The following is a 56,664-nucleotide window of genomic DNA, read 5'->3' on the forward strand; positions in this document are numbered from 1 at the left end:
AGTAGGTCATCGTCAGGCTCTTACAGCCCAAACCGCCCTTCTGCTCAATCGAGTAGAAGGGCGTTTTGCTTTGGGGAACTTTGGGGCATCTAGGTCCCCGCTCATATACCTTCTGCCCAAATCTCTTTCCTGCTTGGCAGCCTTCTGCCCTCGATGAGCAACAGCAGCTTCCCATCGCCGAAGTTCTTGCGCTCCTAGTCGGTTGGCCGCGACTCGTCTCGCTACTATCGCCGTCACGCTACCGTATGGCTGCGCAGCGAGATTTACGCAAGAAGAGTGTTGTCAGCTGACTTTCATGCCACCCCCATGCAGGGCCTGTTGAGATGAACCCAGTGCGAGCTGAAACCGATGAACTCCACCAGCGTCCAGAACCCGCTGCAGCTGGCCATCCAGCCACAGCCAATGCAAATGGGCCAATGCCTCGCCCATGGCGAAGGTCATCTGGTGGGCATCCAATTTGCGCTTGAACATGATGGGCAGCACGTCGAAGGCTGAGAGCGAACCCTGTTGGGCTGCCGCAAGAATCTCATCGAGTCTCTCGCGATGGTGGTTCTGTAACTGCTGAATGCGTTCGTGCAAACCTTGAAATGGCTTGCCGTGGGACGGAAGGACCAGTGTGCTTGGCGGCAGCGCCAGGTAGCGGAGCAGGGACGTCAGAAAAAGCCGAAGTGGGTTCGACTCTGGCTCGGATGCATGAACGCTCACATTGGTGGAAATACGTGGCAAAACCATATCGCCGCTGAGAAGTGCTGAAAGTTCTTCGCAGTACAGCGCGATGTGCTCGGGTGCATGCCCGTAGCCGCTGATGCACTGCCATTTGTGCCCGCCGACCTCGATGATGTCGCCATCCATGAGTCTGCGGAAGCAGGGTGGCAGTGCAGGGACAAGAGTCGGAAAGTAGGAGGCGCGCCCCCGCACGTGTTGGAGAAACTCCTCGTCCTGCATTCCATGCAGCATGTAGAAGTCTGCACCCGCTTCGCCGCCAAAACCATTGCGGTCGTACACAGCGGTTCTGGCGACCTGGTAGTCGGTCGCACTGATCCAGAGGCGCACGTTCCAGCGCTCGCACAACCAATGGGCCAAGCCAATGTGGTCTGGGTGCATGTGGGTCACGATCACACGCAAGATGGGCAGGCTTTCCAGGCAGTTGGCGAACACCTGCTCCCACTGCGCGCGGGTGCCAGGACTGTCGATGCAGCAGTCCACCACCGTCCAGCCCTCCACCAGGGTGCCGCCCACATCGGGCTGTCTGTCCCTGAGCAGCCACAGATTGATATGGTCGAGCGCGAAAGGCAGGCCCATGCGGATCCACTTGACGCCTGGGGCAACCGCGATGGCGCTGCCTTCCGGGGGCAGGGCATCACCGAGTGGATAGTGAATCTGGTGTTCGAGTGGGTTCATGGTCGTGGTCGTATGCGTTAGCATTGACGTTAACGTAAACGTCATGCATCTGATCCATTGTAGGGAGCGACGGCCTGAGGGCTGTCTCCTGTGCGAAACGACCGGACAGATGCTGCTCACACCATGGCCAACACCTACACCATCAGCGATCTCGCCAAAGAGTTTGATCTCACCACCCGGGCCATCCGTTTTTACGAAGACATGGGTCTGTTGCAGCCCGAGCGCACAGGGCCGGCTGGGCGCAACCGGGTGTACAGCGCCCGCGACCGGACCCGCCTGCGCCTGACCCTGCGTGCGAAGCGCCTCGGGCTGTCCCTGACCGAGGCCAAGGAGATCATCGACCTGTACGACAGCCCCCGTGATACCGGCGTGCAATTGCGTAAGTTCCTCGATGTACTGGTAGTTCACCGTAAGCAGTTGGAGGAGCAGATGGCCGACCTGCGGGCCAATCTGGAGGAGGTCCAGGAGCATGAAGAAGAGGCCCGCGCGCTGCTGCGCAAGGTGGAAATGGAAAAATGATCCATAATTGACGTTTACGTAAACGTAAATTAGGAGAACGTCGTGATAACGACCCCTTTCGAGCCCCGCTGTGCGCACTACGCAGACCGTGTGCGTGACAGCTTTGCGCGCCAAGGGGCGATGGCGACTCTGGGTGGCCGTCTAGGTCTGCTGGAGCCTGGTGCGGTGGACATTGAGCTTCCCTGGGCCCCTGGGCTGACCCAGCAGCATGGCTTCCTGCATGCAGGCATGGTCGCCACGGCGCTGGACTCTGCCTGCGGCTACGCGGGCTTTACCCTGATGCCAGAGGACGCCGCCGTTCTCACCATCGAATTCAAGATCAACCTGCTGGCCCCTGCGAAGGGCGAGCGGTTCCGCATGGAAGGTCGGGTCATCAAGCCTGGCCGCACCATCACCGTGTGCGAAGGCCGGGCCTTCGCCATCGACGGCAGCCAAGAAAAACTGGTGGCCACCATGGGGTGCACCCTCATGGCGGTTACCGGGCGTTACGCGATCCAGGGCTGAGCGCAGCATTTCCCCCAATCCATTCCGAGGAGACATTCCATGAGCATTCCCGCCAACCTACCCGGCCTCAACTTCCAGCTGGGCGAAGACATCGATGCCCTGCGCGACGCCGTGCGCGACTTTGCCCAGGCCGAAATCGCGCCGCGTGCGGCCGAGATCGACCGGAGCGACCAGTTCCCCATGGACCTGTGGCGCAAGATGGGCGACCTGGGCGTGCTCGGCATCACCGTGCCAGAGCAGTACGGTGGCGCCGCCATGGGCTACCTGGCCCACATGGTGGCGATGGAAGAAATCTCGCGCGCCAGCGCATCGGTGGGCCTGTCCTACGGCGCGCATAGCAACCTGTGCGTGAACCAGATCAACCGCAACGGCAACGAAGCCCAGAAGGCCAAATACCTGCCCAAGCTCATCAGCGGCGAACATGTGGGCGCGCTGGCCATGAGCGAGCCTGGCGCGGGCTCTGACGTGATCAGCATGAAGCTCAAGGCCGAGGACAAGGGCGGCTATTACCTGCTCAACGGCAGCAAGATGTGGATCACCAACGGCCCCGACGCCGACACTCTGGTGGTCTACGCCAAGACCGAGCCTGAAATGGGCGCACGCGGTGTCACGGCCTTCCTGATCGAAAAGGGCATGAAGGGCTTCTCCATTGCCCAAAAGCTCGACAAACTCGGCATGCGCGGCAGCCACACGGGCGAGCTGGTGTTCCAGGACGTGGAAGTGCCTGCCGAGAACGTGCTGGGCGGTGTGAACAACGGCGCCAAGGTGCTGATGAGTGGCCTGGACTACGAACGCGCGGTTCTGACCGGTGGCCCCCTGGGCATCATGCAGTCGGTGATGGACAACGTGATCCCTTACATTCACGACCGCAAGCAGTTCGGTCAGAGTATTGGCGAATTCCAGCTCATTCAGGGCAAGGTGGCCGACATGTACACCGTGCTCCAGGCGGGACGCTCGTTTGCCTACACGGTGGCCAAGAACCTCGACATGCTCGGGACTGACCATGTGCGCCAGGTCCGCAAGGACTGCGCCAGCGTCATCCTCTGGTGTGCCGAAAAGGCTACGTGGATGGCGGGCGAAGGCGTGCAGATCTTCGGTGGCAACGGCTACATCAACGAGTACCCACTGGGCCGCCTCTGGCGCGATGCCAAGCTGTACGAGATTGGCGCGGGCACCAGCGAGATCCGCCGCATGCTGATCGGCCGCGAGCTGTTTGCCGAAACCTGCTGACCTGCGGACTTTTGCTGCAGGCCGATCCACTGTTTGAAAGAGCCAGACCCACCATGCCCACCTCCATCGAAGACCTGTTTGTCCACAACCGCGCCTGGGCGGCCCAGATGGAACGCGAGCGCCCTGGCTTTTTCACCGGCCTGCTGGCGCAGCAAAAGCCCAAGTACATGTGGATCGGCTGCTCCGACAGCCGCGTGCCCGCCAACCAGATCACGGGTCTGGAGCCCGGCGAGGTGTTCGTGCACCGCAACGTGGCCAACGTGGTCGTGCCCACCGACCTCAACTGCCTGTCCACCATCCAGTACGCGGTAGACCAATTGCGCGTCGAACACCTCATGGTCGTGGGCCACTACGGCTGCGGCGGCGTGTTGGCCGCGCTGGAGGGCATGCGTGTCGGCCTGGCCGACAACTGGATCCGCCATGTGACCGATGTGCGCGACCGCCACCGCGACCTGATCGCATCGATTGAACCCCAGTGGCGCCACGATGTGCTGTGCGAGCTGAACGCGATCGAACAGGTGGTGAACGTGGCGCAAAGCACCGTGATGCTTGACGCCTGGGGCCGGGGCCAGAAGGTCACGCTGCATGGCTGGTGCTATGGCCTGAAAGACGGGCTCATCAACAACCTGCACATGTCGGTGGACAGCACCGAAGGCCTGGAGTCGCTCTACAAGGCGGCTATTGCCGGCGTGGCTGCCGTGAAGCGGCAGTAAATCCGCAAGCCACCGCAGCCCGCCCACCGCGCCGGCCCAGACCCCGCCATGTTCCCGCAGCGCCTCGATGCCCCCCAGGCCTACGGCATTGCCAAGGCCATGATGGACGGTTTCAACCGCCACTACCGGCTGTTCCGCACCGAGTCTGCGCGGGCCAAACACCGCTTTGAGACCGCCGACTGGCACGGCCAGCAGCGGGCGCAGCGCGAGCGCATCGAGTTCTATGACCTGCGCGTGAAGGAATGCGTGCGCCGGCTCGAAAAGGAGTTTGGCGCGGGCGCGCAGCCCATGGATGTGTGGCACCAGGTCAAGCTGCACTACATCGGGCTGCTGGTGAACCACCACCAGCCCGAGCTGGCCGAGACCTTCTTCAACTCGGTCACCACCAAGATCCTGCACCGCACGCATTTCCACAACGACTTCATCTTTGTGCGGCCTGCGGTCAGCACCGAATACATCGAGAACGACGAGCCCGCCGCGCGGCCGACCTACCGCGCCTACTACCCCACGCGCGACACGCTCGGCGACACCTTCCAGGCCATCATCGAGAACTTCCAGCTCCAGCGTGAGTTCGCGGATCTACCGCGCGACACGGCCTGTGTGGTGGCTGCCATGCGCAGCCGCCTGGACAAGGTCAAGCTGCGCACCAACTTCCAGGTGCAGGTGCTCACCAGCCTGTTTTTCCGCAACAAGGGCGCCTACGTGGTGGGCAAGATCATCAACGGCTTCAACGAGGTGCCGTTTGCGCTGCCCATCCTGCACGACGATGCTGGCCGCTTGTACATCGACGCCGCGCTGTTTGGCGAAGACGACATGCAGATGCTGTTCAGCTTTGCGCGCGCGTACTTCATGGTGGACATGGAGGTGCCCAGTGCCTACGTGCAGTTCTTGCGCAGCCTCATGCCGCGCAAGCCACGCGCCGAGATCTACAACGCCCTGGGCCTGGCCAAGCAGGGCAAGACGCTGTTCTACCGCGACTTCCTGTACCACCTGAAGCACTCCAGCGACCAGTTCCGCATTGCGCCCGGCATCAAGGGCATGGTGATGCTGGTGTTCGACCTGCCGAGCTTTCCGTTCGTCTTCAAGCTCATCAAGGACTACTTTCCGCACCAGAAGGAAACCACGCGCGAGCAGATCAAGGCCAAGTACCTGCTGGTCAAGCAGCACGACCGCGTGGGCCGCATGGCCGACACGCTGGAGTACAGCGAGGTGGCCTTCCCCCGCGACCGCTTTGATGATGCGCTGATTGCCGAGATCGAGAAGTTCGCCCCCAGCCAGCTCGAAATCAGCGACCGCGACGGCGACGGCCAGACCGAGGTGATCATCAAGCACCTGTACATCGAGCGGCGCATGATCCCGCTCAACATCTACCTGCAGGAAGCCTTCGACACCGGCCTGGCCGACCCGCGCGCGCGCCAGCAGATGGAGCACAGCGTCATCGAATACGGCAACGCCATCAAGGACCTCGTGGCCGCCAACATCTTTCCCGGCGACATGCTCTGGAAGAACTTCGGCGTCACACGCAACGGCAAGGTCGTGTTCTACGACTACGACGAGATCGAATACCTCACCGACTGCAACTTCCGCCGCGTGCCCACGCCGCGCAACGAGGAAGAAGAGATGAGCGGCGAGGTCTGGTACAGCGTGGGCCCGCGCGATGTGTTCCCTGAAACCTTCGGCCCCTTCCTGCTGGGCAACGACGCGGTGCGCGAAGTCTTCATGTTGCACCACGCCGATTTGCTCGACGCCGCGTTCTGGCAGTCGCACAAAGAGCGCATCCAGGCGGGCCACATGTTCGATGTGTTTCCGTACGACACCGAGCGCCGCTTTGGGCAGGGCGCTGCGGCCCGCTGACAGATCGATAAGCCTCGTTTTTCACCCTCCACTTTCCCTCTGACCATTCCCCAGGAGACCTTCACCATGTCCATCCAAGACCCCATCGTCATCGTCGGCGCCGCACGCACCCCCATGGGCTCGCTGCAGGGCGACTTCTCCAGCCTGGCGGCGCACGACCTGGGCGGCGCTGCCATCAAGGCCGCCATCGAGCGTGCCGGTGTGTCGCCCGACGCCGTGGGCGAAGTGCTGTTTGGCAACTGCCTGATGGCCGGCCAAGGCCAGGCTCCCGCACGCCAGGCGGCCTTCAAGGGCGGCCTGCCCAAGGGCGCGGGCGCCGTCACGCTCAGCAAGATGTGCGGCTCCGGCATGAAGGCCGCGATGATGGCGCACGACATGCTGCTGGCTGGCACGCACGACGTGATGGTGGCGGGTGGCATGGAGAGCATGACCAACGCCCCCTACCTGCTGCAAAAGGGCCGCGGTGGCTACCGCCTGGGCCATGACCGCATCTTCGATCACATGATGCTCGACGGTCTGGAAGACGCGTACGAAGCGGGCCGCAGCATGGGCACCTTTGGCGAAGACTGCGCCGCCAAGTACAGCTTCACGCGCGAGCAGCAAGACGCGTTTGCCACCGCCAGCGTGCAGCGCGCCAAGGCCGCCACCGAGTCGGGCGCCTTCGCTGCCGAGATCGTGCCCGTGACGGTGAAGGACCGCAGCGGCGAGCGCGTGGTGTCGGTGGACGAAGGCCCCGGCAAGGTCAAGCTCGAAAAGATCGCCACCTTGAAGCCCGCATTCAAGAAGGACGGCACCATCACCGCCGCCTCCAGCTCCAGCATCAACGACGGCGCTGCGGCGCTGGTGATGATGCGCGAGTCCACCGCCAAGAAGCTGGGCGCCAAGCCCCTGGCCCGCATCGTGAGCCACGCCACCCACGCGCAGGAGCCCGAGTGGTTTGCCACCGCGCCCCTGGGCGCCACGCAGAAGGCCTTGGCCAAGGCGGGCTGGCAGGTGGGTGATGTGCAGCTGTGGGAGATCAACGAGGCCTTCGCCGTGGTGCCCATGGCGCTGATGAAGGAACTGGACCTGCCCCACGACAAGGTCAACGTGAACGGCGGCGCCTGTGCGCTGGGCCACCCCATCGGCGCCAGCGGCGCGCGCATCATGGTCACGCTGATCCATGCGCTCAAGGCGCGTGGCCTGACCAAGGGTTTGGCTACGCTGTGCATCGGTGGGGGCGAAGCCACGGCCGTGGCGTTGGAACTGGTGTAACTGAACCGGTGTGATGGCCCCTCCCGGCGCTGCCGGGTGGTGTGGAGAGCGAGCCAGTACGTCACTGGTTTGCTCATGTTTTTATAGCTGCTCTCGCATGATGGACGCGCGAAAGAGCCCCATTTTGTTCAAAAAATGAACTCCATACTCGTCATTGGCGCATCGCGGGGCATTGGCCTGGAGCTGGTGCGCCAGTACACCGAGGCGGGCCGCCGCGTGATCGCCACCGTGCGCGACGACGCGGGCCGCGAGCGCGTGCGGGCCCTGGGCGCCGAGGCGCTGACGGTGGATGTGGCCAACCCCGCCAGCATCAGCGGCCTGGCATGGCAGCTCGATGGCGAGAAGATCGACATCGCCTGGTATGTGGCCGGGGTGATCCGCCGCCCGAACGCCCTCACGCCGCCCACGCAGCAGGACTTCGACGCCGTCATGCACACCAACGTGCTGGGCGCGATGCAGGCCATCCCGCAGGTGGCCCCGCTGGTGGCGGATGCGGGCGGGGTGTTTGCGTTCATCTCGTCCTCCATGTCGCAGATCGGCAGCGTGCCGAACAGCGGCTCCTGGCTGTACCGCACCAGCAAGGCCGCGCTCAACATGGCCGTGGCCGCCGCACAGCACGACTACCCCGGCGCCACGCTGGTCACCATCGACCCCGGCTGGGTGCAGACCGACATGGGCGGCGACAGTGCCCCGCTGACGGTGGCGGACAGCGTGCGCGGCCTGCGCAACACCGTGGCGGGCCTGACCCAGGCCGACAAGGGCCGCCTGCTGCACCACGACGGCCGCCGTGCTGCGCACTGGTAATTCTTTTCAACGAACAACGACTTCCGGAGACATCCCATGCTGCTGACCCAAGACCAGGAAATGATCCGCGACGCGGTGCGCGACTTTGCCCAGACCGAGCTCTGGCCGAACGCCGCGCGCTGGGACAAGGAACACCACTTCCCCAAGGAAGCCCACCAGGGTCTGGCCGCGCTGGGCGCCTACGGCATCTGCGTGCCCGAAGAGTTTGGCGGTGCCAACCTCGACTACCTCACGCTCGCTTTGGTGCTCGAAGAAATCGCGGCCGGTGACGGCGGCACCAGCACCGCCATCAGCGTGACCAACTGCCCCGTCAACGCCATCCTCATGCGCTACGGCAACGCACAGCAGAAGAAAGACTGGCTCACACCGCTGGCACAAGGCCAGATGCTGGGCGCTTTCTGCCTGACCGAGCCGCACGTGGGCTCCGACGCCTCTGCTCTGCGCACCACGGCGGTGAAGCAGGGCGACGAATACGTGATCAACGGCGTCAAGCAGTTCATCACCAGCGGCAAGAACGGCCATGTGGCCATCGTGATCGCCGTGACCGACAAGGGCGCAGGCAAGAAGGGCATGAGCGCCTTCCTCGTGCCCACCAGCAACCCAGGCTATGTGGTCGCGCGGCTCGAAGACAAGCTCGGCCAGCACAGCAGCGACACCGCGCAGATCAACTTTGACAACTGTCGCATCCCGGCCGAGAACCTCATCGGTGCCGAGGGCGAGGGCTACAAGATTGCGCTGGGCGCGCTCGAAGGTGGCCGCATTGGCATCGCCGCGCAAAGCGTGGGCATGGCGCGCAGCGCGTTCGACGCGGCGCTGGCCTATTCGAAGGAGCGCGAGAGCTTTGGCACCGCCATCTTCAACCACCAGGCCGTGGGTTTTCGCCTGGCCGACTGCGCCACTCAGATCGAAGCAGCGCGCCAGCTCATCTGGCACGCCGCAGCGCTGCGCGATGCCGGGAAGCCCTGCCTGAAGGAAGCCGCCATGGCCAAGCTGTTCGCCAGCGAAATGGCCGAGCGCGTGTGCAGCGCCGCCATCCAGACGCTGGGCGGCTACGGTGTGGTGAACGACTTCCCGGTGGAGCGCATCTACCGCGACGTGCGCGTGTGCCAGATTTATGAGGGCACGAGCGACGTGCAGAAAATCATCATCCAGCGCGCGCTGGCGTAGCCGTCCACCCCACACGGGCAGGCCTGCACATGCGAATATCGTCGGCATGAGCATCAACCCCGAGCCCGTTCTCTCCTGGTCGGCGCTGCCTCCGGCCGCGCGGCTCCAGCTGCTGGGCAACAGCTTTCTGCGCGTGCGCGACGGCTGCACCGTCATGCCCTTGCTGGGTCTGGCGGGCTCGGCGTGGCTGCATGTGTTGGGCCTGTGGCCGCTTTCTATCACGCTATGGTGGGTGGCCTCGCTGTCGCTGGTCGGCATCGCCTGGGGTGCCTGGGCACTATGGCAGCGCGACATGCGGCAGATGGCAGCTGGCAGCGGCGAACCGGCGGCGCTGCTGACCACCTGGTTGCGCCGCGTGCAACCCCTGGCGGCCTTGTACGGGGCGCTGCTGATGAGCCTGGCCGCGTGCGCTGGGCCCGAGGCGCCGTTTGAGCTGCGTGTGGTGCTGGTCTGCGGCGGCACGCTGGTGATGGCGGCGCGCGCGGACCACCAGTCTGCGGCGCTGGTCGTGTATTTGCATTTCTTTTTCGCCAGCCTCGCGGTTGGCCTTTTGTCGCTGCCCTACGTGTTCCCGCAACACTGGCTGTACCTGTTGCCGCTATACCTGCTGTTCGGGGTGTTCTTGCGCAACGCGCGGATCAGCCACCAGTTCTTCCTCAGCAACATCGACCTGAGTGAACGCTTCCGCGCCGCCAAGAGCGAGGCCGAGCAGGCGCTCTCCGTCAAGAACCAGTTCCTCGCCACCGCCAGTCACGACCTGCGACAACCCGTGCATGCTGTGGGGCTTTTGGCCGAATCCGTTGCACTGCGCAACCGCGACCCGGCATTGGTCGGAACGCTGCAGGACCTGCGCCAGGGCGTGCAGTCGCTCCAGTGGATGTGCAATGCGCTGCTGGACCTGTCGCGTATCGAAGCCGGGGCCGTGCAGGCGCGCCTGCAGCCGGTGCAGCTGGCGCCGTTGCTACACGAAGTGGCTACGCTGCTGGGCGAGTCTGCGCGCGCACGCGGGCTGGCGCTGCGCCTGCGTGCCCCGCCAGTCGGCACGCGGGTGCAGGCTGACCCGATGCTGCTTCGCCAGTGCGTCGTCAACTTGGTGCACAACGCGCTGCGCTACACGCAGCATGGCGGCGTGCTGCTGGCCGTCCGCCCGCGCAGCGGCCACTGGCAGGTGGAGGTGTGGGACACCGGCCCCGGCGTGGCCGCCGAAGAGCACGAACGCATTTTTTCGCCCTTCACGCAGAGCGGTGCCGCGACGCGTGCGGCGGACGACGCGGGCTACGGCCTGGGCCTGGCTGTGGTGGCGCGCTGCGCCGAACTGATGGAGGCGCCCCTGGGCCTGGCATCGCGCCTCGGCCGAGGGTCGCGCTTTTGGCTGCGGCTGCGCAGTGCTGCGGCGGATGAGGCGCCCCGCGCCGCCGCCCTTGCGTTGGCGCCGCAAGGTAGCCTGCAGGGGCGCTGTCTGGTGGTAGAGGACGACCCCCAGGCGGCCGCAGGCTGGCGACAGCTCCTGCGGGATTGGGGCGTAGAGGCGCGTTGCGCGGCCGACGGTGCCGAGGCCCAGCACCTGCTGGCGCAGGGCTTTGCGCCGCAGGTCATCCTGTGCGACGAGCGGCTGCGCTCGGGCCAGAGCGGATTCGCGCTACTCCAGTCTCTGGAGGAACTGTGCCCAGATGCCGCGCTGGCCATGGTCAGTGGCGAATGGGATTCGCCCGCGCTGCGCCAGGCAGAAGCGGAGGGCTACCTGGTGCTGCGCAAGCCGGTGGCACCGGAGCTGCTGCATACCCTGCTGAGGCAGTGGCTGACCGAGATGCCAGGAAAACTCTCAAAAAGATAGCTGCTAGCGCTTGCTGGTAAATCGCGAGAGGGTGTTTTGCCTTGAGGTTCCTTCTGGCCTCAGCCACCGGGCCAGCACGGTGTGCAGCTCGGCCGGGTCCACTGGCTTGCGCAGCACCAGGTAACCCTCGTCTTCGGCTTCGCGCAACGCGGGGGCGTCGAACTCCCCGCTCACCATGGCGCCGCGCGCACCGGGGTGGCGGGCCAGCAGTGTGCGCAGCACGTCAAAGCCGCTTTCGCCGGTGCGCAGGCGCTGGTCGCACAGCACCACGTCGGGGGGCGGGCCACTGGCGGCTGCTGCCAGCGCCTCTTGCGCGTTGGCGGCCAGGCGCACTTTCAGGCCCCAGCTGTGCAGCAGGTTGCACCAGGCCTGCTGCACCTCGGGGTCGTCATCCAGCACCAGGCAGGTGCCGTGCAGGGCGGGAAAAGGCAGCGAGGGGGCGCTGGGGGCGCTCTGTGCGCCCATGTGCACCGGGGTGTTCGTGTGTTCAGGGGGCAACACGGCGGCGGTGGCGGCCAGTTGCAGCCAGAAACACGAGCCCCGCCCCAGGCGCGAGCGCAGACCGTGTTCGGCCGCCATCAGCTCGGCGCAGCGCGCCACCACGGCCAGCCCCAGGCCGTGGCCTGCGTCCACTTGCGTGGCACCGCGCTGCAGGCGTTCGTAGGGCTGGTAGATGCGGGCGCGGTCCTGTTCGGCCACGCCCACGCCGGTGTCCCACACGGCGATGCGCCAGCGCCCGCCCCGGCGGCGCGCGGCCAGCAGCACACCACCGTGGCGGGTGTAGCGCAGCGCGTTGTGCACCAGATTGATCACACACTGGCGTAGCAGCACGGGGTCGGCCAGCACGGTGGCGTCGTCGGGCGGCAGGTGCTCGCGCAGCACCAGGCCCAGGTCGCGGGCTTCGGCCCGGAACAGCAGGGCCACGTCGTGCAGCAGCGGCCGCAGTGCCACGGGCTGGCGGCGCGCCTGCAGGGTGCCGCTTTCGATGCGCGAGAGGTCCAGCAGCGCGTTGAACATCAGGCTCACCGAGCGCAGGCTGCGGCGCATGTCGTCCAGCGCGGGCAGCAGGGCGGCGTCGTGGTTGCGCCGCGCCAGCGCCTCGATCTGGAAGCCCATGGCGTGGATGGGTTGGCGCAGGTCGTGGCTGGCGGTGCTGAGGAAAAGGTTCTTGGCGCGCAGCGCCTGCTCGGCCTCGGCGTGGGCCTGCTGTGCCTCCTGCGCCAGGCGCAGGCTTTCCTCCTCCAGCCGCACCTGCTGCAGGAAGAAGTTGTGCGCCACCACTGCATGCCGGTACAGCGCCGCCATCAGCAGCAGCGACATGGGAATGATGAAGCGCCAAGGCGACGCAGGCGGCCCGCCCGGCATGGCCGGGTTGCCGAACAGGTTGGGCCATTGCGACAGCGACAGTGGCACCAGCACCGAGATCACGCCCCAGCCAAACCCGTAAAAACGCAGGAATGTGCCCAGCGACGGCAGCTGAAAGGTGGCGGTGCCCACAATCACCACCGCCAGGCTCACATGCAGCAACAGCACAAAGTCGAAGCTGGCGCGCCCGGGGGTCAGCACCACGATGGCGCCCAGCGAGGCCAGGCCCAGGGCCTGCCCCAGGCTGGTGTTGCGCACCCGGGGCCGCCAGCGCCGCAGCCACGCGGCGTCGTCGGCGGCGGCCGTGCCGCTGCGGCTGGCCCGCAGCTGGCGCGACTGCACCCACACGGCCACCGCCGCCAGCGTGTACAGCACCGTCCAGGCCAGCATGCCCAGGGGGTTGCGGCCCAGCCCCTGGAACCACATGGTGAACAGCACGCCCAGCAGCGGCATCGCAAAAATGCCCTGGGCCAGGCGCTGGTGGGTCAGCTCCAGCATGCGCACCTGGCCGCGCTCGGCCAGGTCGCCAGTGTCCAGCGCGCGGGGAAACCACTGCCGCCACAGTGCCAGCACCTTCATGGCGGAGGCACCTCCATGGCGGCAGCCGCATCCACCGGCGCCGCCAGCCAACGGCTGAGCAGCGCCTGCAGGTCGGCCACGTCCACCGGCTTTTTCAGCACCAGGTAGCCCTCGTCTTCGGCGCGGCGCAAGGCCGGGGCGTCGAACTCGCCACTCACCATGGCCCCCCGCGCCTGCGGGCAGCGCGCCAGCAGGGCCAGCAGCACGTCAAACCCGCTTTCGCCCGAACGCAGCCGCTGGTCGCACAGCACCACATCGATGCTCTGGCCGGCGTCCACATGTGCAAACGCCTGCCGGGCGTCGGATGCCAGGCAGACCTGCAGCCCCCAGCTGCCCAGCAGGGCCGACCAGGCGCCCAGTACATGCGGGTCGTCGTCCAGGATCAGGCAACGGCCTTGCAGCGGCCGGGCAGGTTGGCTGCGGGGGCTGTCGGGGCAAGGGCCCGGGGCCGCTGCGGGCAATTGCAGCCAGAAGCAGGAGCCTGCGCCCAGGCGCGACTGCAGGCCATGCTGCGCGCCCATCAGGTCCACGCAGCGTGCCACCACGGCCAGCCCCAGTCCATGACCTTCGCGGTTGATGTGCCAGGCATGCTGGGGGCGGTAGAAGGGCTGGTAGATGCGGGCCTGGTCTTCCAGCGCCACGCCCAGGCCCGTGTCCCATACCTCGATGCGCCAGTGGCCCTGCCGCCGCCGCGCACCGATGAGCACGCCGCCCTGCGGCGTGTAGCGCAGCGCGTTGTGCACCAGGTTGGACAGCGACTGGCGCAGCAGCGCGGCATCGGCCTGCACGGCTGCGCCCGCTGGCGGCATGTGCAGCCGCAGGCGCAGCCCGCGCGAACGGGCCTCGGCCAGGAACTGGATCTCCAGCTCGTTGAAAAACGGGCGCAGCAGCAGCGGCTCGGGCCGCACCGCCACCTGGCCGGATTCGATCTTGGACAGGTCGAGCAGCGAGTTGAACATCAGCTGCACCGACTGCAGGTTCAGCCGCAGGTCGGACAAGGGCGCGGCCAGGGCTGCGTCGCGGTTGCGCAGCGCGATGGCTTCGGTGAGCAGGCCCATGGCGTGCACGGGCTGGCGCAGGTCGTGGGCGGCGGTGCTCAGAAAACGGTTCTTCTCGGCCAGTGCGGCCTCGGCGGCGTCGCGCGCTTCGCGGTACTGGGCCGACAGCTGCTGGCCACGCTCCTCCAGCCAGACCTGGTGTACAAAAAAACGGTGTGCCGTGTGCGAGTGCCGGTACATGGTGAAGGTGTGCAGCAGCGACAGCGGAAGGATGAAATACCAGTGCTGGGGAAACAGCCAGGGCTGCACCAGCAGCGCGGCGTTCCACCCGGTCATGAAAAACCGCATGAACACGCTCAGCACCGGCGTCTGGTGCGTGGCATTGCCCGCCACAATGGCTGCGTTGGTCACCAGCAGCAACAGCGCAAAGTCGTAGCTCGCATGGCCCGCCACGATGACCACCGGGGCCGTGGTGCCTGCGCCATGGACCAGCGCGCAGAGCTCCAGGCGCGGGCGCCAGCGGCGCATGAGGTCGGCCGCATCCAGCCTGCCCTGGTCCTGGCGGAAAACGCGGCGCAAGTGGTGGGAGGCGGCTGCAAACACCACATAGAAGCCGAACCACCCCCACATCCAGCGTGCGTCATGCTGCAGCTGGTAGAACAGCGTGAGCGCCAGCGCCACCAGGGGCAGCACCATGATGCTGGTGTGCAGGCGCTGGTAGGTCATCTCCAGCAGCCGGGCCTGGCCCGCCATGCTCACGGTCTGCAGCGAGGCCTGCGGGGGCTCCTGGGCCGGGGCTGGCGCGGCAGGGGCGTTGACCGGGTCCATGTCAGCGCACCGGCATTGCGAACGGCGTGAACCGCGCGAGCCACGAAGGCCGTGCAAACCCACCCCTGGCCTGCATCACACGTCGCCCATGGACGGCAACACCAGCCGCCGCCCGCGCAGGCGCGTGATCGCCTCCACTCGTGTGCGGGCGCCCAGGCGCAGCAGGATGGCGCTCATGTGCTCCTTGACCGTGCTCTCCGACAGGTCGTACTGCAGCGCAATGCGCTTGTTGGGCAACCCCTGCAGCACCAGCGCCAGGATTTCGCCCTGGCGCATCGACAGGCCCAGCTCCGTCGGCGTCACGGGCAGGTCGCGGCTGCGCGGGGGCTGGCCGCTGTGGCTGGCGGGCTCAAACCAGGCCAGGCCACACAGCAGCGCCTCCACCGCCTGGGCAAAGGTCTCGGGCGGGGCCTGCTTGTGGATGAATCCATGGGCACCCGCCTGGCGCACGCGCTCCATCACGTTCGGGTCGTCGTCACCGCTGATCACCGCCAGGGCGCTGCCGGGGCAGTGCTGGCGCAACTGGGCAATCAGGTCCAGTGCAGCTCCTTCGGCCAGCCAGAAGTCGATGAGGGCAATGGCGGGTGCACCGCGTTCGGCCACCAGGGGCAGCACGTCCTCGGTGCGGCCCGCCACGGCCACCTCCATCCGGGGCAGGCGCGAGCGCAGGAACTCGGCCACGCCGCGTGCTACCAGCGGGTGGTCGTCCAGGACAAGGGCATAAGGGGGCGGTGGCATGACCAGGTCGGCAGGGGTAGGGGCGCAGGGCGGCACCAAGGGCAAATTTTGCCAAGTGTGGCCCAGGCGGGGTGGCGCGCAAACCCTACCCTGGTAGGGTTCCGCACGGCGTGCTGCGCTGCACAGAATCCGCCCTCCATTCACCACCCCGGAGGTTTCCGCACATGGCTTCAACCCGCGCACAGCGCATTTTGCACCCCGCACGGCCCGTTTTCCGCTGGGCCCCCCTTGGCCTGGCCGCAGCGCTGCTGGCAGCATGTGGCGGTGGCGACGACAACAACGGCAGCACGCCCCCTCCGGCCGTGGGGGTGTTCACGGTGGGAGGCGATGTGGCCGGCCTCGGGGCGGGCAAGGCCGTGACCCTGCAGAACCTGGGCACCGACGACCTCACGGTCAGCACCAACGGCAACTTTGTGTTCAACACCCGCATGGACCGGGGCGTGGCCTACGCCGTCACCATCAAGGCACAGCCCGCAGGCCAGCGCTGCACCGTGGCCCAGGGCACAGGCACCGCCACGGCCAATGTGAGCAATGTGCAGGTGCGCTGCGAGAACCTGGCCGCCGCCACCTTCACCGTGGGCGGTGCTGTCACGGGCCTCACCGGCAGCGGCCTGGTGCTGCAGAACAACGGGCGTGACGATCTGGGCGTGGCGGCCAACGGCGGCTTCAGCTTTGCCACGCCGCTGGCAGGGGGGGCTGCCTATGCGGTTACCGTGAAGACCCAACCCAGCGGGCAGGGCTGCACTGTGGCCAACGGCACGGGCACCGTGGGGTCAGCCCATGTGACCACGGTGGAGGTGCGCTGCACAACTGCTGCTGCAGCCCTGCCTGAGGGCGACTGGAAGCAGGGCCAGTGCTCCCTGGCGCGGCCTGGCGTGTGGGGGCGCTTCCTGTGGCGCATTGCCCGGCAAAGCGACGCGCGGGCCACGGTCGCGCAGGGCTTGCTTACCTATACCAATGCCGAGTGCTCAGGCCAGGGTACGCTCGCAGGGCCACTGACGGACCTGGGGGTGTTCAGCTTTGATCGCAATGGAAGTACTGCAACGGCCACGGCTTTCTGGAGCACCTGGGTGACGCCGTCGGGCTTAACATCGCGCTCCGTGTGGACCCGCAAGGGGGCCTATCTGTGTGTGTTCGGTGACAGCACTCCCACCGTGTTTCCCACGGCGGCCAGTGCAGAGGCCTACGCAGACCTGATCATTCCCAATAAGACTTGCTATACGCAGAATTGAGGATGCAGGCTTGCCCGCTGGCGGACATGGGTGTCTGCCGGCAAGCACATTCGACGTTGCGGTAATGCGCATACCAAAAAAACCGCCATTGGATGCAATGGCGGTTTTTTCCATGGCGGACGTGGTGGCTACTTCGACAGTTCCCCCACCGTGGCTGCATCCAGGCGGCCCGACTGCGCGATGCCGCGATCCTTCTGGAATGCGCGCAGCGCAGCCGTCGTTTTGCCGCCCATGGCCCCATCGGGCACGCCCGCGTTGTAGCCCAGCTCGTTGAGCCGGGCCTGGGCGTCCTTCAGTGCCAGGCCGGGGGCGCCAGCTGCGCCACCGGCGGCCGCACGCGGTGCCGAGGTCTGCGACGGAGGTGCCGCGCCATCCACCCCCAGGCGGCCGCCGCCACCCAGGCCCTGGCCGCGCACCGTCTGCGCCTTGTAGTTGCGCAGCGAACGCACCATCTGGTTGAACGCATCCATGAAGGCGGCGGCAATCACCTTGCCCTCGGCGGTGTTGGAGTAGCCGCCCAGGCGTGCGCCGCCCGATCCGCCCAGCAACTGGCCCATGGCGCCAAAGTCTGTCTTGGCTGCGCTGCCCTCCGAGGCCGCCACCTGCACGCCCGATCGGTTGTCGATGAGGGTGAGCAGGGTGCTGGCCTCCTTGGTGTTCAGGCTGCCGCCGATGGCTGCGAGCAGCCCGCCCGCGCGCCCGCCGACAAGCCCGCCCAGCGAGGCCGACGCGCCGCCTGCGTTGTGGTTCTGGAAGATGATTTCAGGCGAGAGCCCATAGTCCGAGGCCACCATCTGCCCCTGGCCAAAGTTGCTGCCCTGGCGCATTTCGCCCGACTGCATGAGCGCCCGCTCGCGGGTCATGGCGTTCATGCCTGCGGCGCCGCGCTCCACCACCACAAAGCAGTTGGATTGCTGCACCAGCAGGCGCAGCAGGTTGGCGGTGGGCGGCAGGCGGTACTGGTCGCGCAGGATGGTGTACCACCCCGCCTGCTGGTTCTCGATGAGCGATACCGTGCCCAGCGACGACTCGCAGCGCTCCAGCTCGCTGCTGGCGGCATCGGTGGCAGCGCCCGCGGCACTGCCGGTGGCCACGGTCTTGGCGTCGGCGCTGCCCATGCGCATGTTGGTGGTTTCGCAGCCCGACAGCAGCACTGCAGCCGTCAGGGCGATCGCCAGGGCGGACAGGCGCGGCAAGCGCGCTGGTGCGTGGGCGTGAACGTGGGGGTGGGCGGACGGGGTTCCGCAGGCAAGGAAGGAGGTCATAGGCCGATGAATAGATGGCGCAAAACGCCAGAACAAAAGGCCTTGATCTTTCGTGCGGCGCCCTGCCGCAGCAACCCGACCGAAGCAGGGTTCCTCAACCGTGAAAAACGTGGTGGTGCGGTGCTGTCTCAGCCACCCCGGCGCCGCAGCACCACCGTGATCTGCCCGTTGGTTTCAATCGTCGCCCGCTCCACCTCATGCAGGTGCAGGCAGCCGCTGGCGCGCAGCGCGGCCTCCAGGTCGTCGGTGGAGAGCAACTCCTTGCGCATCAGGTCTGTATTCACCTGCCCCTGCTGCACCAGCACCTGCGGGCTGCCGTCGATCAGGCGCTCCATCCACGCAAAACGAAAGGTCAGCTGCGCCAGCACCACATGGCAGCCGATGAGTGTGGCGGCAGAGACCAGCCCGCCCACCAGCGAGTTGTCGCCCGCGTTCATCGAGTTCTGCACCGCGTTCGACAGGATCAGCAACAGCACCAGGTCGAATGGCGCGTACTGCCCCGTCTGCCGCTTGCCCGTGAGGCGCAGGAACACCAGCAGGAACACATAGACCACCACGCCGCGCAGCACGAATTCCCACCACGGCACATTCATATCCCACATTGCAGGGCTCCTTGTTGCAGGGTTGTTTCGCGCGCCAGTCTACGGCGCTGAGCGAAAATCCGGCGGTCTCGCCTGCCTTCGCAGGCCGCCCCCTTTTTAAAGACGCACCCTCCATGCAACGCCGCCAATTCCACCGAACCAGCGCCCTGGCTGCCCTGCTGTATGCCACCGGGCAGCAGGCCTGGGCCTTATCGCTGGGAGACCTGTCGTCTGCCGACGCATCCAAGGGGCTCAAGGCGGCGCTGGCGCAGGGCGCCCAGGCGGCAGTGGCCCTGTTGGGGCGGCCCGATGGCTTTCTGGGCAACCCCCAGGTGCGCATCGGCCTGCCGGGGTATCTGGACGACGCCGCCAAGGTCATGAAGTCGCTGGGCCAGGGGCGGCGCATTGACGAACTGGTCACCTCCATCAACCGCGTGGCAGAAGCCGCCGTGCCCATGGGCCGTGACCTGCTGGCGGGTGCCGTACAGAACATGACGGTGACGGATGCCAAGAACATCCTCACCGGCGGCAGCACCTCGGTCACGGCCTTTTTTGCCGAGAAGACACGCGCCCCGCTGGGTCAGCGGTTTCTGCCGGTGGTGAACCAGGCCACCGAGAAGGTGGGCCTCACGCAGAAGTACAACGCCTTCGCAGGCAAGGCCGCCAGCTTCGGCCTGCTCAAGCCCGAGGAGTCCAACCTCGCGCAGTACGTCACCGGCAAGACGCTGGACGGCCTGTACTTCATGATCGGCGAGGAAGAGCGCCGCATCCGCCAGAACCCGGCCGGTGCGGGCAGCGCCATCGTCCGCAAGGTGTTCGGAACGCTGAGATGATCTGCGTCCGTGTGAAAGGCATGCCTCCGTGTCTCTGACGAACTCCGAACTCTGCCCTTGTGGCCGAACCCAGGTCACGCCCGGCAAAAGCGCCAAGGCTGTGGCACTGCCGTACGCAGGCTGCTGCGGCCGCTACCTCGACCATTGGGGTGACGCCGCCGCGCCCGATGCCGAAAGCCTCATGCGTTCGCGCTACACCGCTTTTGTGTTGGAGCGGGCCGACTACCTGCAGGCCACCTGGCATCCCAGCACCCGCCCGGCGGCGCTGGATTTTGAGCCCGGCACCAAGTGGCTGGGGCTGGAGGTGCGCCGCCACCGCCCCACCGGCGAAGACCGCGCCGAGGTGGAGTTTGTCGCCCGTTACCGCGTGGGCGGCCGCGCCGTGCGCCTGCACGAAACCAGCCGCTTCGTGCGCGAAGGTGGGCGCTGGTTCTATGTGGATGGCGACATCCGTGGCTGAGAATTTGAATAAAAATGGCCGTCTGCGCGCGACCATCATGCCTTGATAGCTATGAAATTTGAAGCAATCCTGTTTGACTGCGACGGCGTGCTGGTAGACAGCGAGCCCATCACCAACGGTGTGCTGCGCGACATGCTCCACGAAGCGGGCTGGGCCCTGACACCCGCAGAGTGCATGCGCATCTTCGTTGGCAAGACCGTGCGCAGCGAGGCGGCCCGCATCGAGGCCCACACGGGCCGCCCGCTCACCGACGCCTGGATGGCCGACTTCTACGCGCGCCGCAACGCCGAGCTGGAGCAGCGGCTCACCGCCATCGCGCATGTGCACGACGCCATCGACCGCGTGCACACCCACCACGGTGGGCGCATCGCCTGTGCCTCGGGGGCCGACCGTTTCAAGGTCGAGATGCAGCTGGCCAAGGTGGGCCTGGCGACCTACTTTGCGGGCCGCGTGTTCAGTGGCCACGAAATGCCCGCCACCAAACCCGCCCCTGATGTCTACCTGGCCGCTGCCGCCGCGTTGCAGGTGGCGCCCACGCGCTGCGCGGTGGTCGAGGACACCGTCACCGGCGTCACGGCGGGAGTGGCCGCCGGGGCCACCGTGTATGCCTATGCCCCGCTGGGCCACGGCGGAGATGCCAGCGACAGCGACGAGGCACTGCGCGCGGCCGGTGCCGTGCAGGTGTTCCGCAGCATGGCTGAATTGCCCGGTCTGCTGGGCTGCTGATTCCACAACCACCCACCCAAGAGAAGAGGGCCTGGCGATGCGCGTAACAAACCAAACGCTGTGGGTGTGGCGCGCAGCGCGCACGGTGGCGGCGCTGGGGATCGCCCTGGTGCTGGCCGGCTGCTCCTCCGTCAAGCCCTGGATCAACGAACCCCTGCCGCCCGAGGACCAGAGCATCCCCGTGCGCAAGTCCGAGCGTGACCCCAGCATCCTGGTGGCCGTGACCCTGTCGGGCGGCGGTGCGCGCGCTGCGGCCTTCGGGTTTGGCGTGCTGACCGAGATGCAGGAAACGCGGTTTGTGTGGAACGGCCAGCCCACCACCTTGCTCGACGCCACCGACGTGGTCAGCGGCGTCTCGGGCGGCAGCATCGTGGCGGCCTACTTTGCGGCGCATGGCATTGACGGCCTGCCGCGCTTCGAGCACGAGTTTCTGCGCCAGAACTTCCAGAACAGCCTCATCACCCAGGCGCTGCGGCCCGGCAACCTCATCGACCTCACCTCGCCCTGGCTGGGCCGCACCCACCTGCTCGCGCGGCGGCTCGATGAGCTGTATGGCGGCCTCACCTTTGGCGACGTGGAGCGCCGCCCGCGCCACCCGCAGCTGTTCATCACCGCCACCGACATGTCGCTGGGCACGGGCTTCGAGTTCACCTGGGAGCAGTTCTCGCTCATCTGCTCGGACCTGCGCAAGGTGCCGCTGTCGTTTGCCGTGGCCTCGTCATCGGCCGTGCCGCTGCTGCTCAGCCCCATGACGCTGAAGAACTACGCCGACCAGTGCCCCGAGCGCCGCAGCACCTCGGCCGCCAGCGCCCGCGCTGCCACCGGCGACTACCGCGCCCGGCTGTACCGCGCGCACGAGCTGAGCTACACCGACGCGCGGCGCAAGCCCTACATCCACCTGGTGGATGGCGGCCTGGCCGACAACCTGGGCGTGCAGCGCCTGCTCGACCGCGCCCTGGCCGGTGGTGGCCTGCGCCAGACCTTCAGCGAGGTGGGCATACCGCCCGGCACCATCCGCAAGCTGGTGCTGATCACCGTGAACGCCGAGCGCGACCCCTCGGTGGACATCAGCCAGAGCGACAAGGTGCCCAACATGGCGCAGGTGGTGGACGCCTTGCTGTTTGGCACCGGCGCCCGCGCCACGCGCGAAACGCAGGAGTTTCTGCGCGACATCACGCGGCAGTGGCAGCAGTCGCTTGCCAGCGGATCGCCCGGCAGCACCGATGTGTTTGCGCCCGATGCCGAAGTCCACGTGATCCCAGTCAACCTGCGCGACGCACCCGACGACATCGCCCGCCGCCGCCTGCTGCAGGTGCCCACCGCGTTTTCCATCACATCGGAGGAAGTCACCGACCTCATCGAGGCCGGCGGCAGCGTGCTGCGCCACTCGCCGGAGTTCCGGGCGCTGGTGCAATCCCTGCTGCGCCCGGCGCCGCCTGCGGGGCTGCAGGCCAAGGACTGAGGGCGCACGCTCAGGGGCGCTCAGGGCTGCGTATCCGGCGCCGGGGTCGTGGGCACGCCCTGTTCCTCTGCCGCCCGCACCTGCACTTCCATCGCGCGCTGGTAGCCCGGCCGCTGCTGCAGCCGCTGCCAATACGCTTGCGTAGCGGGCCCAAACTGTGGCGCCAGCCCCAGGTGCTGCGCCAGCAGCAGCGCATACCCCACCGCCACATCCGCCGCCGTGAACCGGCCCGCGCACAGGTGCTCGCTGCCGCTGTGGATCAATGCCGTTTCTACCGCGCGCAGCCGCGCCAGAAACCAGCGGCTGTAGTCCTCCACCACCTGCGGCTGCTTGCGCTCTGCAGGCTCAAAGCGCCCATAGCGCAGCACCAGCGTCTGCGGAAAGGTCAGCGTGGCATCGCTCATGTGCAGCCAGTTCAGGTACGCGCCATACGCCGGGTGCGTGGGCGCCACATCCAGCCCCGCGTCGGGGTGTGTGGCCGCGAGGTACTGGCACATGGCGGCGGATTCGGTCATGCGCACATCGCCTTGCACCAGCAGAGGCACCGTGCCCAGCGGGTTCTCGTCCAGAAACCACCGCGCCTTGGCGCGGGGCGGGAAGGGGAGCATGTGGAGCTGGTAGGGGAGCTGCAGCTCTTCGAGCATCCACAGGGGGCGGAAGGAGCGGGCGCTGACGCAGTGGTGGAGGTGGAGCATGGGATAGGTAGCAAAAGTGCGGCGGTAGCGCAGGCCAGTGTATTGGCGGGTGGCTACGGGGGGCGCCCTGTGGCCGCCATGCAGGGTGCAGATTGCGCCACCAGGCCCGTTGCATCACGCTTGGCTTGCGTGGCGCCGAAACTCCGCCGGGGACTGCCCCGTCCACCCGCGAAACGCCCGGATAAAACTCTTCTCGTTCTCAAACCCCGCCGCCTCGGCCACCTGTTTGATGGGCCGTTGCGTGCGGTGCAGCAGCTCCACCGCGCGGGTGCGGCGCACGTCATCTTTTAATCCCTGCAGCGTGGCGCCTTCTTCCCTCAGCTGCCGGTGCAGCGTGCGGGGCGACACATGCAGCAGCGCGGCCAGGGATTCGGCGCTGTGCTGGGGCAGGGCGTGGGCCGGTTGACCCGGCAGGGGCGCGGCCAGCAGCTGGCGCACGCGCTGCACCAGCAGGCGGTCGCGCCGGTAGTGCAGCACCGTGAGAGGCAGGGCGTGTTGCAGCATCTGGCGTAGGGCCTGTTCGTCGCGGCGCAGGGGCAGGTGCAGGTAGCGGGCGTCGAAGTGGATGGCGGTGCGCGGCGCGTGGAAGGTGACGGGGCCCCGGAACAGCACGGCATAGGCATCGGCATGCGGCGGCGGGTCAAACGCAAACTCGGCTGAGATGAGCGGGATGCGCGAGTCCACCATCCAGCAGGCCAGGCCGTGGGCATTGCGCAATACGGAGACCAGACAGAACTCGCGCAGCACGCCCAGGTCGCGCGCCTCGGTGATGCGCAGCGTGGCGGTGTCCCCCTCGGTGGTCAGCTGCAGTGCAATGTCGTCCGTCAGCAGCCCGTGGTGGCGGCACCAGCGGGCCAGGGCCACCTGCAGTGTGGGTGAGCTGATGCTGGCGCGCGCCAGCATGCCGTAGCTGCCCCAGGGCAGGCGGCGGCTGAACCAGCCCAGGGCTTCGTCGTCCAGCTCCTGCATGGCTGCGTCGGAGATCTGCTCCATCTGCCAGGCGGTGATGCGGGCGCTGTCGTCCTGCAGCAACTGCGGCGCAATCTGTGCCTGGGCCAGCGCGCGTTCGGGGCTCAGGCCGCGCCGTTCGTAGGCCAGGACAATGGCGCGTACAAAGGCTATGGGCGTGGCGGCGGTGGCTGTGGCGGGCGCGGGCAAGCGGTGGGCGGGTGGGGTGGACGGTTTCACGCCGCAGAGTGTGCCAGCCGTGGCACGATTTGCAACCATTGTGTCCACCTGCAAGGGGTTCAGGCTTCTATGCTTACGGATCGCCCGCCCGCATCTTCTTGTGGCGCAGGGCCGGATGACAGAGCCGAGGAGACAACACCCGTGACGAGCAGCGCAGCCGCAACGAACTCCGCACCGCTGGTGGACAGCCACGCCCGTGGCGCCACCGACGTTCCCCTGATCGAGCAGACCATCGGCGCCTTTTTTGCCGACATGGTGGCCCGCCAGCCCGAGCGCGAGGCGTTGGTCAGCGTGCACCAGGGCCGCCGCTACACCTACGCCCAATTGCAGACCGAGGCCCACCGCCTGGCCAGCGCGCTGCTGGGCATGGGGCTCACGCCCGGCGACCGCGTGGGCATCTGGTCGCACAACAACGCCGAATGGGTGCTGATGCAGCTGGCCACCGCGCAGGTGGGCCTGGTGCTGGTCAACATCAATCCCGCCTACCGCACGGCCGAGGTGGAATATGCGCTGAACAAGGTGGGCTGCAAGCTGCTGGTGAGCATGGCGCGCTTCAAGACCAGCGACTACCTGGGCATGCTGCGTGAGCTGGCGCCCGAGTGGCAGGGCCAGCAGCCGGGCCACCTGCACGCGGCCAAGCTGCCGCAGCTGAAGACGGTGGTGTGGATCGATGACGAAGCGGGGCAGGGCGCCGACGAGCTTGGCCTGATGCGCTTTACCGAGCTGATTGCACGCGGCAACGCGGCCGACCCGCGTCTGGCGCAAGTCGCAGCCACGCTGAAGGCCACCGACCCCATCAACATCCAGTTCACCAGCGGCACCACGGGCTTTCCCAAGGGCGCCACGCTCACGCACCGCAACATCCTGAACAACGGCTTCTTCATTGGCGAATGCATGAAGCTCACGCCCAAAGACCGGCTGTGCATCCCCGTGCCGCTGTACCACTGCTTTGGCATGGTGCTGGGCAACCTGGCCTGCTTCACGCATGGCGCGACCATCGTCTACCCCAACGACGGATTTGACCCGCTCACGGTGCTGCAGACGGTGCAGGACGAACGCTGCACCGGCCTGCACGGCGTGCCCACCATGTTCATCGCCGAGCTGGACCACCCGCGTTTTGCCGAGTTCAACCTCAGCACCCTGCGCACCGGCATCATGGCCGGCTCGCCGTGCCCCACCGAGGTGATGAAGCGCGTGGTGGAGCAGATGAACCTGCGCGAGATCACCATCGCCTACGGCATGACCGAGACCAGCCCCGTGAGCTGCCAGAGCAGCACCGACACGCCGCTTTCCAAGCGCGTATCGACCGTGGGCCAGGTGCAGCCGCACCTGGAGGTCAAGATCGTGGACCCCGACACCGGGGCGGTGGTGCCCGTTGGCCAGCGCGGCGAGTTCTGCACCAAGGGCTATTCGGTGATGCACGGCTACTGGGGCGACGAAGCCAAGACGCGCGAAGCCATTGATGCCGACGGCTGGATGCACACCGGCGACCTGGCCACCATGGACGCCGAGGGCTATGTGAACATCGTGGGCCGCATCAAGGACATGGTGATCCGGGGCGGCGAGAACATCTACCCGCGCGAGATTGAAGAATTTATGTACCGCCACCCCCAGGTGCAGGACGTGCAGGTGGTGGGCGTGCCCGACCAGAAATACGGCGAAGAGCTGTGCGCCTGGATCATCGCCAAGCCCGGCACCCAGCCCACCGAAGACGACATCCGCGCCTTCTGCAAAGGCCAGATCGCGCACTACAAGGTGCCGCGCTACATCCGCTTTGTCACCAGCTTTCCGATGACGGTGACGGGCAAGATCCAGAAGTTCAAGATCCGCGACGAGATGAAGGACCAGCTGGGCCTGGAAGAACAGAAAACCGCTTGAGAGAGCAAAGACCGTATGACCATTCTCGACACCCAACTCAACGCCCGCTCGGCGGACTTTCAGACCAACGCCAGCGCCATGCGCGCGCTGGTGGATGACCTGCGCGCCCAGCAGGACAAGATCGCCCAGGGCGGCGGCGAGGCAGCCCGCGCCAAACACACCGCACGCGGCAAGCTGCTGCCGCGCGAGCGCGTGGCCAACCTGCTGGACCCAGGCACGCCCTTCCTGGAGCTGGCCCCGCTGGCGGCGCTGAACATGTACAACAACGACGCACCCGGCGCGGGCCTGATCGCAGGCATCGGCCGCGTGAGCGGGGTGGACTGCATGATCGTGTGCAACGACGCCACGGTGAAGGGCGGCACCTACTACCCCATGACGGTGAAGAAGCACCTGCGCGCGCAGGAGGTGGCCGCGCAGAACCGCCTGCCCTGCATCTACCTGGTGGACTCCGGCGGCGCCAACCTGCCCAACCAGGACGACGTGTTCCCCGACCGCGACCACTTCGGCCGCATCTTCTACAACCAGGCCAACATGAGCGCCCAGGGCATCGCGCAGATCGCGGTGGTCATGGGCAGCTGCACGGCCGGTGGCGCCTACGTGCCCGCCATGAGCGATGAATCCATCATCGTCAAGAACCAGGGCACCATCTTCCTGGGTGGCCCGCCGCTGGTGAAGGCTGCCACGGGCGAGGTGGTAAGCGCCGAAGACCTCGGCGGTGGCGACGTGCACACGCGCCTCTCGGGTGTGGCCGACCACCTGGCGCAAAACGACCTGCATGCGCTGCAGCTGGCACGCACGGCGGTGCGCAATTTGAATAAAAACAAGGCCCCTGCGCTCGCTGATCAAGCCCCGGCAGCTCCTAAATTCGCAGCAGAAGAGCTGTATGGCGTGATCCCCGTGGACACGCGCAAGCCCTTTGATGTGCGCGAGATCATTGCGCGTGTGGTGGACGGCAGCGAGTTCGACGAGTTCAAGGCCCGCTTCGGTAGCACCCTGGTGTGCGGCTTTGCGCGCATCGAGGGCATGCCCGTGGGCATCATCGCCAACAACGGCATCCTGTTCAGCGAGAGCGCACAAAAAGGGGCGCACTTCATCGAGCTGTGCTGCCAGCGCAAGATCCCTCTGGTGTTCCTGCAGAACATCACCGGCTTCATGGTCGGCCGCAAGTACGAAAACGAAGGCATCGCCCGCCACGGAGCCAAGCTGGTCACGGCCGTGGCCACGGCGAGTGTTCCAAAGTTCACCATCATCATCGGCGGCAGCTTTGGCGCGGGCAATTACGGCATGTGCGGCCGCGCGTACAGCCCCCGCTTCCTCTGGATGTGGCCCAACGCGCGCATCAGCGTGATGGGCGGCGAGCAGGCCGCCAGCGTGCTGGCCACCGTCAAGCGCGACGGCATCGAGGCTAAGGGCGGCCAGTGGACCATGGAGGAAGAAGAAGCCTTCAAGGCCCCCATCCGCCGCCAGTACGAAGAGCAGGGCCACCCCTACTACGCCACCGCGCGGCTGTGGGACGACGGCGTGATCGACCCGGCTGATACCCGCCGCGTGCTGGCGCTGGGCCTGTCGGCCACGCGCAATGCGCCGATCGAAGACACCAAGTTCGGCATCTTCCGCATGTGAGGTAGTCGATGGACGCCGTGGCCCACTTCACCCTGCTCGCACGCTACAACGTGTGGGCCACGGCGCGCCTGCTGGATGCAGTGCGGGCGCTGCCGGAAGAGGACTACCGGCGCGATGTGGGCTTGTTCTTCAAAAGCATCCACGGCACGCTCAACCACCTGCTGGTGGGCGAGCATCTGCTGTGGTTTGTGCGGTTTGCCGAAGCCCGTTCGCCCACGGTGGCACTGGATGCCGAGGTGGAGCCTGACCGCGTGCAATTGGATGCCCGCCTGCGCGAGGGCGCTGCCCGCTGGGCTCCGCTGATCGCTTCGTTCAAGCCCGACCGCTGGAGCGGCACGCTCGACTACACCACCATGCGTGGCACAGCGGCATCGCTGCCGTTTGCGGCCACGCTGGCGCATGTGTTCAACCACAGCACACACCACCGGGGCCAGATCACCGCTGCGCTGACTGCCCTCGGCCAGCCCAGCCCCGAGCTGGACCTTGTCTACTTTCTGCAAAACCCGTCCCAGCCATGAGCAGCCAGAACCTTTCCATCACCCAGACCGGCGCCGTGGCGCGCATCACGCTCACCCAGCCCGAGGTGCGCAACGCGTTCAGCGACGAAGTCATTGCCGAGATCACCGCCGCCTTCACGGATGTGGGCAGCCGCCCTGATGTACGCGCCGTGGTGCTGGCGGCCGAGGGCCCCGCGTTCTGCGCGGGCGCCAACCTCAACTGGATGCGCCGCATGGCCGACTACACGCGCGACGAAAACATCGCCGACGCGGGCAAACTGGCCGAGATGTTGCGCGTGATCTACGAGTGCCCCAAGCCCACGGTGGCCCGTGTGCAGGGCGATGTGTATGCGGGCGGCATGGGCCTGGTGGCGGCGTGCGACATGGCGGTGGCAGTGGACACCGCAGGCTTTTGTCTCAGCGAGGTGAAGCTGGGGCTCATCCCCGCCACCATCAGCCCCTACGTAATCCGTGCCATGGGGGCGCGCGCTGCGCACCGCTACTTCCTCACGGCCGAGCGCTTTGATGCGTTTGATGCGCTGCGCATCGGTTTTGTGCACACCGTGGTGGCGGCCGACCAGCTCGATGCCAAGGTGGACGAGCTGCTCAAGGCGCTCGTCAGCGCCAGCCCCAACGCCGTGCGCGCCTGCAAGAAGCTGGTGCTGGATGTGGCCGAGCGCGAGATCAACGCCGGTCTGATCGCCGCCACGGTACAGGGCATTGCAGACATCCGCGCCAGCGACGAAGGCAAGGAAGGCGTGCAGTCCTTCCTGAACAAGCGCAAGCCATCGTGGCTTCTGGGTTGACGGGCTGAGAGCACGCCACCATGGACCAGCTCTGGCTCACCATCGTGCAGTGGCTCCACACGCTGGGGCTGCACGTCGATGCCGGCACCGCACGCGACGTGGCCGCAGGCGCGGCGCGTGCCACGGCGCAGCTCGACATGCCCAGCCTGCTGGCGCTGGCCGCAGCGCTGGGGTGGGCCAGCGGCTTTCGGCTGTATGCCGTGGTCTTCATCGTGGGCGGGATGGGGGCACTGGGCTGGCTGGCGCTGCCGCCGGGCTTGCAGGTGCTGCAAAGCCCGCTGGTGCTGCTGGTGGCCGGCAGCCTGATGCTGGTCGAATTCTTTGCCGACAAGGTGCCATGGGTGGACAGCGCCTGGGACGCCGTGCACGCGTTCATCCGCGTGCCGGGTGGCGCGCTGCTGGCTGCAGGCGTGTTCGGTGCTGACAACGCCACGATGGGCGTGGTCGCCGGGCTGCTGGGCGGGTCGCTCGCCGCCACCGCGCTGGCCACCAAGATGACCACGCGCGCAGCGGTCAACACCTCGCCCGAACCATTTTCCAACTGGGGCCTGTCGTTCTTTGAAGACGGCCTGGTGGTGGCCGTGGTGTGGCTGGCCACGCAGTACCCGGTGGCGTTTGGTGTGGCGCTGGTGGTGATGGTGGCCGTGTCGGTGCTGCTGCTGGTGGTGCTGTTCAAGTTTCTGCGCGCCGTGGTGCGGCGCCTTTCTTCTTTCTTTTCTGGTTCTGCCAAGGTGGCCTAAATGTTCAAAAAGATTCTGATTGCCAATCGTGGAGAGATCGCCTGCCGTGTCGCGGCCACCGCAAAGCGCCTGGGTGTCAAGACCGTCGCCGTGTACTCCGATGCCGACACCAATGCCAAACACGTGGCCGTCTGCGACGAGGCCGTGCACATCGGCGGCAGTGCGCCCAAGGACAGCTACCTGCGCTGGGAGCGCATCATCGAGGCAGCCAAATCCACAGGCGCACAGGCCATCCACCCCGGCTACGGTTTCCTGAGCGAGAACGAAGACTTCGCCCAGGCTTGCGCGGCGGCGGGCGTGGTGTTCATTGGTCCGCCCGCATCGGCCATCAAGGACATGGGGCTCAAGGCCGAGTCCAAGCAGCTCATGGAAAAGGCCGGTGTGCCCCTGGTGCCCGGCTACCACGGCGCCGACCAGGACCCGGCCCTGTTGCAGCGCGAGGCCGACCGCATTGGCTACCCCGTGCTCATCAAGGCCAGCGCGGGTGGCGGTGGCAAGGGCATGCGCGCGGTGGACAAGAGCGAAGACTTTGCCGCCGCGCTCGAATCGTGCAAGCGTGAGGCCATCAACAGCTTTGGTGACGACGCAGTGCTGGTGGAGAAGTACGTGCAGCGTCCCCGTCACATCGAGATCCAGGTGTTTGGCGACACGCATGGCAACTGCGTGTACCTGTTCGAGCGCGACTGCTCGGTGCAGCGCCGCCACCAGAAAGTGCTGGAAGAAGCCCCCGCCCCCGGCATGACGCCCGCACTGCGCGCGCAGATGGGCGAGGCCGCCGTGGCCGCCGCCAAGGCCGTGAACTACGTGGGCGCGGGCACGGTGGAATTCATCGTGGAGCAGCCGGGCGGCTACGAGCGGCCCGACCAGATGAAGTTCTACTTCATGGAGATGAACACCCGCCTGCAGGTGGAGCACCCCGTGACCGAGGCCATCACCGGCCTGGACCTGGTGGAGTGGCAGTTGCGCGTGGCCTCGGGCGAGCCGCTGCCCCTGCAGCAGCAAGACCTGCGCATCCAAGGCCATGCCATTGAGGCCCGCATCTGCGCCGAGAACCCCGACAACAACTTCCTGCCCGCCACGGGCTCACTCAATGTGTATGCGCTGCCCGAGTGCGTGACGTTCGAGAGGGGCGCGGTCCGCGTGGACTCCGGCGTGCGCCAGGGCGATGCGATCAGCCCGTTCTACGACTCCATGGTGGCCAAGCTCATCGTGCATGGCGACACGCGCGAGCAGGCGCTGGCACGGCTGGATGACGCGCTGGCGCAGACCCACATCGTGGGCCTGGCGACCAACGTGCAGTTCCTGCGCCGCGTGGCGAAGACGGATGCGTTTGCACAAGCCAAGCTCGACACCGCGCTGATCCCGCGCGAGCAGGCCGTGCTGTTCCACCAGGAGCCCGTGGGCCTGCCGCTGGCCGCCGCCGCTGCCGTGGCGCAAACGCTGCTGAAGGAGCGCGCCAGCGAAGGCGTGGACTCGTTCAGCCGCCGCGACGGCTTCCACACCCATGGTGTGGTGCAGCGCCGCTTTGAGTTCGAGTTTGGCGGCGAGCATGCCAAGGCCTGGCTCACGTACGAGCGCGGTGGCAGCCTGCATCTGGCCGTGGGCGAGGGCGAAACCGCCGTGGCCGGGCCGCTGGTGTTTGCCCCGCAGGCCGATGGCATCGAGCTGCAGTTTGCAGGCCAGCGCACCCGCGCTGCCGTGTATGCCCAGGGCGAGGTGGATCATGTCTTTACCCCGCTGGGCGCTACGCAGATCACCGCCATCGACCTGCTCGCCCATGCGGGCGAGGTGGCGGCCGAAGGCGGGCGCCTCACGGCCCCCATGCCCGGCAAGGTGGTGTCGTTTGCCGTGAAGGCAGGCGACGCGGTGGCCAAGGGCCAGCCCCTGGCGGTGATGGAAGCCATGAAGATGGAACACACCATTGCCGCACCTGCGGATGGTGTGGTGCAGGAACTGCTCTACGCGCCTGGCGACCAGGTGACGGAGGGGGCTGAACTGCTCAAGCTTTCCGCTGCGTGACAGCACGCAGCGGCAGGGCGCGGTACGCTCGGCAGCCATGAAAATCACCTTTTGCTGTACCGACACCAAGGCCGAACCCTGGCTGCAGGGCCTGGCCGCCGCGCTGCCCGGCGCTGATATTTCCGTGTGGCAACCCGGCGCACCGCAGGCCGATTGCGCCGTGGTCTGGGCGCCGCCCCAGCAGTTCATGGACGAGCAGCCGGGGCTCAAGGCCCTGTTCAACATCGGTGCGGGCGTGGATGCGCTGCTCAAACTGCGCCTGCCGCCGCACGCGCTGGTGGTGCGGCTCGATGATGCGGGCATGGCCGTGCAGATGGCCGAGTATGTGTGCCACGCGGTCATCCGCCACTTCCGCGAGTTCGATGCCTACGAGGCTGACATGGCAGCGGGACGCTGGGGCTACCGCAAGCCGCGCCTGCGCAGCGACTTCCCCATCGGCGTGATGGGCCTGGGCGTGCTGGGCGAGCGCGTGGCGAAGGCGCTGGCGCAGTTCGACTTCCCCATCAACGGCTGGAGCCGCAGCCCCAAGGCCATCGAGGGCGTGCGGGCCTTCAGCGGCACAGAGCAGTTCAACGACTTCCTGGCCGCGAGCCGGGTGCTGGTCAACCTGCTGCCGCTCACGCCCGAGACGGCCGACGTGATCAACAAGGACACGCTGGCCCGCCTGCTGCCCGGCGCCTACGTGATCAACGTGGCGCGCGGCGCGCACCTGGTGGACGACGACCTGCTGGCGGCCATCGCCAGCGGCCAGGTGGCGGGCGCCACGCTCGACGTGTTCCGCACCGAGCCGCTGCCTGCAGGCCATGCATTCTGGAGCCAGCCGCGCATCACCCTCACCCCCCACACCTCGGCGCGCACGCTGCGCGACGAGAGCATTGCCCAGATTGCGCGCAAGATCGCGGCGCTGCAGCGGGGCGAGGCCGTGGCGGGCATCGTCAACCCGGCGCGGGGGTATTGAACCCGCGCCTTTTTTGCATCAGGATTCCCATGACCTCCTCCATCCCCTCCCGCGTGCGCCTCATTGATGTGGGCCCCCGCGACGGCCTGCAGAACGAAAAGACGCCGGTGCCCGCCGCCGTCAAGATCGAGCTGGTGCACCGCCTGCAACAGGCCGGCCTGCGCGAGATCGAGGTCACCAGCTACGTGAGCCCGAAGTGGGTGCCGCAGATGGCCGACAACCATGAGGTGATGGCGGGCATTGCGCGCCAGAGCGGCGTGGCGTACTCGGTGCTCACGCCCAACCTCAAAGGCTTTGAGGCGGCCGTGCTGGACAAGCCCGACGAGATCGTCGTCTTCGGCTCGGCCAGCGAGGCCTTCAGCCAGCGCAACATCAACTGCAGCATTGCCGAGAGCATCGAGCGTTTTGCGCCCGTGGTGGAGGCGGCGCTGGCCGTCGGCATCCGCGTGCGGGGTGCCATGAGCTGCACCGTGGGCTGCCCGTACGAGGGCGAGATCGCGACCGAGCGCGTGGCCTACCTGGCGGGCCTGCTCAAGGGCATTGGCGTGCAGCGTGTGGACGTGGCCGACACCATCGGCGTGGGCACGCCGCGCAAGGTGCAGCGCGCCATCGAGGCCACGCTGCAGCACTTTGGCATCGACGAGGTGTCGGGCCACTTTCATGACACCTACGGCCAGGCGCTGTCCAACACGCTGGCGGCGCTGGAGCTGGGCGTGTGGAACTACCAGTCGTCCGTAGCCGGGCTGGGCGGCTGCCCCTATGCCAAGGGCGCCACGGGCAATGTGGCGACCGAGGATGTGGTCTACATGCTGCAGGGCATGGGCATCGAGACGGGCATCGACCTGGACAAGCTCATCGACGCGGGCGCGTACATCAGCGAGTTCCTGGGCCGCAAACCCAACTCGCGCGCAGCGAACGCCCTGCTCACCAAGCGAATGGGGTGAGGCATCTCGGGAGGCGCGTTCGGCGTCTTCTCCCGGTCTTTCGGCGAGGCCACGTCCCTTGCTGGGAGCCGTGGGTTCGCAGAGGTTATTGGCGGTGTGGAAAATGGGTGGAACGACTTTGATTCCGGAGTGAGCAACGATGTGTGGAGCTGAAGTGAAAAACCTGCCCGAAGGCGTGCAGCGCGTGGCTGCGGCGCTCGAATCCCTGGGCCACCCCCACCGCCCGCAGATGCTGGACGACGCCGCGCGCACCGCGCAGCAGGCGGCCGATGCACTGGGCATCGCAGTGGGGCAGATCGCCAAGAGCATCATCTTCCGCCGCAAGAGCGACGATGTGGCCGTGCTGGTGGTCACCTCGGGCGACCGCCGCGTGGACGAGAAAAAGGTCGAGGCCCATGTGGGCGGCAAGATCGGTCGGGCCGATGCTGACTTCGTGAAAAGCCGCACGGGCTTTTCCATCGGCGGTGTCTCGCCCGTGGCGCACGCCACGCCGCCCGTCACGCTCATCGACCAGGACCTGCTGCGCTTTGAGGTGGTGTGGGCTGCCGCAGGGCACCCGCATGGCGTGTTCGCGCTGCACCCCAGCGACCTGCAGCGCCTGACGGGCGCCCCGGTGGTGGATGTGGTCCAAACCCCGGTTGCGGCATGAATGCTATTGATTTGCTAGCTGCAAAGGCAATTCAGTTGCGCGCAGAAGGTCATTTTGACCATGAAAGTGTTGAGCCGGTTCCCTCACCCTGCATCTCCGTGTGCCGCATGTCGCCCGACCGCAGCCACTGCGAAGGCTGCTTTCGCACGCTGGACGAGATCCGCCTCTGGTCGCGTGCCGATGGCAGCCTGCGCCGGGGCATCTGGGAGCAGCTGCTGGGCCGCGCGGGCATCGGCCTTGAGGCACCCCTCTGAGCGGCTGAGCGGCGGCCCTCGCCCGGGCCGCGTCCGTTTTGTGCACGGCGGGGCGCCGTGCAGTGACATGGAGAGCTGACATGAAGCACATCACCTTCTACCTGGACTTTGTCTCGCCCTATGCCTGGCTCGCATTTGAGCGCCTGCCCGAGGCGCTGGAGGGGCTGAGCTACAGCGTGGCCTACCAGCCGGTGCTGCTGGGCGCGTTGCTCCAGCAGCACGCCAACCCCGGCCCGGCGGGCATCGTGCCCAAGCGCGCCTGGACCTACCGCCACGTGACCTGGCTGGGCCACGCGCAGGGCACGCCACTGCAGATGCCCGCTCGCCACCCGTTCAACCCGCTGCCGCTGTTGCGCCAGGCGCTGGCCTGCAGCGACGATGGCGCCATCAACCGCTATGTGGCGGGCACCGTGCTGCGCCATGTGTGGCTGGGCGGGCACGATGCGCTGGACCCCGAACGCCTGGCGGCACTGGCGGCCGATCTGGCCGAGCAGATCCGCCCGGGACAGGACGCGAACAGCGACGGCCCCAAGGCGCTGCTGCGCGCCAACACCGAGGCCGCGCAGGCAGCGGGCGTGTTTGGCGTGCCTGCGTTTGCGGTGGACGGCAAGGTTTTCTGGGGGCTCGACAGCCTGCCCATGCTGCGCGCCTACCTGGAGGGCGACGACTGGTTTGCCGGGGCCGAAGGCGAAGCGCGCTGGGCTGCGTTCGAGGCGTTGCCTTCGGGCCTCAAGCAGGGTTGAGCCCTTATCCACCGCCGTCCCGGTGGCGGGCCAGCCAGCGGTGCTGGGCGGCCAGGCGCTGCACGTCAGCCCAGCTGCTGCACTGCGCGGCCACGCGGGGCCAGATGCGCTGCAGCAGGTCGCATTCCACCAGGGTGTCGGCAGCGGCCTGGTGCCGCACGGCGCAGCGGATGCCGAAGTGCGCCATCCAGTCGTCCAGCGCACGGGCGCGCACCTGCTCGTGGGTGACGGCGCACAGGTGGTCCACGTCCACCCAGGGGTTGGGCAGACCATGCCCGAGGTGCTGGCGTGCATGGCGGTTGATCATGGTGCGGTCAAACGCGGCATGGAAGGCCAGCAGCGGGCTGTCTTGCACGTAGTTTTCAAACGCCTGCAGCGCCTGGGCGGCGGGCATGCCGTTGCGCTGCATCTGCGCGCCAATGCCGTGCAGCAGGATGTTGTCCTTGCTCGATGCCTCGTCCTGCTGCAGCACCACCTCAAAGCTGTCGCCCAGCGCCACGCTGAGCGTGCGGCGCTGCCAGTCCACCCGCAGCGCAATGGCGGCAATGGCCAGCAGGCGGTCGCGGCGCATGTCGAGGCCGCTGGTCTCCACGTCCAGCATCACCCAGCGGTTGCCGGTGTAGGCAGGGGCGGGCCCAAAGGCGCGCCGGATCGGCTCCAGCCAGCGCATGGTGGCTACCGGTCGTAGTCCAGCTGCAGCCGCTGCTGCAGCTGCCGCGCTACCCGAAAGGACTCGCGCAGGATGCGCCGGTCGATGTCATTGAGCTGGTTCACCACGATGCGGTTGGGCGGGGCGGTGTCGGCCGCGCCAAGCCCATGGGCTTCCAGCTGCACCCGCAGGCGCAGGATCTGCAAGAACTCGAAGCCACCCACCCAGGCGCCGGTCTCCGTCTCAGGCAGGCGCCACTGCGCACCGGCGGCCTCCAGGCGCAGCCGTGTGTTGGTCTCATGCACGCCCAGCGCCAGGCTGTAGATGCGTGCGGCGTCCACAAACAGCGCCGTGCCCTGCAGCTTCAGGTCCAGCGCGCCGTGCTCGTCGGCGTCGATGGCACCGCGCCAGTTCAGCGGCACGCTGCGGCCCAGGGCGTTGTGGGCCAGCATCTTGAGGAAGCGCGGGCTGTTGCGCGCAGCCAGCGTCACGTCGGCGCGCAGCGCCTGGGCCAGTGCCACATCGCCGCACAGAGGGCGGAAGTCAAAGTAGATGGAGGCGTTGAGCAGGTCCTGCGGCGAGCCCTGTGCCACCCAGTGCCCGAAGCGCTCGCGCCACTCGTCAAGCTTGAGGCAGCACGCGCTTTCGCCCGCCATGATGCCGCCCCGGCACAGCGGGTAGCCGCAGGCGTCCAGCGCCAGGTTGACGGCATGTGCAAAGTGGCGAATCGCTTCGCGCGACTCGTCGGACACATCGTTGTTCAGGATGATGGCGTTGTCCTGGTCGGTGGCGATGGTCTGCTCGGCCCGCCCCTCGGAGCCCAGGCACAGCCAGCACAGCCACTTCAGGTCGATGCCGAATTCTTCGGCCTTGAGCTGCACCAGGCGCTCGGTCAGCACATCGTTGAGGTGGCTGATCATCGAGGTGAGCTGCCGCGCATGCACGCCCTGCGCGAGCAGGCTGCGCGCCAGGCGCCGGATGTCTTGCGCCGAGGCCTGCAGGGCCTCCACATCGGTGGCCGAACGCAGCGCGGTGCTCACGCTTTTGAGGCTTTGCCGCTGCATGGCGAACAGGTCGCGCTCCGACACCATGCCAATCGCCACCCCGTCGCGCGTGATGGGCACATGGCGGATGCCGAGGCGCGACATCAGCAGCGCCGCGTCTTGCGCCGAATGTTCGCTGGTGAGCGTGCGCACCGGCCGCACCATGACCTCCGCAATGGGCGTGTGCAGCGGCAGCTGGGCCAGCGCCACGCGGCCCAGCACGTCATAGCGCGTGAGGATGCCCACAGGGTGCTGCGCCGCATCCACCACCAGCATCGAGCCCAGGCGCTGCTGGTGCATGGTCTGCAGTGCGGTGTGCAGCGGGGTGCTGGCATCGCAGCTCACCAGTTTTTTGCCGACGAGCGCGCCCAAGGGGGTTTCGAGCGACTGTTCGGCTGCAGCATGGGTGGCATAGGCGGCCTGCAAGGCCTGGCGCGAGAGTGCAAGGAACTGCGCGGTGCGCTGCCCCAGGTACTGCGCAAAGGCCGGGCTGCGGCCCGCCAGCCGGTGCATGTGGTCCACGTCCAGCACCAGCACAAAGGTATCGGTGTTGGCGCGGTAGGTGGCTGTGACAGCGCGCCCGGCCCAGGCGGCGCTCACGGGGAAGAGGTCGCCCGCCTCGTACTCGAACGCGCCCACCGTGTCGGCCAGGCCCCGGGTGCCCGTGACGGCGCCCTGGCGCACGTAGTACAGCGATTGCACGCTGCCGTTCTCCGGGCCAATCACCAGCTCGCCGGGGGCGAAATACTGCTGCTCGCAATGCGACAGGAAATCGTCTACCTCGGCATCCTGCATCTGGGCAAAAGGGGCGTGCTGCCGGAGGTCCTGGCGAAAGTTGGCCAGCAGGTGGTGCGAGGGCTGCAGCTGCGCCTGTGCGCTGGCAGCCGGTGGCGGACTGGGCGGCTTTTCCATGGCGGCAGTCTATGCCCGCTCCCGTGGCGCGGGAAGTCCTTCCGCGTGCCTCGCCTTGACCTCGATCAAGGGTTTTGGAGCCCTCGGTGTTTTCCCGCAAGAGAGCCTCAGATTCCACTGATTTACCGCATCACAAAAACGGGGAGCAGGGTTTGTGCTGGTTTTGTAAGTTAGCAATAAGCCCTGTGTCAGCCAGCGGTCAGACACCCTCCGCAGAGTGCGCTCACCTTTCCTTTTCCTTACAGCGAGGCATCGAGTTCACCATGCTCCTGACCGTTGTCATTCTGAAAAGCCTGATCGAGTTGTCCCTGATGTTCATCGTGGGACGGTTTCTGCTGGGACTGTTGGCGGGGGCCAAGCGGCACACCAACGTGTTCTGGCAGATGCTGGACGTGGCCGCCAAGCCCTGCCTGTGGCTGACGCGCAAGGTCAGCCCGCGCTTGGTGCTGGACCAGCACATCCCGCTGGCTGCAGCCAGCTGGCTGGTCATGGCCTGGGTGCTGGTCGTCAAGCTCAAGATCGACCTCTGCCTGGAGCTGGGGGCGCAGGCATGCCAGTGAGCTAGAGCCTCCCCCTTCCCCCCGCCCGCTGGTCGCAGCGGCTGGAGCGTCTGGCGCTGGTCTGGCGTGCCAAGGCCCTGCTGTTTGTGGGCCGCAAGGCTGCGGCCCGGGCGGTGTTCTCAAGGATTCTGGAGCGTTGGCCGCAGGACCTGTTGGCGCTCAACAGCCTGGCGTACGACGCGCTGCTGAGCGACCACAAGGCGCAGGCGCTGCAGCAATACGCGCAGGTGCTAGCACTGAATCCGCAGGACTGCAACGCCCACTTCAACCATGCCTTTGTGGCCGAGCAGCTGGACCAGCTGGCCGTGGCCGAAGAAGGCTTCCGCGCGGCCTTGCAGATCGACGAAAAGATGGACCGGGCCTGGTACGGGCTGGGCCTGGTGCTGGTGCGCCAGGGGCGCCTGCAGGAGGCCCTGCAGGCCCTGGAGCGCAATACCCGCCTGCAACCCATGAGCCCCTTTGGCTGGTACCAGATGGCGCGGGTGCATGTGGACCTGCAGCAGCCCGAAGAGGCGCGTGCCGTGATACGCCATTTGAAAGGATTCGAGCCCAAGGTGGCTGCGCAGCTGGAGCAGGAGACGGGGTTGCGCGCAGGTTTTTAGTGCTGAAGTCGAGTGAGTGTTCGTGAGTGTTCTTTTTACAAAATGGAGGAGCAAGCAATGAAACTGACAGCAAAGCACCAGGAGTACTGGCGCAAAAACCTGCAAATAACCGGCCTGCTTTTAGGCATCTGGTTCTTTGTCACCTTTGTCGTGGTGTTCTTCGCCCGCGACCTCACGTTCAGCTTCTTCGGCTGGCCGTTCTCGTTCTGGGTGGCCGCCCAGGGCGCCCTGGTGGTGTACTGCCTGATCATCTGGTACTACGCCCGCCACATGAACAAGCTGGATGTTGAATACGGCGTTGCCGAAGGAGATGAATGATGGGACTCTTCGGCGGAGACGGACAGTCGCAAGGCGACTTCAAAAAGGGCCTGAACAAGGTCTACACCTGGTACACCGGCGGCTTCGTCGGCTTTGTGCTGGTGCTGGCAATCCTCGAACAGATGGGCCTGCCCAAGGCCTGGATCGGCTACCTGTTCCTGGCGGCCACGGTGCTGCTGTATGCCGGTATCGGCATCATGAGCCGCACCAACGACGCGGCCGAGTACTACGTGGCCGGGCGCCGCGTGCCAGCCATCTACAACGGCATGGCCACGGGGGCCGACTGGATGTCGGCGGCCTCCTTCATCGGCATGGCGGGCACCCTGTACCTGTCGGGCTACGGGGGGTTGGCGTTCATTCTGGGGTGGACGGGGGGCTACTGCCTGGTGGCGCTGTTCCTGGCGCCCTACCTGCGCAAGTTCGGCCAGTTCACCATTCCCGACTTTCTGGGCGCACGGTTTGAAGGCAACCTGCCCCGGCTGATCGGGGTGGGGGCGGCCATCCTGTGTTCGTTCACCTATGTGGTGGCGCAGATCTACGGCGTGGGCCTGATCACGTCGCGCCTGACGGGCCTGGCGTTCGAGATCGGCATTTTTGCCGGGCTCGCCGGCATCCTGGTCTGCTCGTTCCTGGGGGGCATGCGTGCCGTGACCTGGACGCAGGTGGCGCAGTACATCATTCTGATCATCGCCTACCTGATTCCCGTGGTCTGGCTGTCGGTCAAGCACACCGGCGTGCCGGTGCCGCAGGCCGTGTATGGCTACACGCTGGAGAAGGTCACGGCTAAGGAGGCCGAGCTGCTCAAGGACCCGAAAGAGCTGGAGGTGCGTGGCATCTACAAGGCGCGCTCGGATGCGGCGGTGGAGAAGCTCAAGGACGTGAACGCTTCGCTGGCGGCAGACCGTGCGGCCGCACAGAAGAAGCTGGACGACCTGAAGGCCGCCAACGCGCCTGCAGCCGAGATCACTGCCGCCACGGCTGCGCTGGCCGCCCTGCCCAAGAACGAGGCCGACGCCCGCACGGCCTACACGGCGGCGCGCACCTCCAATGCCGCCAAGGCTGCACCGCCCATCCGCCATGCCGAGCCCTTCCCGGGCAAGGACGAAGCGGCGCAGAACGTGGCGCGCAAGAACTTCCTGGCGCTGGTGTTCTGCCTGATGATCGGCACGGCCGCGTTGCCGCACATCCTGATGCGCTACTACACCGTGCCCTCGGTGCGCGAAGCGCGGGAGTCGGTGAGCTGGTCGCTGTTCTTCATCTTCCTGCTGTACTTCACGGCACCTGCGCTGGCAGTGCTGGCCAAGTACGAGGTCTACACGGTGCTGGTGAACACGCCGTTTGCGAGCCTGCCGGAGTGGATCGCGCGCTGGAGTGCGGTGGACAAGTCGCTGCTGTCGGTGGTGGACATCAACAACGACGGCATCCTGCAGCTGGCGGAGATTTCCATAGGTGGCGACATCATCGTGCTGGCCACGCCTGAAATCGCCGGGCTGCCGTATGTGGTGTCGGGCATGGTGGCAGCGGGGGGCCTGGCGGCGGCGCTGTCCACCGCAGACGGCCTGCTGCTGACCATCGCCAACGCGCTGTCTCACGACCTGTACTACAAGGTGCTGGACCCCAATGCCTCCACGGCCCGCCGCGTGATGGTGTCCAAGCTGCTGCTCCTCCTGGTGGCCCTGGCGGCGGCCTATGTGGCGGCGCAGAAACCTGCGGACATCCTGTTCCTGGTATCGGCGGCGTTCTCGTTTGCTGCGGCGGCGTTCTTCCCGGCGCTCACGCTGGGCATCTTCTGGAAACGCGCCAACAAGTGGGGCGCGTCGCTGGGGATGCTGGCTGGCCTGGGCATCACCTTCTATTACATGGTGACCACCCAGCCCTGGCTGTACAAGCTCACCCATGGCACCGCCATCACGCCGGAAATCCTCAAGGCCAATACCTGGTGGGACATTGCGCCCATCTCGGCAGGGCTGTTTGGCGTGCCCCTGGGCTTTGCGGTGATCATCATCGTCTCGCTGCTGACCAAGGAGCCTGGCAAGGATATCCAGGAGCTGGTGGAGCATGTGCGCTACCCCAGCCTGGATGGCAAGACTTCGGCCGCCAGCGCTGCGCATTAAAGGGCGGGGCGCCTGCGGGCGCCCTGGCAACCCGTAAACAACAAAGCCCCGCCACGCAAGTGGCGGGGCTTATTTTTGGGTGGTCAGCGGCCCAGCGCGGCAGCCACGAACTCCTCGGCTTTTTTCTCCGAGCGCATGGAGGCCACTACGGTGCGCAGCTCCAGGATCTTGGCCTGCAGCTCGGCCATCGACTTGCACTTTTCGAGTTGCAGGGCCAGGGGCTCGCACGCGGGGCCCAGCAGGTCTTCCAGTGCCTTGGTGGCGCGCCGCGTGCTGCTGCGCAGGTCCTGGGGCGGTGCAGCGGCGGTAGCCGCAGCCGGGGCATCGCCTGCGGCGGCGGTGGGGGAGGGCGCGGCCACGCCACCGGATACCACCGATGCCAGCCCCAGATCGACCAGCGCCTGGCCAATGCGCAGGGCCTCGTCAAGGCTGCCACAGGCCTGGGCCAGGTCCTGCAGGCGCTTGCTGCCGTCCACCAGGATCAGGGTGGTGCGCTCCCGGGGCGCAAGCGCGCGGTCGCGGTGCTTGATGGCCTCGATCCCTTGGTCTGTCTTCTTGAGGACGGTGTGGGCTTGCATGGGTCCCCTGTAAAGGTTGGCAGATGCTGTCCATAAGCGGGCGATGGGCGAGCACCCTGGCGCACGGATGGTGTGCGTGGTGCCCGAAGGGCCGCTGCGGCGCACAAATCCTGCTCGGGGTTTTCCCTGCTCATGGTTCGGTGAATCCGGCGCTTTGGGCACCCGTTCCCAAGGGCACTCAGCGCTTTGTAAGTATCGGTTCAGTTTAGCGCAAGCCTTTGTTGGTTTGGCGTCAGAGGAGAGTCAGTGCCTTCCCGAAGAATGACCTTGCCCGCCACTGTGCGGACTCACAAATCACCAGGAGACACAGACACCATGGCAACCATCCATCCCGCACCGCGGCCGATGTCGCCCGAAGAGCGCAAGGTCATCTTCGCGTCATCGCTCGGCACCGTTTTCGAGTGGTACGACTTTTATCTGTACGGCTCGCTCGCAGCCATCATTGCCAAGCAGTTCTTCAGCGGGCTGGATGCCGGATCGGCGTTCATCTTCGCGCTGCTGGCGTTTGCGGCAGGCTTCATTGTTCGCCCCTTCGGCGCCATCTTCTTCGGCCGCCTGGGCGACATGATCGGCCGCAAGTACACCTTCCTGGTCACCATCCTGATCATGGGCCTGTCCACGTTCATCGTGGGCATCCTGCCGACCTACGCGTCGATTGGTGTGGCCGCTCCCATCATCCTGATCGTGCTGCGCCTGCTGCAGGGCCTGGCCCTGGGTGGTGAGTACGGCGGCGCTGCCACCTACGTGGCCGAGCATGCCCCGCACGGTCGGCGTGGTGCTTACACCGCCTGGATCCAGACCACCGCAACGCTGGGCCTGTTCCTGTCGCTGATGGTGATCCTGGGCACCCGCACCGTTGTGGGCGAAGAGGCCTTTGCTGACTGGGGCTGGCGCGTGCCGTTCATCGTGTCCATCGTGCTGCTGGCCATCTCGGTGTGGATCCGCCTGGCCATGAACGAATCGCCTGCCTTCCAGAAAATGAAGGCCGAAGGCAAGACCTCCAAGGCGCCTCTGAAGGAATCCTTCGGCGAGTGGAAGAACCTCAAGATCGTGATCCTGGCGCTGGTGGGCCTCACGGCTGGCCAGGCCGTGGTGTGGTACTCGGGCCAGTTCTATGCCCTGTTCTTCCTGACGCAGGCGCTGAAGGTGGACGGCGCAACGGCCAACATCTTCGTGGCCATCTCGCTGCTGATCGGCACGCCCTTCTTCATCGTGTTCGGTGCGCTGTCGGACAAGATTGGCCGCAAGCCCATCATCCTGGCGGGCTGCCTGCTGGCCGCGCTGACCTACTTCCCCGTATTCGGCGCACTCACCAAGGCGGCCAACCCCGCCCTGGCGGAAGCCCAGGCCAAGAACAAGGTCGTGGTGGTGGCAGATGCCAACGAGTGCTCGTTCCAGTTCAACCCCACTGGCACCGTCAAGTTCACCAGCTCGTGCGACATCGCCAAGCAGGTGCTGGCTGGCGCTTCGGTGAGCTACGAAAACGCGCCCGGTGCAGCCGGTACCCCCGCCGTGATCAAGATCGGCGAGACCGCCATCACCGGCTACAGCAGCAAGGGCCTGCCCGCTGACGAAGCCAAGAAGAAGGACGGCGAATTCAAGAAGGCTGTGGCCGATGCGCTCAAGGCCGCTGGCTACCCCACCAAGGCAGATCCTGCCCGCATCGACAAGGTCATGGTCATTGCGATCCTGGTCTACCTGGTGCTGCTGGTGACCATGGTGTACGGCCCCATCGCCGCCATGCTGGTCGAAATGTTCCCCACCCGCATCCGCTACACGTCCATGTCCCTGCCCTACCACATCGGTAACGGCTGGTTCGGCGGCCTGCTGCCCACCACGGCATTCGCCATCGTGGCCCAGACCGGCAACATGTACAACGGCCTGTGGTACCCCATCATCATCGCCGCAGCCACGGTGGTGATCGGTGGCCTGTTCATCAAGGAAACCAAGGACGTGGACATCTACGCCAACGACTGATTCGTGATGCCCGACCGGTGACCCTCTGGGGTTGCCGATCGGCACCGACCGGTGTGCAGGGCCCGACCCGCAAGGGGCGGGCCCTGTGTTCCATCAAGGGGCCTGGGCCGCGCACCCAGTACAACCGATAACCCTGCGCGTCAGCAGGCCCCTTGATTGAACAAACCCATTCCCAAGGACCCAAGGAGATTGTTATGTGGAAGATTGTTGTTGGCTTCGTTCTGTTCGCAGCGCTGTCGATGTACGTGATCATCGTGGCGGGCGACAAGGCCGACATGGGCGGTGAAAAACACGGCGCCGATGCCGTGCATGCGCCAGAGGCTCCTGCCAGTGCGGCCGCACCCGCACCTGCTGCCGTTGCGGCTCCTGCTGCTGCGCCTGCCGCTCCAGCCAGCGCCCAGTAAGCGTTCAACCTTGTGGCCTGCAGGCGCCGCTGAGGCGCCCCGCCCCCTGTGGTGGCGCAAAGCAAAAAAGCCCGGTGCGTCAGCCCCGGGCTTTTTTTAGGTGCTGCTGCGTCAAGCGTCAGCGGCTCCGCGCTTCAGTGCTCCTGCGGCTCAGCGCTTGAAGCGGCCGTCACTGCCAATGATGGACAGATCGGCAAACACCAGCCCACTGTGGTCGGTGGGGCTGTAGCTCAGCTCCACGCCGCCCAGGTCCCATTTCTTGATGCTCTCCAGCCCGGCATGCAGCTTGGCGCGGTCCGGCTTGGGGCCCGCGCGCTTGATGCCTTCCACCAGCACCTTGGCACTCACAAAACCCTCCACCATGGCAGGGGTGAGGTCGGAAATGTTCCTGGCCCGTGCCAGCTCCATCGCCTCCTTGACGACGGGGTAGTTGAGCGAGCGCTCCGACGGAAACACCTGCGTGACGACCACGCCCCTGGCCTGGTCGCCCAGCAGTTTCACAAAGCCGCCAGACGCGTTGTTGGACAGCGTGACGATCTGCCCGGTGACGCCCGCTGACCGCAGTGCCTTGATGCCGTCCACCACCGCCGCACCGGTACCAATGAAGACCACGGCCTGCGGCTGCTTTTGCGCCACCCGGGGCGCGATCGCGCTGTAGTCGGGCTTGGCGCGGTCAAACTTCTCGATGAAAAGCGCGTCCAGATGGTTGGCCTTGAAGCCGGATTGCGCGCCTGCGAGGCCATCGGCGCCAAAGGTGTCGTCCACATGCACCACGCCAATGCGCTTGATGCCCAGCGTGTTGAGGTGGGTGATGGCCTTCTCCACCTCGCGCTGGTAGGGAGCCCGCACATTGAAGATGTACTTGGGCACGGGCTGGTGCAGCACCATGGCTCCGGTGGAGGGGCCCACCAGCGGCACGCCATGCTGCTCCAGCAGCGGCATGATGCCCTGCGTGTGGGGTGTGCCGCGTGTCATGAACAGGCCGATCACGCCCTTTTCTTCAATCAGCGTCTTGGCGTTTTGCAGTGTGAGTTTGGGGTCGAACTTGTCGTCGAGCGAAATCACTTCGACCTTCTGGCCGCCTACGCCGCCTTTGGCATTGACATGGTCGATGTACAGGGCTGCGCCCTCCATGGATTCGGCCACCGTGGCGGCGGCCGAGCCGGTGATGCCCACGGTCTGGCCGATCAGGATCTGTGCGTGGGCCGAACCGATGCCCAGGGCGGTAGCCAGGGCGCAGAGCGCGCCGGCCAGGCCAGTTGTCTTCATGGGGTTGTCTCCTGCTTGTGGAGCGCCCGAGTGTAGGGACGCCCCAGCGCGGGACAACTGTAAAAACGCGTAGGCGGACGTTCAGCGGCGGAAGCGCCCGTCCGTGCCGATGATGGCCAGATCGGCAAAATCCAGCCCGGTATGGTCCTCGGGGCTGAAGTTCACCTCCAGCCCGCCCAGGTCCAGCTTCTTGATGCTCTCCAGGGCAGTCTGGATCTTCTCGCGGGTGGGCTTGGGGCCCGCGCGCTTGAGGCCTTCGACCAGCACCCTGGCGGCGGCAAAGCCCTCCAGCATGGCGGGGCTGATTTCGGTGAGCCCCTTGGCCTTGGCCAGCTCCTGGGCTTCCTTGACCATCGGGTAGGTCACGGCGCGCTCGTTGGGGAACACCTGGGTCACGATCACGCCCCGGGCGTTGGCCCCCAGGCTCTTGATGAAGCCGCTGGAGGCATTGTTAGACAGCGTCACGATCTGGGCGGCCGAACCCGCTGTGCGCAGGGCGTTGGTGGCATCCACCACCGCAGAGCCTGAGGCCACCATCAGCACTGCCTGCGCATCGGCCTTGGCCACCTTGGCGGCAATGGGGGCGAAGTCGGGCTTGGCGCGGTCAAATTTTTCGGACACCACGGCGGTCAGCTTGGCGGCCGTCAGGCCCTTCTGTGCGCCCTGGATGCCGTCTGCGCCAAAGCTGTCGTCCGCATATACCAGTGCCACGCGGGTGATCCCCATGGAGGCGAGGTGGGTGATCGCCTTTTCCGCTTCGCGCTGGTAGGTGGCGCGCACATTGAAGATGTATTTGCGCACCGGCTGGTGCAGCACCATGGCGCCGGTGGATGGTGCCACCAGCACCACGCCGTGTTTGTCCAGCAGCGGCAGGATGGCTTCGGTGTGGGGGGTGCCCCGGTTGAGGAACAGGGCGGAGACGTTCTTGTCCTCGATCAGCGTGCGGGCATTTTCCGCTGCCAGCTTGGGGTCGAACTTGTCATCCAGGGAGATCAGCTCGATCTTCTGGCCATTGACCCCGCCTTTGGCGTTGATGGCGTCGATGTACAGCAGTGCACCATCGGTGGTCTCCTTCACCCCGGCGGCGACCTGGCCAGAGAAGCCGGCCGTCTGGCCGATCAGGATCTGGGCATGGCTGGCTGCACTGGCCGCAAGCGCCAGGACCATGCCAGCCGCCCGCAGTTGCCATTGTTTTGTCATGGCGGTCTCCTCTAGTTTTGTGTGGAGGCCGCAGTCTAAACGGATGTTTCCGGCCAGAACACCCGCTTTTCCCTAGCCGCTGCCCCATTGCGCCCGCTTTGTCCACGGTCAAAAGCACCGCAGCGCGTCCCGGGGGTAATCGGCACGCGCAGGCGCAAACCCGGAGTGCGTCCCTAGAATGTTCCGCCTCACCCCAGAAAGACCGCCTCCATGACCCAGGGACAGATCCGCATCCGTGGCGCACGCCAGCACAACCTCAAGAACCTGGACCTGGACATCCGCACCGGCGAACTCACGGTGGTGACGGGCCCCAGCGGTTCGGGCAAGTCCAGCCTGGTGTTCGACACGCTGTACGCCGAAGGCCAGCGCCGGTACGTGGAGACCTTCAGCGCCTACGCGCGCCAGTTCCTGGACCGCATGGACAAACCGGCCGTGGACAAGGTCGAGGGCGTGCCTCCGGCCATTGCCATCGACCAGACCAACCCCGTGCGCTCCAGCCGTTCCACCGTGGGCACGATGACGGAGCTGAACGACCACCTCAAGCTGCTGTTCGCGCGTGCCGGCCAGCTCTTTGACAAGCAGACCGCGCAGCCGGTGCGGCACGACTCGCCCGAGACCATTTATGCCGAGTTGCAGCAGCGCAGTGCGGCAGCGGGCGACCCGCGCATCGTGCTGACATTCCCCGTGGAGTTGCCTGCCAACACATCGGCCGAACAGGTCGAACAATGGCTGTCCGCAAGCGGCTTCACCAAGGTGCAGGCCGAGCGCGAGGTGGCCGCCCCCACCGGCCCGCGCAAGGTGCTGGATGTGGTGGCCGACCGCTTCCGCCTGGGCAACGCCGAGAAGGCACGGGTGATCGAAGCCATCGAGGTGGCGTTGAAGCGCGGAACCGGGCGCTTGAATGTGTACCGCCTTGTGGATGAGGGAGAGCCGGAACTCTGGAGGTTCTCGACAGGCCTGCACTGCCCCGACAGCGACCTGCGCTACGGCGACCCCATCCCCTCCATGTTCTCGTTCAACTCGGCCGTGGGCGCCTGCGACAGCTGCCGGGGTTTTGGCCGCGTGATCGGTGTGGACTACGGCCTCGTCATCCCCAACGACAAGCTCACGCTGCGCGCGGGCGCCATCAAGACCATCCAGACCCCCGCGTGGCAAGAGGCGCAGGACGACCTCATGCGCCATGCCGAGGCCGCAGGCATCCCGCGCGACACGCCCTGGTACAAGCTCACCGATGACCAGAAGAAATGGGTGATCGGCGGCGCCCCTGGCTACAAGGAAGGCCAGTGGAGCAAGCAGTGGTATGGCATCAAGCGCTTCTTCGAATACCTGGAGAGCAAGGCCTACAAGATGCACATCCGTGTGCTCTTGTCCAAGTACCGCAGCTACACGCCGTGCCCCACCTGCGCGGGCGCGCGGCTCAAGACCGAGAGCCTGCTCTGGCGCATCGGCCGCAAGGAAGACGCCGACGCGGTGCTGGAGCCCGGCAAACGTTTCATGCCCGAGGGCGTGCAATGGTCGCGCGAGCAACTGGAGGCATTGCCCGGCCTGTGCCTGCACGACCTGATGCTGCTGCCCATCGACCGCCTGCGCCAGTTCTTTTCGCGCATGCAGCTGCCCGTGGGTGACGATGCCAAGGGTGGCGACGCGCAAGCGCTGAAGCTGCTGCACGAAGAAATCACCACGCGCCTGCAGTACCTGTGCGACGTGGGCATTGGCTACCTCACGCTCGACCGGCAAAGCCGCACCCTGAGCGGCGGCGAGGTGCAGCGCATCAACCTCACCACGGCCCTGGGCACCAGCCTGGTCAACACGCTGTTTGTGCTGGACGAGCCCAGCATCGGCCTGCATCCACGCGACATGCACCGCATCACCGAGGCCATGCTGCGCCTGCGCGATGCGGGCAACACCTTGGTGGTGGTGGAGCATGACCCGGCCGTGATGCTCGCGGCGGACCGCATGATCGACATGGGCCCCGGCCCGGGCCGCCTGGGCGGTCAGATCGTGTTCGACGGCACCACGGCGGATTTGCGCAAGGCCGACACGCTCACGGGCGCCTACCTGGGCGGCCGCAAGCATGTGGGCTTTGGCTTCAAGCGCATGGTGACGGAATCGACCCCGCGCCTCATCCTGGAAGGCGCGCGCGAGCACAACCTGAAGGATGTGACGGTCGAATTTCCGCTACAGCGCCTGGTCACCGTGACCGGCGTGAGCGGCTCGGGCAAGTCGAGCCTGATCCAGGACGTGCTGGCCCCTGCGCTCTTGCGCCACTTCGGCAAGGCCACCGACAGCCCGGGCGCGCACGACCGCATGCTGGGCGCGGACCATTTGTCGGACGTGGTGTTTGTGGACCAGTCGCCCATCGGCAAGACCGCGCGCTCCAACCCTGTGAGCTATGTGGGGGCGTGGGACAGCATCCGCGAGCTGTTTGCCGTGGCACCGCTGTCCAAGCAGCGCAGCTACACCGCCGCCAAGTTCAGCTTCAACAGCGGCGACGGACGCTGCCCGACCTGCGGCGGCTCAGGCTTTGAGCATGTGGAGATGCAGTTCCTGAGCGACGTCTACCTGCGCTGCCCCGACTGCGATGGCAAGCGCTACCGGCCCGAGATCCTGGAGATCACCATCGAACGCGGCGGGAAGACGCTGAACGTGGCCGACGTGCTGGCGTTGACGGTGGCTGAAGCCGCCGCGCTGTTCGCCAACGACCGCGACGTGATCCGCGCGCTGCAGCCCATCGTGGATGTGGGGCTCGAATACGTGGCGCTGGGCCAGCCCGTGCCGACCTTGTCCGGCGGTGAGGCGCAGCGGCTCAAGCTGGCGGGCTTTCTGGCCGAGGCGGCGAAGACAGCCTCCAAATCCCACCAGGCTGTGGCGCGCAAAGGCACGCTGTTCCTGTTCGACGAGCCCACCACCGGCCTGCACTTTGACGACATCGCCAAGCTCATGCGCGCACTGCGCAAGCTCATTGATGCGGGGCACTCGCTCATCGTCATCGAGCACAACCTGGACGTGATCCGCGCCAGCGACTGGCTCATCGACCTGGGCCCGGAAGGCGGCGATGCAGGCGGCCTCATCGTGGCCGAAGGCACGCCCGAAGACGTGCGGGCCCATGCCACCTCCCACACCGGGCAGGCGCTGCGCGACTACGAACTGGCGTTGGGCGTGGGTGGTCACTCGGTGCATGAAAAAGCTGCCGTGCTACGAAAAAAGGAGCTTCTTGGACAAGAGGGGCGGGCGCAAGAGGCCAAAAATGCCATTGAAATCGTCAACGCCAAGGAGCACAACCTCAAGAACCTGAGCGTGGACATTCCGCGCGGCAAGTTCAATGTGGTCACGGGCGTGAGCGGCTCGGGCAAGTCCACGCTGGCGTTCGACATCCTGTTCAACGAGGGCCAGCGGCGCTACCTCGAATCGCTCAACGCCTATGCCCGCAGCATCGTGCAGCCGGCGGGCCGGCCCGAGGTGGATGCGGTCTACGGCATCCCGCCCACCGTCGCCATTGAGCAGCGCCTGTCGCGTGGCGGGCGCAAATCCACCGTGGGTACGACCACCGAGGTGTGGCACTTTCTGCGTCTGCTGTACGTCAAGCTCGGCACCCAGCACTGCGTCAAAGACGGCGCTGCCGTGCAGCCGCAGACGCCCGAGAGTATTGCAGCGCAGTTGCTCACGCAGTTCCGTGGCCAGCACATCGGCCTGCTTGCGCCGCTGGTGATGAATCGCAAGGGCGTGTACACCGAGCTGGCCGACTGGGCCCGTCCGCGCGGCTACACGCACCTGCGGGTGGACGGCAACTTCTTGCCGACCACCAACTTCCCGCGCATCGACCGTTTCAAGGAACACACCATTGAGTTGCCCGTGGCCAGCCTCGATGTGTCGCCCGAGAACGAGGCCCAACTCCGCACTGCGCTGGCCGATGCGCTCACGCACGGCAAGGGCGTGGTGCATGTTCTCTCAGGCATCGCAGGCCTGCGCGAAGCCATGGAGAGCGGCCAGCACACGGCGGGCATTGGCACGCTGCAGGCGTTCTCCACCAAGCGTGCCTGCCCGGTGTGTGCGACGAGCTATGCCGAGCTGGACCCGCGCCTGTTCAGCTACAACAGCAAGCACGGCTGGTGCCCCGACTGCGTGGGCACGGGCGTCAAGCTCACCAAAGACCAGCGCAAGGTGTTTGACGACTCGGTGCAGGACGACAAGGAAAAAGGCCGCGAGCAAACCTTTGCCGAGCCCGAGGTGGAAGACCTTGCCGACACGGCCTGCCCCACCTGCAGCGGCACCCGCCTGAACGCCACGGCCCGCGCTGTGCAGTTTGCGGGCGTGGGCATCGCCGACATCGCTGCGCTGTCCGTCACGGACGTGCGCCGCTGGGTGGAGACCCTGCGCGTGGAAGGCGGCATGACGGCCCGCGAGGCCGACATCGCCCGCGACCTGGTGCCCGAGATCCAGAGCCGCCTCGAATTCCTCGAAGAAGTGGGCCTGGGCTACCTCACGCTCGACCGGGGCGCACCCACGCTCAGCGGTGGCGAGGCCCAGCGCATCCGCCTGGCCGCGCAGCTGGGCAGCAACCTGCAGGGCGTGTGCTACGTGCTCGACGAGCCCACCATCGGCCTGCATGCGCGCGACAACCAGATTTTGCTCAACGCCCTGCACAAGCTGGGCGACAAGGGCAACACGCTGGTGGTGGTGGAGCATGACGAAGACACCATCCGCCGCGCCGACCACATCATCGACATTGGCCCCAGTGCTGGCAAGCGCGGTGGCCGCTTGGTGGCGCAGGGTTCGGTGAGCGACCTCACGGCCGCCGAAGATTCGCAAACCGGCCGCTACCTGCTGCACGCGATGAAGCACCCGCTGCAACTGCGCCGCAGCATGGTGGCGGGCGAGGTGAGCGCCGAAGCCACGGCCGCGTTCGCGCAGGCTGAAGCCTCAGCGCCCACGGGCCGCCAAAGCGCCGCCGTGAAGAAGCGTGCCGCCCAGGCCGCTGCGCTGGCCGCCGATGCACTCACCGAGGCCAAGGAGCGCGCAGCCATGCGCTGGCTCACGGTGCACGGCGCGCAGCTGCACAACCTGCAGAACGTGACCGCCACCGTGCCGCTGCACCGCCTGGTGGCGGTGACGGGCGTGAGCGGATCGGGCAAGTCCACCCTGGCGCGCGATGTGCTGCTGGCCAACGTGCAGGCCTGGGTACAACTGCGCAGTACCAAGGCCGGGCGCGATGCGATGGATGCGGGCAAGGCGCCGCCGCTGGTCGGTTGCACGGGCCTTTCGGGCTTCGAGAGCATCGACCGCGTGCTCGAAGTGGACCAGACGCCCATCGGCAAAACGCCGCGTTCATGCCCCGCCACCTACATCGGATTCTGGGACACCATCCGCAAGCTGTTCGCCGAAACGCTGGAGGCCAAGGCGCGCGGCTATGCGGCCGGGCGCTTCAGCTTCAACACCGGCGAAGGCCGCTGCCCCAGCTGCGAAGGCGCGGGCGTGCGCACCATCGAGATGAGTTTTTTGCCCGATGTGAAGGTGCCCTGCGAGACCTGCCACGGCGCGCGCTTCAACCCCGAAACGTTGGCCGTGACCTGGCGCGGCAAGAGCATCGGCGACGTGCTGCAGATGGAGGTGGACGAGGCGGTGGACTTCTTCGCCACGATGCCCAGCATCGCGCACCCGCTGCAGCTCTTGAAGGACGTGGGCCTGGGCTACCTCACGCTGGGCCAGCCGTCGCCCACACTTTCTGGCGGAGAGGCGCAGCGCATCAAGCTCGTGACCGAGCTGACCAAGGTGCGCGACGAGGTGGGCCGCCGGGGCCAGAAAGCACCGCACACGCTGTATGTGCTGGACGAACCCACCGTGGGCCTGCACATGGCCGATGTGGACAAGCTCATCCGCGTGCTGCACCGCCTGGTGGACGGCGGCCACAGCGTGATCGTGATCGAGCACGACCTCGATGTGATCGCCGAGGCTGACTGGATTCTGGACCTGGGGCCCGAGGGTGGCAACGCGGGCGGGCGCATTGTGGCCGCTGCCACGCCCGAAGAGGTGGTGGCGGCAGGCACGCACACGGGCAAGGCACTGGCGCCGGTGCTGGCCCGCTGAAGCGCGGGGGCGGGGGCGACGGGCGCACAGCCCCGTCGGCACCTGTCCTACGTGCAGCGCGGAACATGGCGCACGTGCTGACTGGGGTGGTCTTTTTACGATGGCTTGCAGGGGATCGGTTCCCCACCCTCCATCCACATCCCAGGACGCACCACCATGAAAACGCTCGACTTCCTCAAGACCTGTACCGCTCTCACTGCCACCTCCGTGTTGCTGGTGGCCTGCGGCGGCGGCAATGACGACGACCCGACACCCAGCAATGAGCCCGGTGTGCTCACGGTGAGCAGCGCCACCCTCGACGGTCTCAATGGCGTGTACGGAAACGGCGCGCTCAACCTCACCGAGGTAGACAAGAAGAATCCCATCGGCTCCACGCCCGAGCTGTGCACCTTCCGCTTTGATGGCGCCAACAAGGTGGGCTCGTCCGCCACGGCCTTTGGTGACATCCGCTACCGCCCCGATGCCACCAGCCTGCACCAGGTGTTCCTGACCTTTGACGGCAAGGAATACGGCAGCGGCGAAGCGACGGACACCGCCGTGGTGCGCGAGAGTGATCAGGTGCGCTTCACCGGCAAGACGCTGACGGCCACCGATGGCTCCGGCGCCACGCTGCGCGTGAGCGGCATCGTGCCGATGCGTCCCAACCGCCCCCTGGGCTGCTGAGCCTGCATTTCGACACACCCATTGCTTGTCTCCCTCCCGGCCCTTCGGCCGGTTCAGCCTCTGCTGCAATCGTGGCAGGGGCCTTTTTTACTGGCGCACAAGCAGGGTGCAGACCGCCGTCCACAGGTCGCTCCGCATGCTCTGCGGGCGCGTGGCCCCTGCGCTCTCGGAGCGCGCCGGGGGGGCGCTGGCGGCACAATGCTGCGGTGCTTTTGCGGCGCCGTGGCCGCGTTGCTCTCCGCCCATCGCCCATGCCAACACCACCTTCTGAGCGACCCACCGTGGTCTGGCTGCACCCCGAAGCGCCACTCAAGCCGGCCGAAGGCTCGCCCTGCAACGGCTGCGGCCTGTGTTGCCTGGCCGAGCCTTGCCCGTTGGGGGTGCTGGTCTCGCGCCGCCGCAAGGGCGCCTGTGTGGCCCTGCGCTGGAGCGATGCGGACCAGCGTTACTGGTGCGGCATGGTGGCCGACCCGGGCGGCGTGACGGGGCTCACCCAGCCCTGGGTGGTGCGAGTGATGTCGGCACTGGCGCGGCGCTGGATTGCATCGGGCATTGGCTGCGATGCGCGGCTGGATGTGGAGCCGCCTTCTGACGGGTAGATTTGGTTTGCTATCAAATATATAGCTGTAAAGCTATGACTATCAGGCGGTAACGGCATTTTTTGCTTGAAAAATATCCCGCCGTGCCAGGTGGATGCCCGCCAGCATGCAGCGCACCGACCCACCCGCCAGCTCGATGGTGGGCACGGCCAGGGGCAGCAGCGTGGCGCTGCGGTTGATCACGGCCCTTTGGGCGGGCGACAGGCTGGCGGCCGCGCGCGTTGACATTGCCAGCACCCGGCCCTGGGAGCCCTGCAGCTCCAGCGCATTGCCTGCAAATTCGCCGATCTGCCAGGGGCTCAGCTCCACCAGCTCCCGCCCCGTTTCGCGCAGCCGTGCGCGCACGGCGTGGCGCCGCGCGGGGTCGGTGATCAGGTCGAAGCCGCCCAGTGCAAAGTCGGTGCCCACGCACAACATCACGTTGGTGTGGTAGCAGGCCCGGCCCTCGGTATCGGCCGTGGCAAAGGCCATGGGCTCGTAGTTGAAGTGGGTGCAAAAACGCTCCAGCGCCACCGGGTCGGCGCGGTTGGATTGCGCGGTGTAGGCGATGCGGTGGATGTGGTCGAGCACCATCGCGCCCGTGCCTTCCAGAAACATGCCGTCGGCTTCCAGACCCGAGTAGTCGATCACGTCCTGCACGCGGTACTCGGCCTTGAGCAGCTCGATCACGTCGCTGCGCCGCTCGCGGCGGCGGTTCTCGGCATACATGGGGTAGATGGCCACATGCCCGCCCGCGTGGGTGGAGAACCAGTTGTTGGGGAACACCGCATCGGGCGTGTGGCGCTCGCCCCGGTCGTCGAACAGGTGCACGCGCACACCGGCGCCCTGCAGCGCCGTAGCGGCGGCAGTGACTTCGGCAAAGGCGTGGCGTGCAATGTCATCGGCGGCCAGGCCCGTGGTGCGCGCCTGGAAGCTGTTGTCCCCAGCGGTTTCTGGGTTGGGGTGAAAGTGGTGGGGGCGCACCATCACGACGGCGCTGGGGGCTTGGATGGAGGGGGGCATGGTGTTTGGGGGGACGCCGCAAGCGCGGGGTGGTAGAAGCAAAGAAGGCACCATTTTCTGAACAGCGCATGCTATTCAATAGCACCATGATTGTTCAAAATGCGCTAAAAATTGCCGATCTGACAGTTGCAAGACCCACCATGACCAAACTCGACGACACCGACCGCGAAATCATCAGCATCCTGCGTGCCGACGCGCGCACCCCCGTGGCCACGTTGGCGCAAAAGCTGCGCGTGTCGCGCGGCACGGTGCAGAACCGGCTGCACAAGATGGAGGAGAGCGGCGTCATCACCGGCTACACCGTGCGCCTGCGGCCCGATTCCGAACCCCAGCGCATCCGCGCCTGGATGAGCATTGCGGTCGAAGGCAATGCCGCCCCCGCCGTGATCCGCGCTCTGCGCGGCGAGCCCACGGTGGGCACGCTGCACACCACCAACGGCCGCTGGGACATCGTGGCCGAGGTGCGCGCCGAGAGCCTGGAAGCATTTGACGCAGCCCTGGGCCGCATCCGCCTCACGCCGGGCATTGCCAACACCGAGACCAGCATCCTGCTCTCGACCTACAAGGCGTGACCATCCCGGTGGCGCCTTGGCGACATGGGCTAGGGGGTTTCCGCATGCCCTCGCAGCAAGGGCTGCAGTTCAATGGCGAAGTCTTTGTTTTTGCTTTTCAGGAGCCCCGCCATGCAACGTCGCCAGATCATCCAATGGGGAGCCGCCAGCCTGGCTGCCCCCGCATTCCTGGCACAGGCCCAGAGCTTTCCCAACAAACCCATCAAGCTGGTCATCGCCTTCCCGGCCGGCGGCCCCACCGACATCACCATGCGCGCGCTGGCTGACAACGCCAGCAAGATCCTCGGGCAGACCGTGATTGTGGAAAACAAGCCCGGCGCGGGCGGCACCTTGCCTGCCCAGGCGCTGCAGACGTCGCCTGCTGACGGTTACACCGTCGCGCAGATTCCGCTGGGCGTGTTCCGCCTCCCTTACACCACCAAGATCAACTGGGACCCGGTCAAAGACATCAGCTACGTGCTCAACGTCACAGGCTACGCGTTTGGCCTGGTGGTGCCCGCCGACTCGCCACTCAAGACCTGGACGCACTTCGTGGCCTGGGCCAAGGCCAACCCCGGCAAGCTCAGCTACGGCTCCACCGGCACCATGACCAGCCCGCACCTGACCATGGAGCTCATCGCCCAGCAGCTGGGCCTGGAGCTGCTGCACGTTCCCTACAAGGGCAGCGCTGACCTCATGCAATCCATCCTGGGCGGGCAGATCATGGCGGCTGCCGACTCCACCGGTTTTGCACCGCAGGTCGAAGCCGGCAAGCTGCGCGTGCTCAACACCTGGGGC

The 56,664-nt window shown here is 66.6% G+C and carries 50 protein-coding genes (1 of these 50 only partly in view); 36 read left to right on the top strand and 14 right to left on the bottom strand.

Translation table 11 applies throughout. From position 1 onward, the window contains the following. Nucleotides 1-282: 282 nt before the first annotated feature. Complete coding sequence (locus AC07Z7_RS06475) at nt 283-1,401, bottom strand: MBL fold metallo-hydrolase (RefSeq protein ID WP_494765722.1); 1,119 nt, start codon at nt 1,399-1,401, stop codon at nt 283-285. Nucleotides 1,402-1,524: 123 nt separating this feature from the next. Here AC07Z7_RS06475 and AC07Z7_RS06480 point away from each other — a divergent pair, with 123 nt between their 5' ends. The 9 genes from AC07Z7_RS06480 (at nt 1,525) to AC07Z7_RS06520 (ending at nt 11,280) form a co-directional block, all read left to right on the top strand. Next, complete coding sequence (locus AC07Z7_RS06480; RefSeq protein ID WP_094291698.1) at nt 1,525-1,920, top strand: MerR family transcriptional regulator; 396 nt, start codon at nt 1,525-1,527, stop codon at nt 1,918-1,920. A 45-nt stretch (nt 1,921-1,965) separates the two neighbouring features. Then, on the top strand, nt 1,966-2,424 hold the full coding sequence (locus AC07Z7_RS06485; protein WP_494765785.1) for a PaaI family thioesterase: 459 nt from the start codon (nt 1,966-1,968) through the stop codon (nt 2,422-2,424). Nucleotides 2,425-2,463: 39 nt separating this feature from the next. After that, nucleotides 2,464-3,654, top strand: a complete 1,191-nt coding sequence (locus AC07Z7_RS06490) for an isovaleryl-CoA dehydrogenase (RefSeq protein WP_252661189.1) — start codon at nt 2,464-2,466, stop codon at nt 3,652-3,654. Between the two features lie 53 nt (nt 3,655-3,707). Then, on the top strand, nt 3,708-4,367 hold the full coding sequence (gene can / locus AC07Z7_RS06495; protein WP_494765723.1) for a carbonate dehydratase: 660 nt from the start codon (nt 3,708-3,710) through the stop codon (nt 4,365-4,367). Nucleotides 4,368-4,415: 48 nt separating this feature from the next. Continuing rightward, the gene (gene aceK / locus AC07Z7_RS06500; RefSeq protein WP_494765724.1) at nt 4,416-6,221 is read left to right on the top strand and encodes a bifunctional isocitrate dehydrogenase kinase/phosphatase; all 1,806 of its coding nucleotides are present in this window, start codon (nt 4,416-4,418) and stop codon (nt 6,219-6,221) included. 66 nt (nt 6,222-6,287) lie between these two features. After that, the gene (locus AC07Z7_RS06505) at nt 6,288-7,475 is read left to right on the top strand and encodes an acetyl-CoA C-acyltransferase (RefSeq protein ID WP_494765725.1); all 1,188 of its coding nucleotides are present in this window, start codon (nt 6,288-6,290) and stop codon (nt 7,473-7,475) included. 135 nt (nt 7,476-7,610) lie between these two features. Further along, nucleotides 7,611-8,279 (top strand): SDR family oxidoreductase, encoded by a 669-nt coding sequence (locus AC07Z7_RS06510; RefSeq protein ID WP_494765726.1) that lies wholly within the window; start codon nt 7,611-7,613, stop codon nt 8,277-8,279. A gap of 36 nt (nt 8,280-8,315) precedes the next feature. Further along, a complete protein-coding gene (locus tag AC07Z7_RS06515; RefSeq protein WP_494765727.1) occupies nt 8,316-9,446 on the top strand; it encodes an acyl-CoA dehydrogenase family protein in 1,131 nt (376 codons plus the stop codon). Between the two features lie 46 nt (nt 9,447-9,492). Then, nucleotides 9,493-11,280, top strand: coding sequence for an ATP-binding response regulator (locus AC07Z7_RS06520; RefSeq protein WP_494765728.1), 1,788 nt, complete (start codon nt 9,493-9,495; stop codon nt 11,278-11,280). A 3-nt stretch (nt 11,281-11,283) separates the two neighbouring features. Here AC07Z7_RS06520 and AC07Z7_RS06525 read toward each other — a convergent pair whose 3' ends face one another. The 3 genes from AC07Z7_RS06525 to AC07Z7_RS06535 form a co-directional block, all read right to left on the bottom strand. Beyond that, nucleotides 11,284-13,224, bottom strand: coding sequence for a hybrid sensor histidine kinase/response regulator (locus AC07Z7_RS06525; RefSeq protein ID WP_494765729.1), 1,941 nt, complete (start codon nt 13,222-13,224; stop codon nt 11,284-11,286). Beyond that, nucleotides 13,221-15,050, bottom strand: a complete 1,830-nt coding sequence (locus AC07Z7_RS06530) for a sensor histidine kinase (RefSeq protein WP_494765730.1) — start codon at nt 15,048-15,050, stop codon at nt 13,221-13,223. Before AC07Z7_RS06530 ends, AC07Z7_RS06525 begins: the two co-directional genes overlap by 4 nt. 75 nt (nt 15,051-15,125) lie before the next feature. Beyond that, complete coding sequence (locus AC07Z7_RS06535) at nt 15,126-15,788, bottom strand: LuxR C-terminal-related transcriptional regulator (protein WP_494765731.1); 663 nt, start codon at nt 15,786-15,788, stop codon at nt 15,126-15,128. A 164-nt stretch (nt 15,789-15,952) separates the two neighbouring features. Between AC07Z7_RS06535 and AC07Z7_RS06540 the strand changes: the two genes are divergently transcribed. Next, nucleotides 15,953-17,020: a hypothetical protein gene (locus AC07Z7_RS06540; protein WP_494765732.1), complete on the top strand. Its 1,068-nt coding sequence runs from the start codon at nt 15,953-15,955 to the stop codon at nt 17,018-17,020. A gap of 128 nt (nt 17,021-17,148) precedes the next feature. On the opposite strand, the gene AC07Z7_RS06545 is transcribed toward AC07Z7_RS06540, so the two are convergent. Together AC07Z7_RS06545 and AC07Z7_RS06550 are read right to left on the bottom strand one after the other, a co-directional pair. Beyond that, nucleotides 17,149-18,285 carry a peptidoglycan-binding protein gene (locus tag AC07Z7_RS06545; protein ID WP_494765733.1) on the bottom strand — a complete coding sequence of 379 codons (1,137 nt, stop codon included), beginning with the start codon at nt 18,283-18,285 and terminating at the stop codon, nt 17,149-17,151. 128 nt (nt 18,286-18,413) lie between these two features. After that, nucleotides 18,414-18,887, bottom strand: a complete 474-nt coding sequence (locus tag AC07Z7_RS06550; RefSeq protein WP_094291685.1) for a DUF421 domain-containing protein — start codon at nt 18,885-18,887, stop codon at nt 18,414-18,416. A gap of 113 nt (nt 18,888-19,000) precedes the next feature. Here AC07Z7_RS06550 and AC07Z7_RS06555 point away from each other — a divergent pair, with 113 nt between their 5' ends. The 4 genes from AC07Z7_RS06555 to AC07Z7_RS06570 are packed head-to-tail and all read left to right on the top strand — an operon-like array spanning nt 19,001 to nt 22,347. Further along, nucleotides 19,001-19,699, top strand: a complete 699-nt coding sequence (locus AC07Z7_RS06555; RefSeq protein ID WP_494765734.1) for a DUF4197 domain-containing protein — start codon at nt 19,001-19,003, stop codon at nt 19,697-19,699. A gap of 28 nt (nt 19,700-19,727) precedes the next feature. Continuing rightward, complete coding sequence (locus AC07Z7_RS06560; RefSeq protein WP_494765735.1) at nt 19,728-20,159, top strand: YchJ family protein; 432 nt, start codon at nt 19,728-19,730, stop codon at nt 20,157-20,159. Between the two features lie 51 nt (nt 20,160-20,210). After that, on the top strand, nt 20,211-20,885 hold the full coding sequence (locus tag AC07Z7_RS06565) for an HAD family hydrolase (protein ID WP_494765736.1): 675 nt from the start codon (nt 20,211-20,213) through the stop codon (nt 20,883-20,885). Between the two features lie 37 nt (nt 20,886-20,922). Then, nucleotides 20,923-22,347 (top strand): patatin-like phospholipase family protein, encoded by a 1,425-nt coding sequence (locus tag AC07Z7_RS06570; RefSeq protein ID WP_494765737.1) that lies wholly within the window; start codon nt 20,923-20,925, stop codon nt 22,345-22,347. Nucleotides 22,348-22,367: 20 nt separating this feature from the next. Here the strand turns inward: AC07Z7_RS06570 and AC07Z7_RS06575 are convergent, their stop codons facing one another. Continuing rightward, nucleotides 22,368-23,042 (bottom strand): glutathione S-transferase family protein, encoded by a 675-nt coding sequence (locus AC07Z7_RS06575; protein WP_494765738.1) that lies wholly within the window; start codon nt 23,040-23,042, stop codon nt 22,368-22,370. 114 nt (nt 23,043-23,156) lie between these two features. Further along, complete coding sequence (locus AC07Z7_RS06580; protein WP_494765739.1) at nt 23,157-24,269, bottom strand: AraC family transcriptional regulator; 1,113 nt, start codon at nt 24,267-24,269, stop codon at nt 23,157-23,159. A 102-nt stretch (nt 24,270-24,371) separates the two neighbouring features. Here AC07Z7_RS06580 and AC07Z7_RS06585 point away from each other — a divergent pair, with 102 nt between their 5' ends. The 11 genes from AC07Z7_RS06585 (at nt 24,372) to AC07Z7_RS06635 (ending at nt 35,341) form a co-directional block, all read left to right on the top strand. Continuing rightward, nucleotides 24,372-26,108 (top strand): AMP-binding protein, encoded by a 1,737-nt coding sequence (locus AC07Z7_RS06585; protein ID WP_494765740.1) that lies wholly within the window; start codon nt 24,372-24,374, stop codon nt 26,106-26,108. A gap of 15 nt (nt 26,109-26,123) precedes the next feature. Then, nucleotides 26,124-27,731 (top strand): carboxyl transferase domain-containing protein, encoded by a 1,608-nt coding sequence (locus AC07Z7_RS06590; RefSeq protein ID WP_494765741.1) that lies wholly within the window; start codon nt 26,124-26,126, stop codon nt 27,729-27,731. Nucleotides 27,732-27,739: 8 nt separating this feature from the next. Further along, on the top strand, nt 27,740-28,249 hold the full coding sequence (locus AC07Z7_RS06595; RefSeq protein WP_494765742.1) for a DinB family protein: 510 nt from the start codon (nt 27,740-27,742) through the stop codon (nt 28,247-28,249). Then, nucleotides 28,246-29,034 (top strand): enoyl-CoA hydratase/isomerase family protein, encoded by a 789-nt coding sequence (locus tag AC07Z7_RS06600; RefSeq protein WP_494765743.1) that lies wholly within the window; start codon nt 28,246-28,248, stop codon nt 29,032-29,034. The genes AC07Z7_RS06595 and AC07Z7_RS06600 overlap by 4 nt, the downstream gene beginning before the upstream one ends. A 20-nt stretch (nt 29,035-29,054) precedes the next feature. After that, nucleotides 29,055-29,774, top strand: coding sequence for a DUF4126 domain-containing protein (locus AC07Z7_RS06605; protein WP_494765744.1), 720 nt, complete (start codon nt 29,055-29,057; stop codon nt 29,772-29,774). Further along, nucleotides 29,775-31,793: an acetyl/propionyl/methylcrotonyl-CoA carboxylase subunit alpha gene (locus AC07Z7_RS06610; RefSeq protein ID WP_494765745.1), complete on the top strand. Its 2,019-nt coding sequence runs from the start codon at nt 29,775-29,777 to the stop codon at nt 31,791-31,793. Nucleotides 31,794-31,830: 37 nt separating this feature from the next. Continuing rightward, nucleotides 31,831-32,751 carry a 2-hydroxyacid dehydrogenase gene (locus AC07Z7_RS06615; RefSeq protein WP_494765746.1) on the top strand — a complete coding sequence of 307 codons (921 nt, stop codon included), beginning with the start codon at nt 31,831-31,833 and terminating at the stop codon, nt 32,749-32,751. Nucleotides 32,752-32,780: 29 nt separating this feature from the next. Then, nucleotides 32,781-33,695: a hydroxymethylglutaryl-CoA lyase gene (locus AC07Z7_RS06620; protein ID WP_494765747.1), complete on the top strand. Its 915-nt coding sequence runs from the start codon at nt 32,781-32,783 to the stop codon at nt 33,693-33,695. A gap of 139 nt (nt 33,696-33,834) precedes the next feature. After that, a complete protein-coding gene (locus AC07Z7_RS06625) occupies nt 33,835-34,344 on the top strand; it encodes a YbaK/EbsC family protein (protein WP_094291671.1) in 510 nt (169 codons plus the stop codon). Beyond that, complete coding sequence (locus AC07Z7_RS06630) at nt 34,341-34,598, top strand: DUF1289 domain-containing protein (protein ID WP_494765748.1); 258 nt, start codon at nt 34,341-34,343, stop codon at nt 34,596-34,598. Before AC07Z7_RS06625 ends, AC07Z7_RS06630 begins: the two co-directional genes overlap by 4 nt. 80 nt (nt 34,599-34,678) lie before the next feature. Continuing rightward, a complete protein-coding gene (locus AC07Z7_RS06635; protein ID WP_494765749.1) occupies nt 34,679-35,341 on the top strand; it encodes a 2-hydroxychromene-2-carboxylate isomerase in 663 nt (220 codons plus the stop codon). Nucleotides 35,342-35,345: 4 nt separating this feature from the next. Here AC07Z7_RS06635 and AC07Z7_RS06640 read toward each other — a convergent pair whose 3' ends face one another. Together AC07Z7_RS06640 and AC07Z7_RS06645 are read right to left on the bottom strand one after the other, a co-directional pair. Further along, on the bottom strand, nt 35,346-36,011 hold the full coding sequence (locus AC07Z7_RS06640; RefSeq protein ID WP_494765750.1) for a 3'-5' exonuclease: 666 nt from the start codon (nt 36,009-36,011) through the stop codon (nt 35,346-35,348). A 5-nt stretch (nt 36,012-36,016) separates the two neighbouring features. Then, nucleotides 36,017-37,945 carry a DUF294 nucleotidyltransferase-like domain-containing protein gene (locus AC07Z7_RS06645; RefSeq protein WP_494765751.1) on the bottom strand — a complete coding sequence of 643 codons (1,929 nt, stop codon included), beginning with the start codon at nt 37,943-37,945 and terminating at the stop codon, nt 36,017-36,019. A gap of 263 nt (nt 37,946-38,208) precedes the next feature. Here AC07Z7_RS06645 and AC07Z7_RS06650 point away from each other — a divergent pair, with 263 nt between their 5' ends. The 4 genes from AC07Z7_RS06650 (at nt 38,209) to AC07Z7_RS06665 (ending at nt 41,539) form a co-directional block, all read left to right on the top strand. Continuing rightward, nucleotides 38,209-38,505 (top strand): hypothetical protein, encoded by a 297-nt coding sequence (locus tag AC07Z7_RS06650; protein WP_487255459.1) that lies wholly within the window; start codon nt 38,209-38,211, stop codon nt 38,503-38,505. Nucleotides 38,506-38,618: 113 nt separating this feature from the next. Beyond that, a complete protein-coding gene (locus tag AC07Z7_RS06655; RefSeq protein ID WP_494765752.1) occupies nt 38,619-39,107 on the top strand; it encodes a CDC27 family protein in 489 nt (162 codons plus the stop codon). 57 nt (nt 39,108-39,164) lie between these two features. Then, the gene (locus AC07Z7_RS06660) at nt 39,165-39,425 is read left to right on the top strand and encodes a DUF4212 domain-containing protein (RefSeq protein ID WP_252661130.1); all 261 of its coding nucleotides are present in this window, start codon (nt 39,165-39,167) and stop codon (nt 39,423-39,425) included. Continuing rightward, nucleotides 39,422-41,539 carry a sodium:solute symporter family protein gene (locus tag AC07Z7_RS06665; RefSeq protein ID WP_252661128.1) on the top strand — a complete coding sequence of 706 codons (2,118 nt, stop codon included), beginning with the start codon at nt 39,422-39,424 and terminating at the stop codon, nt 41,537-41,539. Before AC07Z7_RS06660 ends, AC07Z7_RS06665 begins: the two co-directional genes overlap by 4 nt. An 83-nt stretch (nt 41,540-41,622) precedes the next feature. Here AC07Z7_RS06665 and AC07Z7_RS06670 read toward each other — a convergent pair whose 3' ends face one another. Further along, nucleotides 41,623-42,117, bottom strand: coding sequence for a hypothetical protein (locus AC07Z7_RS06670; RefSeq protein ID WP_494765753.1), 495 nt, complete (start codon nt 42,115-42,117; stop codon nt 41,623-41,625). A gap of 315 nt (nt 42,118-42,432) precedes the next feature. On the opposite strand from AC07Z7_RS06670, the gene AC07Z7_RS06675 reads away from it, so the two are divergent. After that, nucleotides 42,433-44,094: an MFS transporter gene (locus tag AC07Z7_RS06675; RefSeq protein WP_494765754.1), complete on the top strand. Its 1,662-nt coding sequence runs from the start codon at nt 42,433-42,435 to the stop codon at nt 44,092-44,094. A 194-nt stretch (nt 44,095-44,288) separates the two neighbouring features. Then, nucleotides 44,289-44,498, top strand: a complete 210-nt coding sequence (locus tag AC07Z7_RS06680; protein ID WP_094291667.1) for a hypothetical protein — start codon at nt 44,289-44,291, stop codon at nt 44,496-44,498. A gap of 150 nt (nt 44,499-44,648) precedes the next feature. Here AC07Z7_RS06680 and AC07Z7_RS06685 read toward each other — a convergent pair whose 3' ends face one another. Together AC07Z7_RS06685 and AC07Z7_RS06690 are read right to left on the bottom strand one after the other, a co-directional pair. Then, on the bottom strand, nt 44,649-45,767 hold the full coding sequence (locus AC07Z7_RS06685) for an ABC transporter substrate-binding protein (protein ID WP_494765755.1): 1,119 nt from the start codon (nt 45,765-45,767) through the stop codon (nt 44,649-44,651). Nucleotides 45,768-45,848: 81 nt separating this feature from the next. After that, entirely contained in the window at nt 45,849-46,934 is a 1,086-nt protein-coding gene (locus tag AC07Z7_RS06690; protein WP_494765786.1) for an ABC transporter substrate-binding protein, read from the bottom strand. A gap of 243 nt (nt 46,935-47,177) precedes the next feature. Here AC07Z7_RS06690 and uvrA point away from each other — a divergent pair, with 243 nt between their 5' ends. From uvrA to AC07Z7_RS06705, 3 genes are all read left to right on the top strand, one after another. Further along, a complete protein-coding gene (uvrA, locus tag AC07Z7_RS06695; protein ID WP_494765756.1) occupies nt 47,178-53,051 on the top strand; it encodes an excinuclease ABC subunit UvrA in 5,874 nt (1,957 codons plus the stop codon). Between the two features lie 156 nt (nt 53,052-53,207). Then, on the top strand, nt 53,208-53,714 hold the full coding sequence (locus AC07Z7_RS06700) for a hypothetical protein (RefSeq protein ID WP_252661120.1): 507 nt from the start codon (nt 53,208-53,210) through the stop codon (nt 53,712-53,714). Nucleotides 53,715-53,965: 251 nt separating this feature from the next. Beyond that, nucleotides 53,966-54,313, top strand: a complete 348-nt coding sequence (locus AC07Z7_RS06705) for a hypothetical protein (protein WP_494765757.1) — start codon at nt 53,966-53,968, stop codon at nt 54,311-54,313. 42 nt (nt 54,314-54,355) lie between these two features. Here the strand turns inward: AC07Z7_RS06705 and ctlX are convergent, their stop codons facing one another. Then, nucleotides 54,356-55,315 carry a citrulline utilization hydrolase CtlX gene (ctlX, locus tag AC07Z7_RS06710; protein ID WP_494765758.1) on the bottom strand — a complete coding sequence of 320 codons (960 nt, stop codon included), beginning with the start codon at nt 55,313-55,315 and terminating at the stop codon, nt 54,356-54,358. 140 nt (nt 55,316-55,455) lie between these two features. Between ctlX and AC07Z7_RS06715 the strand changes: the two genes are divergently transcribed. Both AC07Z7_RS06715 and AC07Z7_RS06720 read left to right on the top strand, forming a co-directional pair. Further along, entirely contained in the window at nt 55,456-55,887 is a 432-nt protein-coding gene (locus AC07Z7_RS06715; protein ID WP_015015737.1) for an Lrp/AsnC family transcriptional regulator, read from the top strand. 111 nt (nt 55,888-55,998) lie between these two features. Next, nucleotides 55,999-56,664, top strand: partial view of a Bug family tripartite tricarboxylate transporter substrate binding protein gene (locus AC07Z7_RS06720; RefSeq protein WP_494765759.1) — the 5' portion only. Its footprint extends 297 nt past the window's final position; 666 of the gene's 963 nt are visible here — the first part of the coding sequence; the start codon lies at nt 55,999-56,001; the stop codon falls past the right edge of the window.

The organism is Acidovorax sp. GW101-11A03 (assembly GCF_059424825.1).

Bases quoted from the DNA above. Each gene is read 5' to 3' on its own strand.
- AC07Z7_RS06475 (WP_494765722.1), bottom strand. From the start codon at position 1,401: ATGAACCCACTCGAACACCAGATTCACTATCCACTCGGTGATGCCCTG.
- AC07Z7_RS06550 (WP_094291685.1), bottom strand. From the start codon at position 18,887: ATGTGGGATATGAATGTGCCGTGGTGGGAATTCGTGCTGCGCGGCGTG.
- AC07Z7_RS06590 (WP_494765741.1), top strand. From the start codon at position 26,124: ATGACCATTCTCGACACCCAACTCAACGCCCGCTCGGCGGACTTTCAG.
- AC07Z7_RS06640 (WP_494765750.1), bottom strand. From the start codon at position 36,011: ATGCGCTGGCTGGAGCCGATCCGGCGCGCCTTTGGGCCCGCCCCTGCC.
- AC07Z7_RS06610 (WP_494765745.1), top strand. From the start codon at position 29,775: ATGTTCAAAAAGATTCTGATTGCCAATCGTGGAGAGATCGCCTGCCGT.
- AC07Z7_RS06600 (WP_494765743.1), top strand. From the start codon at position 28,246: ATGAGCAGCCAGAACCTTTCCATCACCCAGACCGGCGCCGTGGCGCGC.
- AC07Z7_RS06700 (WP_252661120.1), top strand. From the start codon at position 53,208: ATGAAAACGCTCGACTTCCTCAAGACCTGTACCGCTCTCACTGCCACC.
- can (WP_494765723.1), top strand. From the start codon at position 3,708: ATGCCCACCTCCATCGAAGACCTGTTTGTCCACAACCGCGCCTGGGCG.
- AC07Z7_RS06580 (WP_494765739.1), bottom strand. From the start codon at position 24,269: ATGGTTGCAAATCGTGCCACGGCTGGCACACTCTGCGGCGTGAAACCG.
- AC07Z7_RS06665 (WP_252661128.1), top strand. From the start codon at position 39,422: ATGATGGGACTCTTCGGCGGAGACGGACAGTCGCAAGGCGACTTCAAA.
- AC07Z7_RS06620 (WP_494765747.1), top strand. From the start codon at position 32,781: ATGACCTCCTCCATCCCCTCCCGCGTGCGCCTCATTGATGTGGGCCCC.
- AC07Z7_RS06670 (WP_494765753.1), bottom strand. From the start codon at position 42,117: ATGCAAGCCCACACCGTCCTCAAGAAGACAGACCAAGGGATCGAGGCC.
- AC07Z7_RS06545 (WP_494765733.1), bottom strand. From the start codon at position 18,285: ATGACCTCCTTCCTTGCCTGCGGAACCCCGTCCGCCCACCCCCACGTT.
- AC07Z7_RS06630 (WP_494765748.1), top strand. From the start codon at position 34,341: ATGAATGCTATTGATTTGCTAGCTGCAAAGGCAATTCAGTTGCGCGCA.
- AC07Z7_RS06650 (WP_487255459.1), top strand. From the start codon at position 38,209: ATGCTCCTGACCGTTGTCATTCTGAAAAGCCTGATCGAGTTGTCCCTG.
- AC07Z7_RS06540 (WP_494765732.1), top strand. From the start codon at position 15,953: ATGGCTTCAACCCGCGCACAGCGCATTTTGCACCCCGCACGGCCCGTT.
- AC07Z7_RS06685 (WP_494765755.1), bottom strand. From the start codon at position 45,767: ATGAAGACAACTGGCCTGGCCGGCGCGCTCTGCGCCCTGGCTACCGCC.
- AC07Z7_RS06625 (WP_094291671.1), top strand. From the start codon at position 33,835: ATGTGTGGAGCTGAAGTGAAAAACCTGCCCGAAGGCGTGCAGCGCGTG.
- AC07Z7_RS06555 (WP_494765734.1), top strand. From the start codon at position 19,001: ATGCAACGCCGCCAATTCCACCGAACCAGCGCCCTGGCTGCCCTGCTG.
- AC07Z7_RS06525 (WP_494765729.1), bottom strand. From the start codon at position 13,224: ATGAAGGTGCTGGCACTGTGGCGGCAGTGGTTTCCCCGCGCGCTGGAC.
- uvrA (WP_494765756.1), top strand. From the start codon at position 47,178: ATGACCCAGGGACAGATCCGCATCCGTGGCGCACGCCAGCACAACCTC.
- AC07Z7_RS06645 (WP_494765751.1), bottom strand. From the start codon at position 37,945: ATGGAAAAGCCGCCCAGTCCGCCACCGGCTGCCAGCGCACAGGCGCAG.
- AC07Z7_RS06510 (WP_494765726.1), top strand. From the start codon at position 7,611: ATGAACTCCATACTCGTCATTGGCGCATCGCGGGGCATTGGCCTGGAG.
- AC07Z7_RS06480 (WP_094291698.1), top strand. From the start codon at position 1,525: ATGGCCAACACCTACACCATCAGCGATCTCGCCAAAGAGTTTGATCTC.
- AC07Z7_RS06535 (WP_494765731.1), bottom strand. From the start codon at position 15,788: ATGCCACCGCCCCCTTATGCCCTTGTCCTGGACGACCACCCGCTGGTA.
- AC07Z7_RS06595 (WP_494765742.1), top strand. From the start codon at position 27,740: ATGGACGCCGTGGCCCACTTCACCCTGCTCGCACGCTACAACGTGTGG.
- aceK (WP_494765724.1), top strand. From the start codon at position 4,416: ATGTTCCCGCAGCGCCTCGATGCCCCCCAGGCCTACGGCATTGCCAAG.
- AC07Z7_RS06715 (WP_015015737.1), top strand. From the start codon at position 55,456: ATGACCAAACTCGACGACACCGACCGCGAAATCATCAGCATCCTGCGT.
- AC07Z7_RS06570 (WP_494765737.1), top strand. From the start codon at position 20,923: ATGCGCGTAACAAACCAAACGCTGTGGGTGTGGCGCGCAGCGCGCACG.
- AC07Z7_RS06705 (WP_494765757.1), top strand. From the start codon at position 53,966: ATGCCAACACCACCTTCTGAGCGACCCACCGTGGTCTGGCTGCACCCC.
- AC07Z7_RS06605 (WP_494765744.1), top strand. From the start codon at position 29,055: ATGGACCAGCTCTGGCTCACCATCGTGCAGTGGCTCCACACGCTGGGG.
- AC07Z7_RS06490 (WP_252661189.1), top strand. From the start codon at position 2,464: ATGAGCATTCCCGCCAACCTACCCGGCCTCAACTTCCAGCTGGGCGAA.
- AC07Z7_RS06575 (WP_494765738.1), bottom strand. From the start codon at position 23,042: ATGCTCCACCTCCACCACTGCGTCAGCGCCCGCTCCTTCCGCCCCCTG.
- ctlX (WP_494765758.1), bottom strand. From the start codon at position 55,315: ATGCCCCCCTCCATCCAAGCCCCCAGCGCCGTCGTGATGGTGCGCCCC.
- AC07Z7_RS06505 (WP_494765725.1), top strand. From the start codon at position 6,288: ATGTCCATCCAAGACCCCATCGTCATCGTCGGCGCCGCACGCACCCCC.
- AC07Z7_RS06530 (WP_494765730.1), bottom strand. From the start codon at position 15,050: ATGGACCCGGTCAACGCCCCTGCCGCGCCAGCCCCGGCCCAGGAGCCC.
- AC07Z7_RS06520 (WP_494765728.1), top strand. From the start codon at position 9,493: ATGAGCATCAACCCCGAGCCCGTTCTCTCCTGGTCGGCGCTGCCTCCG.
- AC07Z7_RS06565 (WP_494765736.1), top strand. From the start codon at position 20,211: ATGAAATTTGAAGCAATCCTGTTTGACTGCGACGGCGTGCTGGTAGAC.
- AC07Z7_RS06675 (WP_494765754.1), top strand. From the start codon at position 42,433: ATGGCAACCATCCATCCCGCACCGCGGCCGATGTCGCCCGAAGAGCGC.
- AC07Z7_RS06635 (WP_494765749.1), top strand. From the start codon at position 34,679: ATGAAGCACATCACCTTCTACCTGGACTTTGTCTCGCCCTATGCCTGG.
- AC07Z7_RS06680 (WP_094291667.1), top strand. From the start codon at position 44,289: ATGTGGAAGATTGTTGTTGGCTTCGTTCTGTTCGCAGCGCTGTCGATG.
- AC07Z7_RS06660 (WP_252661130.1), top strand. From the start codon at position 39,165: ATGAAACTGACAGCAAAGCACCAGGAGTACTGGCGCAAAAACCTGCAA.
- AC07Z7_RS06515 (WP_494765727.1), top strand. From the start codon at position 8,316: ATGCTGCTGACCCAAGACCAGGAAATGATCCGCGACGCGGTGCGCGAC.
- AC07Z7_RS06690 (WP_494765786.1), bottom strand. From the start codon at position 46,934: ATGGTCCTGGCGCTTGCGGCCAGTGCAGCCAGCCATGCCCAGATCCTG.
- AC07Z7_RS06615 (WP_494765746.1), top strand. From the start codon at position 31,831: ATGAAAATCACCTTTTGCTGTACCGACACCAAGGCCGAACCCTGGCTG.